This is a genomic window from Priestia endophytica DSM 13796 (assembly GCF_900115845.1).
GTDB lineage: Bacteria > Bacillota > Bacilli > Bacillales > Bacillaceae_H > Bacillus_I > Bacillus_I endophytica.
Window position 1 is genome coordinate 172,189 of the sequence record NZ_FOXX01000004.1, and the last position, 57,671, is coordinate 229,859.

Genomic DNA, 57,671 nt, shown 5'->3' on the forward strand with positions numbered 1-57,671 from the left:
CTGTACAAAATAAGACAATGCCCCGCAATGGCTGCTATTAATAGCTGTTACCATCCCAATTCCATTCGTATTTGCTAATTTAATAGCGTGATTCATTGCTTCTTTAGCAACTACATGTCCCATTCCGTCATCACCATCAAAAACAGAAGCAGATGGCGCTATATCTTTTACAGAAAATTGAGGATTAGGGTTTAGTCCTCCTTCGGTTAAGCGCTTAACATAATGCTCTGTTCTTAGTACACCATGAGAACTAACCCCTCTTAAATCTGCGTGAACCAAAACATCCGCTACTATAATCGCATGATCTTGACAAAGACCAGCCTTTGTTAATTTCTTTACAACAAATTCTTTTAATTGATGATGAGCAACAATTACATCTGTCATTTGGCTAAACTCTCCTCTTAGCGTTTTTATTTTCTATTTTAATTTTCATGGCCTTTTTGAATTCTCCTTCTTAAATTAGCTTTTTCAAAGGAATTGGGGGAATAACTAGCGGTAAACACGCGGAACTTTTCCATTTAGAGAACTAGCTGAACATAGACAAAACACGTCTATATAGGACTATACAAGAAGAAAGTAATGAATGAGCAGATTACCTTATTACTAAATAAAAAAGAACCCATTTTGAAAATATATCATTCAAAATGGATTCCAACGTTTAATTTTATTATCAATCATTCCTACCATCCTCTCTTGAAAACTACCTACTTCTCAGAGAAAGGATAATTATGTTATTCTCTTAGGCAATTCAATTTTTGCTTTGAACAGGATCTTTTATAGATATATTCTATTTATTATTTATCCAGGGAATACTCTACGACAAGCTATATGTGCTGCATGTACTCCTCCTCCTGCATTTATGGCTGCGCCAAGCGGACCACCAACAGAAGCTCCATAAGCAGCCGCTCCTACAGTTACCATAGCCACACATTCATCAAAATCTGCTTCAGGATGGGAGTTTCTAAACATTACTGCTAAACCATCAGCATTTTCACTAATCTTTTCTCGAATATCATCCGTAATTCCGTTTAAAATATTTTCGCTTTCCTCAAAAGTATGACTTAATCCGTTTTCAAAACCATTTACAGCATTATTTACAGCGTCATTTACTGTACGACCTGCACTTCTTAGCTTATCTTCAAATGACATATGGATGCTCCTCCTAAGGATTTGATTTATCAAATTCTTATATATCTTCTTCACTTATAAGAAATTATATTCGATTCTTAACAATGGTTCTTGGCTATCTAAGTATCCTAAAGTAGCTTCGTCATAAGATTTGATTAACTTTATTTTCAAGCCCAAAGGAGATTTTTTGAATTTTTATAATAAAGAAGCTGTATCAAAACCATTAGGTTTGATACAGCTTCTGATCTCATTTTATCATTCCACTCATAAAACGAAGCACCGTCTCATTAAACTTTTCCACTTCATCCATAAACAACGCATGGCTGCTGTTTTCAAAGAAAACGGTCTTGGCATTTGGTATATGCTCCCCAACCCATGCAGGACCTCTCCAATCAAATACGCTATCTTTTTGAGCTACTAATACTAAAGATGGTAGGTTAATGTGAGGTAAAAAGTCTCGCCAATCGTACCGGGTATGATCAGCCATGATAGCAACTCGAGCAAATGTTGGCGTTTTTGCCATTTCAGTCAGCAGCATGTTCCTTTCCTCTTTTGAAAGATCTGTCGAAATAATGGTGTTGATTTGATTTTGATCAAAATGAGCGGTATCTAATTGAACTTGTGCTTTCATGTATTGAAAGGAAGCATCATCATAGCAGCTAGCATGAGCGTACTTCCAATCAAAATTATAATACTGTTTTGGTGTTTGCTGAACAAATATTGCTTGTCTCAGCCGTTCGTTCCCAAATAACTCAAGGTAGCTCCAGATGACTGGACATCCAAGCGACCAGCCTAGTACTGTTACATCCTGAAGATTGAGCTGAACGAAAATATCATATAGGTCCCTCGCCAACCTTGGTACGTGATACCCGTGATCTGGCTTATCTGAATTGCCGTGTCCTCGAAGATCAATTGTGATAACGTGTGCGTGCTCTGCTAAATATTTCATATTTCGTTGGAAAAAGCGCCCTGAAAAGCCCCATCCATGAATCATCACTAAGGGACGCCCTTCTCCGTGCTCCTCATAATATATGTTTGTTCCATCATTTGTTTGAACAGTGGGCATGACTCTTTCCTCTCCTTCTGGAAACTTTTTTTAGATAGTATGGACGCTCATAAAAAGCTGTTCCAAAAGAAGATTTCCCTTGATATATTCTCTTAAACATTAAATAACCGACTAACCTTATTTATTGAATTGAGTTTCACTAGGACGAGAGGTTTCCTTGCTTAATATGCTAAATATATATCCGCCTATTCCTCCTAAAAGGGACGGAATCAACCATCCTAATCCTATATCATACATTGGAAGAAACTCAGTGAAAAGATGATGAATCACTTTGATTTGTACTTTAGCGGCATTTAAGCCGTCAAATAAGCTAACAACAAAGGTAAAAATTAAACTCCCTTGATAGACTTCCCCCCTTCCTTTAAATAAAGGATGAAGAAAAGTTAAAAAGATTAAAGAAATAGCAATTGGATACATTGTCATTAATACGGGCGTTGAGTCTTTAATAAGCTGTGTTAAACCTATATTAGCGACAAGCGTACTAAAGATAGACAATATAACGGCAATTTTTTTATAAGAAGTATTGGGAAACAATTCATGAAAAAAGGAAGCACAGGCGGTAATAAGCCCTACACTTGTCGTTAAGCATGCTACCGTAATCATTAAGCCCAAGAAAAAGGAACCGTAAGACCCAAAATAATACGTTGAAACCTTAGCCAATACCTCAGCTCCATTTTCTGAAAGACCCAGTTTTTCCACACTAGAAGCTCCCATATATGAAAGAGCTGTATAGATAAGCACTAAGAGTGTAGCCCAGTTGCTTGTAATGCTTATGGAAAAACATCCTTAGGGCTCTCAACAACCATCCAATTCATTTCCTCAGCTAAATCTGGAGATAAACTAGTAGCTCGTGCTACAGAAACAAAACGAAATTTCCGTACGGGTTTTTATCGAATTGAAGTTTTGCACGAACAAGACGTAATCGCAACGATGGAAGCGGTATCTTATCGAAAAGATCATTATTTTATTGAACTTACGGAATAAGCAATAGTATTTTGGTTTGATTGTACAATGGAACATATTCCTTCCCTCCTTCTAATTGTTTTAAATAAATAGCAACTACTTGTGCCCAAATTTTTTCTATAATAGTACGATTCCTGAAACTTTTAATCTCGCATCACATAAAAAGACACTCTACAGAGTTGCTCTGTAGAGTGTCTTTTTGAAGGTTCAAGCCTTGTTTTCATTCTATTTTTTCTTAGCCCAGTCTTGAAATGCATCAATCGCCATTGTATATTGTAATACCTTTTTAGAAACCTCAGTTGTAGCCCCTAGGGGATATTTGTCCGGAAGTACGCTTGAATGGGCTTCAGGTTCCCAATAAAATACGCCGGTTCCTTTCCCGTTTGGCACGTTTTTCACAACTTTGATCGTATCATAAATCGTCCAATACGAATCTTTTGTATTTTGTGCGTCTCCTCCAACTTCAACAACCATTACTTCTTTGTTATAGCGAGCAGCGACATCATTTAAATTATAAGCTAAAGATCCTGTTACCTCCCAATATGGTTTTCCTTCCCAATACGGATAAAATGAAGCCCCAATCACATCCGTTTTCCCCCCGTTTTTGAAGAAGTTATCAAACCACCAGCGAAACAAGCCATTGTCTGTGCCATGAGCTAGATGTGTTACCACTTTTGAAGATGGACTTACATCTTTTACAGCGTCATAGCCTTTATTAAGAAATGAAGTTAAAGCACTGAAATCGTTCGTACTGCCATTAGGAAGCATGATTCCTGAGTTAATTTCATTTCCAACTTGAACCCACTCAGGAGTAATACCGTTATTTTTTAATTCTTTCATCACATCGTACGTATGATTATAAACAGCAGTTTGGAGTTGAGTATTTGTGTAATTTGTCCATGCTTTTGGCTTAATCTGATGCCCTGGATCTGCGAAAACATCGCTATAATGGAAATCAACCATAACGTTTATTCCTAAAGATTTAGCTCGTTTTGCTGCAGCAATTACTCCTTTTTTATCGCTGTACCCAAGCATCGTCCATGTTGTATTGTCTTTGAACCAGTAATAATTGCTTGGTGGGTCCACAAAAACTCTCAATCTTACAGAGTTAATTCCGTGATCTTTAAGAATTTTTAACGGATCTTTTTGTTTGCCTTTATCGTCGACCCATTTTACCCCTTCATCTTCTAGTTGTTTCATCCAACCTATATCAGCTCCATAGGCAAATGAATTTGCCGCTTGTGCTTTTTGAGGAGCACTAATCAAGAAAGAACCAGCCAAAGCAAGAGATAAACAAATCCCAATCAACAGACACTTTTTTACATGTTTTTTCAACATAAACATGATCCTCCTAGGATAAATTGTAGTGGTTTAGCCAAAACAAGACTGACTCATAACATGGAACACTGTGTTTACTTTGTTACTTTAAGTGCATACGTTGTTCGTGAAGAAAAGGGAAACACGATCTTCTACGAGCTGTGTTTCCACATTCCAGATTCTTTGGCTAAAATTGAGCTTTCACCATGTTGATGATTCGTTTCATTTTGATCGATACTATACGAGTTGCCGTCAATCTCAAATTAATCATCTACTATTCTTCTTCCGGCTACCCGTCCGACATGAGCGCCAGAATACGGAGAATAGTCTAGATAGTCTGCAAAGGTTCGAAACCCTAAGCTAATATTGTCTATCTTTCCCTCTGAATCTATTATTTCAATAGACGTAACAATTGCTTCATAATGGAGGGCTCGAAGTGTGGGCCTATTATCATTCCAAAGAGCATATTCAATAATTTCCTCTTTGCCCACTCTATCTAAAAAGCGCTTACATTATCTTTTAACAGTGAAATTAAAAGATAAGAATGAAAGTAGATTTCTATTGGTGGTGTTCTAGCACAAAATCAATTGCTTTTTTGGCGTCTCTTGTTAGATTGATATATTCTACCCCCTTTGTTGCGATAAGTTTGACGTTTAAACGATCTGCATCTTCTTTAATATCGTCATAATAAGAACCAACTTGCGGAGCTAGAATAATCATATCGAAATTCTCCATAATGTCGTAATGAGAACCATAAGCACCTGCTGATGCCGTAATTGGCACGTTGTAATCTTCAGCACCTTCCGTTAGTGCATTTGCAAGCATCGCACTCGTTCCGGCACCTGCACATAGTACTAACACTCTTGTTTGTTGCTCAAGCGTTGGTGCTGCTTCACTTATTTGAGTGTTTTCTTGAACATGGGTACCCCCTCCACCAAGTGCTGTTGCACCGACAACAGCAGGCTGTACAAAAGTATATGCTTCTGTCTGTACTTCTGCCTTTTCTTTCGCGAAAAGGACATTATCATAAGCGCGACAGAATGGCAGATAGATGAGAAAATCAACGATGATGAGTAGAGCTACAAGAATGAAAGCCCACAGGCTCATTCCTGTACCGAGCACTAAACCAATTGGTGCTGGCGTTGCCCAAGGCAGAACGTACATAAAACTATTCATGCCAATCACATCGACAAAAAACTTAAACAAGCAAACGTTCACCATGGGTGTTAATAAAAACGGAATAAAGAAATAAGGATTCAAAATAATTGGTGCTGAGAAAAGAAGCGGTTCGTTTACTGCAAATGATACCGGAACGAAAGACGCTTTTCCGACTGCTTTGAGCTGTTTGGATTTCGCCATTAATAGGAAGATAAATGGAACAACAAGCGTTGCGCCCGTTCCTCCCATTGTACCGACAAAGTTTCCAAGTCCAACTGTCAGCACGTTAGAAGTTTGTTCTCCAGCATTGAAAAGCTTTAAGTTCGCTTCAACATTTGCATAGATAATCGCAGCGATTGCAGGTTCCACAATGGAAGGACCGTGTACTCCAACAAACCAAAACAGCGCCATCATTCCCCAAATAATACAAATCCCGAGATAACCATCAGCTGCTGTAAAGAGTGGCGAAAGCAAAGTTGTTAGCGCTTCCGCAAAAGACACGTCAAGCGTATTACGAACAATTAAATCAATGATAACCATTGCTAAAACAGAGAATGCAAACGGAAAGATATCTTTGAACGTTTGAGAAATCGTTCCTGGTACTTCTTTTGGCATTTTAATTGTAATGTTTTTCAATACACAAAATTTATAAACGTTCACTGTAATAAAGGCGGAAACAAAAGCTGCTAAAAGACCTTTTGATCCTAGGTAATCAGTTGAAAAACCCCCATCAATCGGCGTCACGCTTAACAGCAAGAAGCCAACAATCGAAGCAAGCATAACAGAGGTAGAGTTAATCACCTTCCCCTCTGGCATTCTACGATTAACCGATTCGCTTAGACATCTTGCCGTTGTAGCCGATACAATGAGTCCGACAACGCCCATAGAGTAGTTATACACTTTCCACAACCAATTCGATACATGCTCAGGCCAGGCAAAACCAAATACTTCCGGAACAGCAGCAACAAGGATAAAAAGACTCGCAAACAAAATGACAGGCATAGCGCTAAGGAAACCATCCCGAATCGCACCTAAATAAATGTTTCTAGAGATTTTTTCAAAGATGGGTTTCCCTTTTTCAATCTGCTTAATAATCCCGTTCATCCTATTCCCTCCCCTTTAGCGGTCTTTCCGGTAGAGTTCAATAAAATCTTGGATCAGTTCACGAAGAAGCAGTGTAGTCATTAAATGATCCTGTCCATGTATAAAAATAAACCCAACGTCCAAATCCTCTCCTTTAGCTTCTTCTGCTAAAATCTTCGTCTGGGCATTATGCGCAAGTTTTAAATTTTCATCAGCACTCGCAAGTCCTGCTTCGACATTTTCAAAGTTTCCTGCACGCACTTCTCTCAATAAAGTTAACAATGAACTTCTTGCATCTCCTGCATATGCTACAATTTCAAAACCAACCATTTGCAAATCTTCTTTAGTCATCCAAAAAACCCCCTGTATTTATCTTTTATTTATAATCTCCCCATAAAGGCATAGACCCTTATGGGGAAAGGTGAAATCAAATGATTGTTTTCGTTTCACTCACCATCTTGTACCAATAAGCAGACTCTTTTGGATACCTCTTTTGCGTCTCGAAATCAACGTAGAAAAGACCGTAACGTTTGTTGTATCCATTTGTCCAAGAGAATAAATCCATTAAGGACCATAAAAAGTATCCTTTTACATTGACTCCATCTGTAATGGCTTTACTAATGGCTTCTAGATACACTTTTAAGTATTCGATTCGTGGTTTATCCATAATAACGCCATCTTCAAATTCATCTTTGTAGCCCATTCCATTTTCAGTAATGAAAATTTTATTGTAGTGCGGATAATCTTGTTTAATACGCATCAAAATATCGTACATTCCTTCCGGGTAAATCAGCCAATCCCAATCCGTTCTTTTCAGACCTTCTTTGTATATCCGTTCGCCAATTCCCTTTACTTTATAAACAGAGGTACCTTTGTCTCCTGTCCCATTATGATGAATCATCGTTTCTCCATCGTAGGCTTTTACAAAGTGACACTGATAATGATTGATGCCAAGGTAATCGTTTCGTTTTGATGCCTTTTTCATCACTTCAAAATCGTTGTCTAAAAACTCGTACGTTGCTCCATTTTTTTTACAAATTTCATCTATAGCACGCATCGTTTCCTCTGAATAATAACCAAGATAAGTAGCATCAAGGAGAAATCTAACAGATAACGCGTCATCTAGGAAGCAAGCGTGACGATCTTCTTCTGAGTCGCTTGCAGGATATTTCGTTTCCAATGAATGAACAACGCCAATTTCACCAGGATAGTTATTCTCCTTAAATAAGTTAATCGTCATGGCATGGGCCACCATCATATTATGTAGACATTGAATAATACTAGTAAAATCGCTTTTAATAGATGGAGGAAAAACACCAAGTAAATACTGATTTGTGGCAACAGGATAGATTTCATTGAACGTACTCCAGTTTCGTACCTCTGTGAATTCATTGAAACAAAACTCGGCATAGTTTACAAAAGCTTCTAGTGTATCACGATTTAAAAAGTCACCTTTATCAAATAATGCTTTTGGGGTATCAAAATGATGAAGTGTCACAAAAGGAGTAATATTACGTTTTTGGCATTCTGCAAAAATACGATGATAGTAATCTACGCCTTCCTGATTAACCTCCCCTACTCCATCTGGGAAAATTCTCGTCCAAGCAATAGAAAGACGGATGCTGTCTACTCCGAACTTTTCACATAATTTAATATCTTCAGGATATTGATGATAAAAATCACTTGCAGGATCAGGACTAAATCTTCCCTGCTTTTCAAGAAATTCATCCCAAGCAACAGGTCCTTTTCCACCTTCTTTTGTTGCCCCCTCTGCCTGATACGCTGCTGTTGCGCCACCTAAAATAAAATCGTCTGGTAATTTCAGCATAACTAAAAACCTCCTATCACAAATTGTGAAAATAAGTTTGTTAATGTTTATTATTGTCATCTTTTGTTTAATAGTAAGCGTATACAATTTTATTGTCAATAGTTTCATTGATAAATAAATACTTTAAACACAACAAATACATTACTTATCGTTAATAAATAAGTGGTATTGAGTTTTATACATTTTTGTTTGTTAATGTTTGTTTTCATTGACCTTCTTTTACCTATGTGATAAATTATGTTTAAAGTTAAGGGGGTGATGTAAGATGTTAAAAAGAGAGCGGTTACTAAAAATTATTGATATTGTAAACTCCCAAGGATTTATTACGGTTAATAACATCATTGATGAACTAGACGTTTCTGATATGACAGTGAGAAGAGATTTAGATGAACTTGATAAAGCGGGAAAAATTGTGCGCATTCACGGTGGTGCTCAAAGTATTTCTTACTCAATTGATCAAGAATTATCACATAATGAAAAACTTGGTGTCCAAATGCGAGAAAAAAGCAAGATTGCAGAACTAGCCGCTTCATATGTAAACGACGGTGATACCGTTTTTCTCGGACCGGGCACAACAATTGAACTTCTAGCGAAGCATCTATTAAATAAACGCATTCGGATTATTACCAATAACTATCCTGTTTTCGATATTTTAAAGCATTGTGATACAGCAGACATTATCTTGATTGGCGGAGATTTCAGAAAAAACACGGGAGCATTCGTTGGTCCGATTCTGAATGGGAACTTACAGAAGTTTAATTTCACAAAAGCATTTATTAGCGCAAACGGCATCCACAATGATGAAATTTCTACTTATAGTATTGAAGAAGGAGAAGCTCATCAAATTGCGCTGAATAATTCGCGTACTAAATTTTTACTTGTCGATAACCATAAATTCAATCGAGAGGATTTCTACGTTTTCTATAATTTACATGACATGGATTACTTGATTACAGATGATAAAGTGATGAAAGATGTTCAAACTCATTATGAGCAGTATGTAGATGTTAAAATTGCCAAATAAAAATAGAAAAGGTAGGAGACTCTTTATGAAGGGAATCATTTTTGATTTTAATGGCACGATGTTTCAAGATTCGCATTTACATGAAAAAGCATGGTTTTTTATGATTAATAAATATTCGTCAAAATCAATCACAGATGAAGAGATTTTAATGAATATTCACGGAAGAACGAACAATGAAATCCTCACTTACTTTATCTCGGAAAACTTAACAGATCAAGAGATCGGAGAGTTGTCTTTCGAAAAAGAAGCCTATTATAGAGAATTGTGTCTTAAAAACAAAAAAGAATTAAAGCTTACAGAGGGGCTTGTAGAAACCTTAGATCAGCTGAAAGAATTAGGAATGCCTCTTACCATTGCGACTGCTACAGTAAAAGAAAACGTGGAATTTTACTTTGAGGTGTTCCATTTAGCGGATTGGTTCGATTTCAACAATGTCACATTTGATGACGGAAGCTTTCCTGGTAAACCAGAACCAGATATTTTCATTATTGCAGCAAAGAAATTAGGTTTTGAGCCAAGTGAGTGCTTAGTTATTGAGGATGCTGTTTCAGGCCTTACTGCTGCGAAAAAAGCTGGGATAGGGACTATCATTGCAATTGATCCATTCGGAAAAAACCGCTCATTATTCCAAGAAAAACAGTTGGGAAGCGGTGGAATTATAACAGACTTCACGAACTTCTTTGAAGTTGCGGCAAGTTCCTCCATCTGAGAAAAACGGATTGCTCCTGCTCCCTTTTAACGGAGGAAAACTTCAAAATTGTTCAACTCACTTAGTTGCGCATCCCTAATTTTTACTCCTTATTATCAAAGGAAGTTTACATAGCCCTTCCTAATAGCGGATTCATACACTTCCTTTTATTTAGCATAAAGTGTTTTCTTCACTTATATTTATTTAGTCTATCTACAATTCATCATGTACGAAAGAAACCGCTTCACCTATTAAATCAAGCGGTTTCTTTCATTAAACTTTTCTTCTTATAAAGAAGATGAATCTATAAATGTAAACTATTCGAATTTAGCTCTTTTCCTCTTTACTATAAGGTACCTTAAAGAGTAGACTGTGTCTCCTCCCTTTTCAACATCCTCTTTTGTCAACGTTTTGAATTATGTAGTACTCTCTCCAATAACATTTCAATAAATTCTTTCTATTTATGTTTTTTGTGCTGTAAAAAAATCCAAGCAAATTCACCATCAGTTAGCTTCTATCTTCCCCTCTAATATACTCAAACGAGTAAATATGGGTTTTTGTTAAATCGATGACTTCTTTAATGAATTCCTCTTGGGTTTCTTTAAAGTCATTGTGAATCCAATTGTGAAGGAGTCCGTAAAACCCATAAGATGTATAACGTTTGAAATAATCCATATTAACTGGGATATTGTTGATCGTTTCAAAAACAAATTGTTCTTTATAGATTTTTAAGATGGTCTGAGAAAAGCGAGTATGTAACCCTGGTAACGTATCCTCATAGTTAATTAATTCAAAGAAATCTCGGTTTTTATAAATATAAGAAACAATATTAAAAGATGGTTCATTTAGCTTAGTTGTATACACCTTCCGTCCAGGTATATGTGGTCTACCTACTGAAGCTTCCAACCCTTGAAGCATAGAAAGTAGTAAATCTTCAGCTAATTCCAATTTATCTAGGTAATGAATATAAAAGGTACTACGGTTATAAGCGGCATAATCAACAATATTTTTAACAGTAACAGAATGAAATCCCTTCTCTTTTATAAGTTCAATCAAAGCTTGCTTTAAATGTGTCTTTGTCCGATTTTGCCGTTGAGATGTAGCATTTTGTTCATGATTCATGAAAAACCTCCCTTTTAAAAAGTCGTAATAAATCAGGACTTTTCTTTTATGAAGAAATAGGGGTAAACCGTCTGTTTTTACAACAACCTTCTGGTGATATTGAGAGATTTTTGAATGAAGTATGTGTTCCATTACAGACTGAACACGGAGAACACAACGATTTAGAAAAAAACCTCCTTGCTTATATTAAAAATAATAAATCAGCAAGTAACACAGCAAAACAACTCCATATCCATATTAATACTCTTTATCAGCGGTTAAAAAAGATTGAAAAACAATTAAATTTGAGTTTTGATAATCCAGAGGATGCTTTAAAAATCCAGTTAGCTTGTCATCTTAGGGAGACATTTTTTTATTTGCAAATTTAGAGGTGTACTTTCTGTATAACATAAGGAAAAATTAAAATATATTGCTAAATTCAAAGAAACCACCTTACCTAAGGTGGTTTCTTTGAATTTAGCATTCCATCTTAAAACTAAGTTTTGAGATACAGTAAGTCACAGCACCTTCTTACCCTCAATAAATGGCATAATCTTGATGATCAAATACGTAATCCCTCCCTAATCGATTTCAATGTGACTTCATTTGACCATTCTGGACGATCAGGGTAAGCAAATACGGCATTTGTCACAATACCATCAAAATTGATTTCTCTTAATTTTTGATATAAAGCTTCAAAATTGATTTCTCCTTCACCAGGATTTAAGTGCTGATGAATTGTTACGTTGGCATCAGGAGGATTAACGATATAGCGTAATCCGTATGCTGCTTTATGATTCAGTGTATCGGCAATAAGAACATGAGCAAGTAAGTCTCCTGCTTCATCAATATGTTGAGCAACGTCTCCAATACCATCATCATAAAAGAAAGCATGTGGTACGGAATAAACAAGCTTGATCCAGTCTTTATCTAAAGCTCGAATCATACGAATAGCTTCTGTATTTAACTCAATAAAGTCATTTGGATGAGATTGAAGATTTAAGTTAATTCCTTCTCTTTCGAAAATAGGCATAAGTTCTTCCATTGATTTTACAAAAGCACCTTCACTTTCGACGGGACGACTTTTGTCTCCACTAAATTCACTGTTCATTAAATCAACACCTAATTCAGATGTGATTTCGATGCATCTCTTCCAGTTCCAAACTGCCGCTTGGCGCTCTTCCTCATTTGGAGAAGACCATTGTTGAACAGGTAGGACAGATGAAATTTTAACCCCTGCATCACTGCAATAGCGTTTTAAATCTTTGATTAGCTCCTTGTCCACTTTTGGATACTCATAAAACCAAATAAAGTCTTTACGTGGTGATAATTCTACATACTCATATCCTAATCTTGCGACGGTATCAATCGTATCCTTTAAGTTTGTATTATCTCGGTAATGTGATGGATCATAGGCTAAGCGCAATGTTATATTCCCCTTTCTTCAGTAAGTTAAAATCATACCCATTCACATATTTTAGCAATTTTTAATAAAATCGATTTATAAACGATATTGACATGCTTAATATGGATGATAAGATCTTGTTAGCTCACACACTCTTTTGTAAGCCCTTACTATCTTTCTAATTAAAATTATAGTCCTTTCGTTCAAAATAACCTCTAGTATCTTGTTTTCATGAGAAGAAACACACACATTTTCATAGGAAAAGGACATGTTAATGGCTTAGTAACCTTCATTATCTTGTTCTAGAAGTATTGTTCTTTTGTAAAAGAGAAAAAAGAGCGGGAACATACAAAGTTCTCCACTCTTTTTTGTGACTCGTTATATACTTAAACAAACAGTCACTCTCATTTTCACCTAAACGTATCCCTCATTAGCTAGTGCCTCATTCCGCGTGACACATCCAACCTTTCATGATCCCTGTTGAATAAAACTGAGTTACTCCTGTAAACCCAGCTTGCGTTAATAACTCTTGGATTTGATGCTCAGGGATAAAGGAGATTTTCATAATAGTCTTTAACATATCCTCTACTTTAGATGGTTCACGGCCCGCATCTAGCCAAAAACTTTTCTAGATGTTCAATCTATTTTGTAGCTCTTCCCCATCACGCTGTCCGTATGCACTAACAAGAACAAATGGAGCTCCCTGTTTTAAATCATCCTTTATCGCTCGAAGCAGCTTTAGCTTTTCTTGATCATCATGGATGAAGTGAAGAACCAAAATGCAACTTCCTCCAATAAATGTATTTTAACTTTATAGCGATATATTCTATCATCACTCCCAGAGGTTGTGTGCTCAAGGAGCGGAATGACCTAACTTACATAGACTATATTCTCACTCCTATGCTTCTTCTTTTTTCTTCAGGGTACATTGATAAATCTCCATCGCCTCTTCATATGGAATGTGATGTAAGGAAACCTTTACCTTTTCTTTTCCTGAAGCTACAGCCATATTGATGGAGGCCAGATGTTTTCTTTCTTGCATCCATGTTCGGCGTAGCACTATCCATTGAATACGTCCTCGTTTAATAATGGCCGTATTGCGAAAAAAAATCCCGTATTGCAAAGTCAGGAAACGTTCGCTTTGATTCCAACCCGTAGTGCGGTATTCTCTCCACCCTAACCATAAACTTAGGATTGGGATAATGAGAGAAAAATAGTGATATGGCTCTGGTATATACACCCACAATGGAATTAACAGAAGACAACCCATTAGAAAAAGTGGTCCTACGTAAGAAATTCTAGCTTTCTTGGGTGGAGTGTGTAGGCTGTTGCTTTTTTCATATCCAGTAAAAAGCTCAATTAAAGATTTCACTCTTTCCTTTTTAACAAAAGGGATAAAGGAGATTGTTTTTTTCACTTGTTCATCCTGGCTATTCTGAATAACAACAGCTTCGATTGATGCATATCCTAACAGGCGCTGTAATGGTCGTTCGGTGATAAAGATAGCCTGTATGCGGTGTTGTGCAATTGTTCGATGCTTCTTTTCGAATAGTCCTTGTTGAATTTCAATTTCTCCTCGTTCATTTTTATCTAATTTAAAATGATAATCACTAACATAGGTTAGGAACAATGAAAGAGCAAAGGAGAGAAGGATCATAAGAATAACAGTAGTGAGGATCCAGTTAGAACCGAACCAACTAGCTAAGTACGTAAATAAGGTGTCCCTATCCTCTCCTTTTGTTATATCCCAATATTTCAGTAATCCGAGAAATAAAAAGGTAAATACAATGCCAAACTTCGGAGAAAGCAGGCTATGCACCATTAAATCTTTGTTAGATAATTGAAGGCTGGATTCTTCACCATGCTCTCTTAGCTTATCCTTCTTATATTCGTATAAAACCTGGCGAATCCGCTTCTCTTCTTCCTCGGAAATGCAGCTAAGGATGATACTAGATTCCTTTCCACCTGCAAGTTCAATCGTTAAAGTTCGGGTAGAAAATAAATGATCATACACACGTACTGTAGAATCTAACGATTGAATACGGTCAGATGTTACCCATCTTTTTTTCGTTACAACTACACCTGTTTCAATATATATCCCTTTTTCTTGTATTTGATAAGTGAAGGCTCGCCATTTCAACCCCGCTGCAACTAAAAATAAAAGAATAATCAGACTACCTGCGGTTACGTTGATCATCAAAGTAGAAATTTGATCTCCTATTTTTTCATGAACAAATAAAACGATGAGTGGAAAAATCCATATAAAGGATAGAGATTCTTTAATAGCAGCAATTATAAAATAAAGAATGGAAATAGGGTGAAGGCGATGAATGGTTAATTTGTCAGACTTGTTCATCGTCTAACCTCGCATACATTTCAATTTCCCCACGAATCTCATCAGCGGTTTCTTCAGATACCCCAGGAATCTCATGGCTACCTGCTGCTGTGGATAAGACAATAGTATACAGATGATACCTTTTCAAGATAGGACCTTGTTTTGCATCAACATGTTGAACTTTTACCATCGGAATTAATATTTTACGCTTAAATAGGAATCCTTTTATAATTTCAATACTTGTCTCACTTATGCGGTATCTCCATATACGATATTCCCACTTCGGCAGAAAATAAAGATGAAACGGTATAGATAATAGAGATAAGCACACGGTCACACCTATAATCCAATTTGGCCATTCCCATCTCGATGTACAGTAAAACAATATAACAATAATGATTGCATATGCACATAAAGAAAGGATGCCTTCTATTATTTTTGCACGTACACTTTTTTCATTTAATCGTCTAAACCCCGTGTCACTCACTAAATCCTCTCCTATATATAGATTTCGCATTCCATTTGCTTGTACAATTCTTTTTTTATATTAATCCCTCTTCCCTTCCTATTTTAAAATGGTTTTTCCTCTTTCTCTGTTAACTCTACTAGAAAAGGGAATAAGAGAATGAACAGGATAGCAACGGTTGCACTTATATAGCCTAAGCCAATTAAAGGCCTTGTATTTTCAAAGGAGATAAACTGCTTTGTCCTACAAACAGGACATTCTTTTCCTTTTTTCGAAAACCCCAGTTGCCACACTCTTCTTTTTTTCCATTTATGATTACAATTTGTACAATGAGCCATATGTTCACCTTCCTCTTTTCTTATACGTAACCTCATCGTTTTTGTTTCAATATTTCTGCACTTTTTCTACGGATAGCTCCAAGCATAAAAAAGAGCGAGGACTGTTCACAATTCTCTTGTTAGTTAAAGGAAGCCTTTATCTGATCGTTTTGTCTTAACTTTTTTTAGATTAATATGGTACTAAAACATTCTTTACCCCTATAAAATATTGGTTACAACTGTAGTAAGAATTTTTTAAATTCTCCTCTTTCCTTACAGTCACAAGTGAACGAAACGTAATTCTTTTAAATTTTTTATATTACAAACACCTTGTTCTTTCTTCAATAAAAAAACCCTTAGTAAATACTAAGCAGATTATTAAACAAACCCTCGACATTATATTAAAATATAATAACTGAGATAAAAGAAATCCATTTTATTTCCTAACTGCACATAAAAGGTAAATCTACTGTATACATTAAAAATTGTATGAAGAAAGGACACATTCCTATGTCAAATATTAATATCCCTGTTTCGGTTTTAAACTTAGCTCCTATTCGAGAAGGACAAGATGGGAAGGAAGCGATTGACGCTGTTGCCGATCTTGCTCAAGCTACGGAGAAGATGGGTTATAAACGATATTGGATTGCAGAGCATCACAATACACCTACCCTTGTAAGTTCTGCAACTTCTATTTTAATGAAACATACGCTAGAAAACACAAATAGCATCCGCGTTGGTTCTGGAGGAATTATGCTTCCTAACCATGCTCCATTAGTCGTTGCAGAACAATTTGGGACGATGGCAACAATTTATCCTGACCGCGTTGATTTAGGTCTTGGGCGTGCACCTGGCACAGATATGATGACAGCAAGTGCTCTGCGTCGCTCAAAAAGTGATTCTGTTCATACTTTCCCAGAGGACGTAAAAGAATTATTAACGTATTTTGGTTCAGAAGAAACCCAAGGGTATGTAAAAGCCTATCCTGGGGTAGGGACAAATGTGCCCATTTATATTCTAGGCTCTTCCACTGATTCAGCTTATTTAGCTGCGGAACTTGGATTGCCATATGTATTTGCATCTCATTTTGCTCCTGCGCAGATGGAAGAAGCTATTTCTATTTATCGTAGACGTTTTAAACCTTCTCCATATTTAGATAAACCATATATGACGGTAGGGCTAAATGTTATTGGAGCTGAGACTGATGAAGAAGCTGAATTTCTAGCTTCAACAATGCATTTCTTCTTCCTTAATGTTATTCGCGGTACAAAAATGCCGATGAGACCACCTGTAGAAAACATGCAAGCTCATATGAATCCGATGGAAGAAAATATGATTTCATCTATGACAAGCGTAACCTTCAAAGGAAGTAAAGAGACGATTCGTAAACAGCTAACAGATTTCCAAAACAACTATAATGTAGATGAAATTATGGCTGTTTCGTATATTTATGATAGTGAGAAACAAAAGCGGTCATATGAAATCTTAAAGGAAGTAGTAGACGCAAAATAAGGTAGAAAAAACGCAAAAAAAGGGTTCCTAATTAGGAACCCTTTTTTTGCGTTTTTTCTATTGAATCATGACTTCATCATCTTTCTGATCATGAGTTCGTACACGCTTATCTATTCTGAAAGCATAATAACTAATCACAACAACGGCAAGGAAACCAATTCCTACAATAAGGGATATCCTTGTTTCTTCATTAACCCACATCCCAATAAGGACCATTAGTAAGAACGCAATGGTGAGATAGTTTGTGAAAGGAGCAAAAGGCATTTTGAATGGATGGTGATCCATTTTTGCCCTATTTCTCTTCCTGAATTGAATTTGACTAATAAGAATAACAAACCATGGAATCATACCCGGAAGAACGCTTGCACTATATACATGTACAAATAAGTTTTCTGGTGCAATATAACTTAAAACAACGCCAATGGCTAGCCCAATTAAAACACCAAATGTACCAAATAGCGGAACCCCACCATGAGAGACTTTCGCAAAGAATTTAGGGGCTTGTCCATTTATGCCTAACGTATAAAGCATGCGTCCTGCACTATAAATGCCACTATTGCATCCAGACATCGCAGCTGTGATCACAACAAAATTAATAAATCCAGCGGCAGCTGTAATCCCAACTTTTGCGAAAGTGGCTACAAATGGACTCCCAATTGCATTCAGTTGATCCCATGGATAAACAGTGACAATAACAAAAATAGCGCCAATATAAAAGATTAAAATTCGCCAAATTGTACTTTGAATAGCTTTTGTTAATGTTTTTTTCGGATCTTTTGCTTCACCAGCTGTAATTCCAACAAGTTCTACACCTTGATAGGCGGCAACAACGAGGGATAAGGCAAAGAAAAATCCTTTCCATCCGCCTGTAAATAAGCCACCATGCTCCCATAAATTCGATAATCCGATCGCTTCTCCTCCATTTCCAATGCCAAAGAAAATGAGTCCAATTCCTGCCACAATCATTAAGATAATGGTTACAATTTTAATGAGTGCAAACCAAAATTCAATTTCACCAAAAGATTTAACAGAAATTAAGTTGGCCGCTCCGAGAATAATCATGGCGATAAAACCTGGAATCCAAGGAGGAAGATCAGGGAACCAATACTGCATATATGTTCCAACTGCAATGATTTCTGCCATCCCAACAATTACCCACTGAAACCAGTTACTCCACGCTGTCATATACCCTGCTAATGGATGAATATACTTATAGCCAAATGTCGCAAATGAACCTGTACTTGGTTCTACATACAACATTTCTCCCATTGCCCTCATAATGAGGAATATAAAAACACCGGAAATTGCATAAGCTAACATAACAGACGGACCTGTCCATTGAATTGTGCTCGCTGATCCCATAAATAAGCCAACGCCAATTGTGCCGCCTAACGCGATCATCTGAATATGACGACTCTTCAAATCCCTATTCAAATCTTTCTTTGCCATCCTATTTCCTCCTACACCACTCATAGTCAAAGTTTGATGAAACTAATGCTCCTGTTTAAAAGTTTTCTCCACACCGAAAGAAAGCGCTTACTTTTAAACCGTTATTAAGAGTGCATAACGTACTGATCTTTCATTCTTTTTGAATACTACATACAGTACTTCGAATAATAGGCTGATCTAGGCAGTAACTGAAATTGATTTTAGCCTTAGCTTTGATAGTATATCTTTCGTCATTTTTTCTAAATTGTATTCTGGCTTAAATCCCCACTCCTCTTTTGCACAAGTTGAATCTATTCGATTAGGCCAGCTGTCGGCAATAGATTGTCTTACAGGATCAACTTTATACTTTAGGACAAACTCTGGAATATGCTTTTGGATTTCAGCAGCGATTTCCCCTGGCTCAAAGCTCATAGCAGATACATTAAATGAATTTCGGTGTTTTAATTTGGAAGCATCAGCCTCCATTAATGTAATGATAGCCGTTAATGCATCAGGCATGTACATCATATCCATATACGTACCCTCAGCAATGTAAGATGTATATCTTTTATGTTTAATTGCTTCATAGTAGATTTCAACTGCGTAGTCCGTTGTTCCCCCACCAGGAGGTGTCATATACGAAATGAGCCCAGGGAACCGAAGTCCCCTTGTGTCTACTCCAAATTTGTAGTAATAGTAGTCACATAGTAATTCTCCAGACACTTTATTTACCCCATACATTGTGGTTGGTCGTTGAATAATATCTTGCGGAGTCAGATTTTTAGGGGTAGTTGGACCGAAAGCGCCAATAGAACTAGGTGTGAAGAGTTGACAATTTAGTTCTCTTGCTGCTTCCAAAGCATTTACTAATCCACCCATATTTAAATGCCAAGCTAAAAGCGGCTTCTTTTCAGCTGTTGCTGACAGTAAAGCAGCTAAATGAATAATGGTATCAACTTCATATTTTTTAGCGATGTTGAACATTGCTTTTTCTTCTGTCACATCTAAAGTTTCAAATGGACCTGATTGAACAACATCACTTTCCGTTCTTCGAATATCTGTTGCGATGATATTGTCGTATCCGTAAATCTCTCTCATTTTTAGCGTTAACTCTGAACCAATTTGACCTAAAGCACCTGTTACTAAGACCTTTTTCATAAAAAAACCTCCCCTTTTTACTTACTATCCTGCAAGTATTCCCCTTAAATAAGTTCCATCTCTTTTCCTACTTTTTTATAAATAGCTAAGGCATGGTCTAGCATTTCTTTTGTATGCGCAGCCGTTGGCATATTTCTTACTCGCCCTGTGCCTTTTGGAACGGTAGGAAAAACGATAGATTTTGCATACACACCTTCTTCATTCAGTCGCTTACTAAACTGCTGTGTTTTTTCTTCATCTCCGATTACACAAGGGGTGATTGGTGTTTCGCTCGCTCTAATATCAAATCCTAATACTTTCAGCCCTTCTTTCAAATAATCGCTGTTTTCCCATAGCTTATTTTGAAGATCTGAGCTATCCATCAAAATATCAATAGCTTCTATACAAGCGGCAACTGCTCCAGGTGTGACCGCTGTTGAAAATAAAAACGGACGACTTCTTACTTTTAACCAATCTATTAAATCTCTCTTTCCTGCTACATAACCTCCTACTACCCCAATAGCTTTAGATAACGTTCCTATTTGAAAATCTACTCGATCTGATAACCCAAAATGTTTCACTGTTCCTGCGCCATTTCCTAATACACCTGATCCATGTGCATCATCAACATATGTCATTACATCAAACGCTTCGGCAATCTCCACGATCTCTGGAAGCTTGGCAATATCTCCGTCCATTGAGAATACTCCGTCTGTGATAATCATGATTTTGTTGTACATTCCTGACTCTTTTGCTTGGCGTGTTTTCATTCGTAGATCTTCCATATCAGAATGGTTATAGCGAATAATTTTTGCCCTTGATAATCGACATCCATCAATAATGGAAGCATGATTAAGTTCATCTGAAAGAATAGCATCGTGTTTATCCATCACTGCTGAAATGGCTGCCATATTACAATTAAATCCTGATTGATAGGCAATGGCTGCTTCTGTATGTTTAAACTGGGCAAGTCGCTCTTCTAATTTAATGTGAATATCTAGCGTTCCATTAATTGTGCGAACAGCCCCAGCTCCAACGCCATAAGTTTTTGTTGCTTCTAAACAAGCATCAATTAATCGCTGATCTGTTGCTAAACCTAAATAGTTATTAGATGATAAATTAATTAACTCTCTTCCTGCAATTGTAATGATTGGCCCATTTGGCCCTTCTACAGGATCAATCACATTATAGAGGCCTTTGTTTTTTAGCTCATCCAAGTTCTCTTTTAAAAATTCATGCAATGTTTTGCTCGACATTTCATATACCCCCTTATTGTTTGGAGAAATAAACGTGGAATTTTTAATGATTTATTCCTATCTTTAACGCGGATTTTTATAAACGATACGCTTATTTCTCTTTTTAAAAATACATGTGTCCTCCCCATAAAAACACAAAGAACTACTAGAAAGCTTTAATGATAGCGTTTACAAAACTTATAGTAATAGAAAAAATCCATTTTGTCCACCTTTCGCGGACAAAAAATCAGAATTTTTTTATAACCAATTCTTTAGCCCTTAAGGAGCCCCATTTCATAAACATGCTCAAATTAAATTTAATTTTTTTGGTTAGTCTGTTGTAACGATAACAAAATACTAACCAAGCATAGTACGATCGATATTCTATAACTACGGAGATAAAGAAGGAATCTTCCAACACCTATTGAAGTAATGTAGCCATGGAATAATTTTAAAAGAAAGGAATATGGGATGAAAAAGAATCTGGACAAATTATAACCCTCTTCTGTTTTGTTGCTTTTACAATACCAACAACCTCCTCCATGGCTAAGTTGAAACAAGATAAATATTCTTAAAGGAGGGATATGTAATGAGAACTGAACAAGAAATGTTGAATACAATTATAAACATTGCTAAAAATGATGAGCGGATTCGAGCAGTTTATATGAATGGCTCACGAATAAATCCTCGTGTTCCGAAAGATATTTTCCAAGATTACGATATTGTTTATGTTGTAACAGAAACTTCATCCTTCATAAAGGATAAAATATGGTTAAACCTGTTTGGCGACGTGCTTATCATGCAGGAACCAGATAAAAATGAACAATCTCAAGGTAGTGTTATAAATTTCCCTTGTTCGTATGGGTATCTTATGCTTTTTACAGACGGTAATCGAATAGATCTTCATGTTGAAACGAGGGAATATATGCAGGAGAGTTATGGTCATGAAAAATTAACTCTTCCACTACTTGATAAAGATCATATTTTATCGTCCATCCCTTCTCCTACAGATACGGATTATCATGTAGAAAAACCGACAGAATTTATGTTCACCGGATGCTGTAACGATTTTTGGTGGAACCTTCAAAACGTAGCAAAAGGCATTTGGCGTGATGAACTTCCATATGCTAAAGGAATGTTTGAATGTGTGGTTAGATCAAGGCTAGATGAGATGGTATCATGGTGGATTGGAAGTCAGCACAACTTCGAAATTTCAGTAGGTAAAATGGGGAAATACTTCAAAAAACACCTTCCTAAAGAGTACTGGGAAATATACAAAAAATCGTATGAGGACGATAACTATGATAACTTTTGGAATTCAATATTTGTTACATGTGAATTGTTTAGATATTTAGGAAAAGATGTGGCTAGAAAATTATTGTTCACTTATCATATTGCCGAAGATAGAAACATGATGAGCTACCTTACACATGTGAGACATTTACCTTTTGATGCCAAGAATATTTATTAGGGAAAGAAAGATCTTTAGCTCCTATAAGAAAGAGCACGTTTTAACGAAAATAAAACGTGCTCTTTCTTCTTTAAATAGGCAGAAGATACACCATATAGGGAAATTTCAAGTTTTGTTCGACTCTTTTGAAGACAATTTCTTGTTACATGGAAAACATATCAACTGACCGTTTCCGCTAATAATTCCATCCAAAAATCCATCTAGACAATAAATTTCTTTCTTACATTCGATGCATCCTCCAATGAGCTCTTTCACTCTTCTCCCTCCCTCTATCTTTTCTCTGAATAAATAAAAAGTAGATTTTTTGTATATTCCTATACTCTCACGCAACATATGATAAAAGTCCCTTATAACAAAATGAACTGTTTTGATAAACCTAATAATTTGAAAGAAAGAAACAATCAAAACCTTGATAAAAGTTGGCCAATGCTTTAGTCTTTTCATCAGGGAGTGAATACTATGAGGGAAAATATTTCTGATATTGACTATCAACAAGTAATGGAATATGCATTAGATCCACTTATCATCCATTCGAATCATAAAATTATATATGTGAATCACGCAGCTGAAGAGTTTTTTAGAGGTACAAAAGAAGATATTATTGGCGCAAGTCCGTTAGATATATTTCAAGAAACTTCTAAAGAAGCTATAAGAAAAAGAATTCAATCTGCTTATGAGCGTCCAGCAGAGCTCATTGAGGAAACGATATACAGAATGGATGGGACAACAGTTAACGTTGAATTGTACTGCCATCCTGTATTAATGGGAAATACAAAGGTAATCCAAACTTATGTCAGAGATATAACAACAAGAAGAGAACATGAGCAAAAACAAAAAGAAATCGTAAAGCAAATAAACGAACTGTCTGCAACCCTTGTTCCTCTTTTAGATGGAATTGCAATCCTCCCATTAGTAGGCTCCATAGATGAGGAAAGAGCACACCAACTCTTAACAGATGTACCCACAAAGGTACAGACTCAAAAAGTAAATTGTTTAATTATCGACTTTTCAGGTATTTATAAATTAGATTCAATTGTAACAGAACACCTTTTTAAAATTAATCATGTAATGTCATTACTTGGCGTTCACTGTATTTTAACGGGATTAAGACCAGAGCTAGCTTTATCTGCTGTACAACTAGGAATTAATCTTGAGGGGACTTTAAAAATGGCTACTGTAAAAGACGCCCTGAACTCTTTAGGTATAATCTTCACTAATGATTCCACAAAATAAATGATTTGAAATTAAACATACGTATTTTATGAGCATTTTATTCATATTATGTAATTTAAAGGAAATAAAAGGCTTGAGTCTATTTCAACTCAAGCCTTTTTACTTGTTACGTAAAACTACATTTGTTTTTACAAACTTTTTAAACAATACCAATCCAAATTTTAAGAGCAGTAGCTAAAATGAATAGAGCTAATAGCCATTGCAAAAACTTTGCATTCACCTTTTGTCCTAAATGGGCTCCTAGTGGAGATGCTAGTAGACTAGCAATAATCAGAACGGAAGCAGGTACAAAGAGAACTTGACCTGTGCCAACTTTGCCAATGACTGTTCCAATAGAAGAAATAAAAGTAATAGCAAGAGAAGAAGCAATCGCTGTTCTTGTTGGAATTTTTAATATACTAAGCATAATAGGAACCAATATGAAGGCTCCTCCTGCTCCTAAAATCCCCGATACTCCTCCAATGACAAAAGCTAACGAGGAAGCTAACCATTTATTAAAGGTCATTTCTCCATTTGCCATGTCTTCTTGCTTTTTCTTGGAAGTAAACATAAAAATAACAGCTATAAGAGCTAAGACTCCATATATATAATTCATTCCTTTTTCAGATATCAAATAAGAAAAATAACTCCCTGTTATGCTGCTTATGAAAATGCTGCTTCCCATATATATAATTAAGTTTTTGTGTAAAAATCCGCTTTTTCGATAGGCCCAAACCCCACTTATTGTAGCAAAAAACACTTGGATAGCTCCGATGCCTGCAACTTCATGTGCTGTTAATGACATTACCCCTACTAACGGAGGAAGATACAATAACATAGGATAGTTGATAACAGACCCTCCAATGCCTATCATCCCGGATATAAAAGAACCTATAACCCCAAGGATGAAAAGAGTTATAACAAATGCAATATCCATTAGGGTTTCCTCCCTTTCAAGATGAAGGGGTATCCTTTCATTCGATCTCCTTCCATCTTGATTGTTCCTTATCCTTTTTTAATCCAAAACGTTAACACATTGTCCTCTTCCACTTGTTTTAAAAGTTCATGGCCACTTGAATTAGTCCAAGCAGTAAAGTCATTTTTAGCTCCTTTGTCTGTTACATGGACTTCTAAAACCTCACCTGGTTGTAGCTCATTTATTGCTTTCTTTGATTTAATAATTGGCATAGGACATGCTAATTTTTTCGCATCTACTACTTTATCTGATTTCATATTTACAGCTCCTCTGTTATTTTCTGATCAAACTTTTCATATTTTCTATTTATCGAATAGCACAGCGATTTGGTCCAATTTCCATTTCACGTTGCTTTTCTTCATCAGGATTTCTTTTTCCCATATTTGTTTCACGAATTTCTTGATACGCATGCGGTTGAGGCGGCAGATAATCTGTCACTAAGTGTTTAAATTCTCTCTCATCCTCAATGTTTAAACCATGATTTTCAGCAAACAACGTACTTAGTAGTTTGGCTACACTTCCATCTTCATTTAATTCGTCAATCCTCATAAAATGCGCTGGTAGTACAATTAATTCATCCCATAACTCGTTATATCGCTTGTAGAGCGTTTCTCTTAAATCGCTTATCCAATCTTCCGCCATACCGGCTAGATCTGGCCTCCCAATAGAATCCATGAACAGAATATCGCCTGAAAGAAGATACTGTTTATCGATTATAAAAGAAGTCGAACCAATAGTATGACCTGGAGAGTAAAGAGCTTGAATAGAAACGTCTGTATTTCCAATCGTAATAACCGTTTCTTCTTCTAATGGTTTATAATCAAATACGACTTCTTTAGCATCTTTTCGTGATAACCAGTAAGTTGCTTTTGTTTCTTCTGCAAGTGCTCTTCCACCTGAAATATGGTCTGCATGAAGATGTGTATCAAATACATGGGCAATGGTGGCTCCGATTTCATTCGAAAAATTCACATAAATATCTGTCATACGTGTAGCATCTATAACAACTGCTTCTCTATTTGCTACAACCATGTATGAGAGACACCCTTTACCGATTCGAACAAATTGATATATCTCTCCACCCCCTTTTAGATCTCCTATTTTTACAGGCTCCACATGTTCACTCCATGCTCTCATCCCCCCTTTCAGATACGCCACAGTACGACCAGCTTCTGAAAGCATATCAGCTACCATAATTGAAGAACCTTCTTTAGCACAAACAACTAAAACTTCTTTATCAGAAGGAATTCCTTCCACAATTTCTTCTACCCCATTTAAAAGATCAAAGTAAGGTACATTGAGATATTCAAAATAATGGCCTTCAATCTTCCAATCCTTAAAATCATTTTCATTACGAACATCTAAAATAAATAATGGTTCTTTGTTGAATATTTTTTGCGTGAGTTCTTTCGCAGTAAGCATATATACAGCCATTTAAATACCCCTTATAGTATATTTTGTAGTAAAAAAATTTCACAAAGATTAGAATATAAATCATGCTTTTTTTCTCTCTAAATAGTTCAAAGTTTCTCTGACTTTATTTGTATAACAGCTGGTCTTGTTTAATATATAACACCAAATTTTATTGCTCTATTTCACCTCTCCAATCACGCATCCCTGGCACAACATTAATTAACTTTTTAAAACCTTGTTTTTTCATAGTTTGAGCTGCCGTTTCACTTCTTTTTCCAGAATGACAAATAACATAGATTTCTTCATCTTTGTTTAACTCATTTGAACGTTTTTCAACCTCACTCAGAGGGATATGAATCACTCCTGGAATATGGGCTTGTTCATATTCCTCTGTCTCACGAACATCTAAAATACAAGGCTGTTCCCTACTTTCAACTTTCTTTCTGAATGCTTCTAGTGAAATATTAGGAATAGCAGATATCTCCTCTAAGAGATGATCGCCATCTTTACGAAGAAAATGATGAAGTATATTTCCTTCTATTTTAGTTTCTAAATATTTGTGACCTGTATTTTTTGCCCAAGCTTGTAAATCTGCTGTTGAGCCTTTGTCTGTTGCTTGCACTTCTAATACTTGTCCAGCCTTTAACTCATCCATTTTCTTTTTTGTTCTTACAATAGGTATTGGACATGCTAATCCTTTTGCATCTAACATAAAATCTGCTTTTATCATTCTTATTCCTCCTTATTCTATATACAGGGCGGGGTATAGTAGAGCTTAAAAAAATTTTTTCTTACGCTCAATACCTGTAACATTTTCTAGGATTATTTTTGTTTCTATATGAAATCTCTATATCCAAGTATTCATCCCACCTTTTACATTTGTTACTTTTTTAAACCCAAGATTTCTTAACAATCGACTTGCTTTAGCGCTTCTCATTCCGCTTTGACAAATCACGAAAACTTCTCTCTCTTTTAAAAGATGATGGGACTGTTGATGAAGCTCTGCAAGAGGCATATTCTGAAATCCTTCAATATGTTTTGTGCGAAACTCGGAAGGTGTACGAACATCTATAAACTGTTTCTTTTTGTCTTCCAACTCCCTTTTTAACTCTGTTGTTGTAATTTGTTTTATTCCTTTCCTAGTAATAAACCGTTGAAATACAAACAATAGAATGAACCCAAAGATAAGTATGTTAATGAAAACACTCTCGCTCATCGTCTTTATTACCTTCCTTTTGCTCTGTTATGTTCTTTAACTTATTAGATGAATAAATTCACATTTCCCTCTTCTGCATCTGCTAAGTAAGCTGCTACACCTGCATATTGGATATCATTCAACAATTCTTCTTTCTGTAATCCAAGAAGATCCATCGTCATTGTGCAAGCTACTAAGTTCACCTCTTGGTCCTGTGCCATTTCAACTAGCTGTGGTAATGTTAAAGCATTATGTTTCTTCATGACATGCTTAATCATTTTAGGCCCTATCCCACCGAAATGCATTTTTGACAATCCCATTTTGTTTGCACCACGAGGCATCATTTTAGCAAACATCTTTTCTAGAATCCCTTTATTAACAGGAGCTGATGTTTCCTGACGCAAAGCATTTAATCCCCAAAATGTATGAAAAATAGTTACTTCATGGTCATAAGCTGCTGCTCCATTGGCAATAATATAAGCTGCCATTGCTTTATCGTAATCCCCACTAAATAATACAATTGTTGTTCGTTTCTTTTGTTCAGTCATAATGATTCCCCTTCTCCTCACTTTAATACCCATAGGGGTATAATTGTAAGAAAAAAATATTGGTGTATCTATTTTTTAAATAAGCTAAAATAATAAATTTCAATTTTAGCGCATTACTTGCTTTAACTAATTGCATATACCCGAGCAGGTATATAAAAATGTATAATAAAGTACGTCAACCTTTAGTCAATAAGGTTGATGAACTTTATTATCTGCTTTTGACTAATAATTCGACAGCTTCTCTTACTAGATCTTCTGTACTTTCCCCTTTTTCAATGCTTTCGCGGACACACTGCTCTAGATTTTCACTTACAATAACACCCATAGTTCGATCTATGGCACTTCTGGCAGCTGATAATTGAGTTACGATATCTCTACAATCTTTATTTTGTTCCATCATGCTTAGCACACCTTTAATCTGTCCTTCAATTCGGCGTAAACGATTTTTCACTTTTTGATCATATTCCAAAATTCAACGCTCCTTTCTCTTCTATTTAGGATAAGTGCTTCTAAAAAACAATATTCCTAGCTTTTCAACCTAAAAGTATCTCTTCATTTATAAGAAGAACAATGAAGATTACAGCACTAATATTATACCCCGTGAGGTATAAAGTCAAGTTTGAAAATTATCTTTATGTATTAAACGGTTCAGCTCAGCATGGGAGATAAGCAATCTCAAAATTTCCTTTATTAACAAAAAACGCTCTTTTTCTGTGATAAGAATAATAATCAAATTCTATAATTTAACACACTTTACACCGGAATAATGTTACAATTTATTATTATAAATTCCTTTTATGTAAATTTTTATAATATATAATTTTTCGAGGTGAATGCATGAATAATCAAGTGATATAAGATATTAAAAATTTATCTAAAGTGTATATGGGAGAAAGATATAAGGTTGAAGCATTAAAAGATATCTCCTTTCAATTAAAATATGGTGAAATGGTAGCCATTATGGGGACAAGTGGTTCAGGAAAAAGTACATTGCTAAATATTCTAGGAGCCCTTGATGACCCAACGACGGGTACGATTGAATTGAATGGCAACTATTCTAAGGATATGTTTGAAGAACCTCAAGCTTCGTTATATAGACGAGAAAACATTGGATTTATCTTTCAATCTTTTCATCTATTAAAAGACTTATCAGTAGAAGAAAACATTGCGCTTCCGCTTATCTTAAAAGAAATCGATAAAAAGCTAATTCCGAAAAAGGTCGATGACGTGATTGAATTAATGGGTCTAACCGAGTGGAAAAAGCATCGCCCAATCCAGCTCTCAGGGGGACAACAACAGCGTGTAGCGATTGGCAGAGCCATTATTACTGATCCCCCCATTATATTAGCAGATGAACCAACAGGAAATTTAGATTTTAATACGTCGAGGGATATCTTACATGCACTCGTAGAGACGAAAAAGAAATTTAATCAAAGTATTCTATTAGTAACGCATGATGCCCATGTTGCTACATATGCTGATCGCATTCTTTTCTTTCATGACGGACGAATTGTAGATGAATACTATTGCGGGGCACATGATGATCTAGATAATATCCTAACTAGATTTAAAGTTATTACGGAGAAACAAACAGTATGAAAACAGTCCAAGGATTAGCTCTTCGCCTTTTTCGTGCTAATAGATTTATTATTTCTTCGTCTATTTTCAGTATCGCTTTAGCTGTGATGCTCATTTTAAGCATGATTTTATTTTCTTTTAATGCGCAAGATTCATTAAAAGAAGAATTACGGAAAACTTACGGCGATATGGATTTATCGGTCGGATTCAATATCGATCAAGATAAAGAGATCTCAAACCCTCTCATCAATCAAATCATCAACAATCGGGATGTAGAAGAGCTCTCAAAAGTGTCGATTACTCACGTAAATGTTGACCAAATAAACGAACCTATTTATACCGTGGGGATTGAGAATGATCACCTACCGAAGAGCCGCTATCATTTTAAAAAATCGCTAGACGATCATTCACTTATTATGAATAAAGGTCTAGCAACAGCCCTACATGTTCAAGTCGGAGACAAAGTTCACCTGCAAGGTCGCTCGTTTACGCTTGTGGAAACGATTCACGATGTGTCCGCTGCGGGCGTTGCTCCAGATATGTTAATTATGAATCAACGCGTTGCAAAGGGCTATGTGAAAGAGAATGATGGGAGCAATGCTGAAGCCACATATATGTTAATTTCAGCAAAACAAGACGCAAATTTACTTTCCCTCTCCTCTCAAATTAAAGGATATGATAAAGATTTGCGCATTGATATAGCGGAACAAGATCCAACAGTGCAGCGGAATTTACAGTCTCTCCACACATTCGTCATTATCTTATCCTTATTAGTGTTAATCATCACAGCCTTGCTGATTATTTCTAATTTTGAGCTACTTCTGTATAAAATGAAACATCAATTTGCGATTATGCGGTCTCTTGGAGCGACAACGAAACAGACGAGAAAAGTGGTATTTATTCAAAGTACCATTATTAATGGTTTAGGCGTCTGTCTTGGGTTTTCCCTCACATTTCTGAGCCAAACGTTCATTTATCGTTGGATGGAGAAACTTTTTCATTTTTCTTCCTCTTCGATGTATTTTAACCCTACTATCGCGATTATCGTGAGCATTTGCAGTTTTATTATTATTCAGCTCTTTTTGCTCATCCCGGCATATCGAAGCACTAAAATCCTTCCGCTTAAGACTATGGAGGAGAATGAAAAATTAGAGTTTGGTCATAAAAAAGGACGAGTAGTTCTCTTTAAACTACTTATAGGGATTTCTGCCTTTTTAATCATTGCGAGTCAAGATTTGCCGACTAGAGGTCAATATGGACCAGGCCTGCTTTTAGGTGCAGCCATTTCGATTCTTCTTTCCTTCTTTTTAATTTTGCCGGTATGGTTACCAAGGTGGCTAACATGGCTCTTACCATATGGCCAAAAGATAGTTGGACAAGAATATTATGTTGCCATTAAAAACCTCATTCCGCAGGTAAGGAAAAATTCGCTTATTATTTCAACCATTAGTGCATTGATGATAATTGCAGTATTTGGTTCTTCGTTACTAAAGTCGGTTGAAGACAATGAGCAAACTTATTTAAAAAATGAATTTCCAACTCCAATTGTTGTGGATACACGCCTGAATGGTAATACAAAATTAGATTCACAAGAACTAATGGAAGCCGCAGAGCAACTGCCAAGTGTACAGCATGCAAGTAGTATTAGTACACTTGGCATCGTAGAGATACCAATCAAAGATGGTTGGGCAAGTTTTGATTATGCATTAGTTGATTTTAAACGATTACATGATCAGAAACTTATGCCACATGTAAAAGGAACTAATTTAGACACAACTATTGTTATATCTAAAGATTTCGAGAAAAAGAATCACCTTAAAGCCGGCCAAACTATTCAGTTAGGATTGTATTCTAATGAAAAGCAAGAGGTTGAACCGAAAGGAATGTACAAAGTTGGAGCCATCTCAGATTATATGCTTGAAACAGCGGATGTCTACTTTGATTTAAGCAATAAAGATTTTACAGATGTGCAATTTTACCGTCTTTTCGTCAGTGCCGATCAGGTCGATCATGCTGTAAAAGAGTTGGAAGGTCTAAAAAATCAGTTTCCAGAATTAAAGATTAGTAGCTACGACCAATCAGTCAAAGAATCAAGTGAAATGATTTACCAGCGCTACGGCATTTTTATTGCCGTTATAGCCATTCTCGTTCTGTCTACGATAATTGGCGTATTTAATTCATTAGCAAATAATATTTATTCGAAACGAAAAGAGTATGCTATATTGCGGACAATGGGTGTTAAACCGAAAGGCATTCGAAAAATTGTTCTTACTCAAGTAACCACGTATATGATAATTGGTTTATGTATGGGGATCATCATGGGAATTACACTAACGTATATTTTAGCGCTTGTTGATTTAAAAGGCGTAACTGCTATTGATTACGATTTGATTCTCTCTATTATAGGAATAATGCTCCTATTTAGTACCCTTTTATTCTCCTACATTGGAAACAAGATGGCATCAAAATCGATTTCATTAGAGATTATGAATGATAATAAATAAGAAAAAGAGGATCTACTACGATAGATCCTCTTTTTGTATTATTTTATTTTTCTTACTCTTTTTATCATCCTAAGCATTATAAAAAGAAGAAAGTTTCTAACATAAAAGCCCAGAAATTCTGTCGTTTTAAAACTCTTTACGGCTATAAATTACTCTACAAACAAAGTATGAAACTGTAAAGCATAGCACCGAGACTATAAGGTGTATAATCGCAAAGATTTCATCGCTATTTTGTCCATTTAAAGAAAACAAACCGCCTAATAAAAACCACAGTCCAAATGAAAAACCTATACTGCTTCCCATTACTATCTCTGATTTTTTGGTTCCTAAAATATATGTTAAAGGATATGCTAAAGCCCCTATACATAATGCTATTGATACACCTTTGGCTATAGGTGTGAAAGAAGAAGTAGTAAACTGAAACCAATCTAAGAAACTAGCAATTAGCATACCTAAAGATGTAACTATACTCCCAATGATAACGAGAAGTAAAAACGTAAAGTATTTACTTCTAATAATATGAGCTCTTTTGACAGGAAGGGTAATTTCGTATTTGTTCCATCCTGATTCATTATCATGTTTTAACGTTTCCAAAGAAGTTATTGCTAATAGAAAAAAAGGAGCCAAGAATGCAATTCTCAAGACTGGACCTTGATCGGTAGCCATTAACATAAATGGAATTGCTATAATGGCGAAAAGCATACATACTTTAATACTTTTTTCAATTGAATATAAGTTACTTAATAAGAGTCCCTTCACGTTTCACGTCTCCTTTCATTAATAGCAATGTAATATCATCGATTGTAAAGTCTTTTTTTCGATATTGTAGAGGAAGTTCTTTGTTGTAAGGTAAGAGAACATCAACCATATGATTGTCACGCTTACGTACGCTAATGCTCTTCTCTACAATTGCCTCTACGTCATGAGCTTCACATTGAACAATAGTATAGTTGTTTAATAATTCCTCTGTGCTAACTCTTAACACAATCTCTCCTTTTTTGATAAACACGAGTTGATCTGCTATTTTTTCAATATCACTCGTAATGTGAGAAGATAGCAAAATTGACCGCTTTTGGTCTTTTACAAATTCTGAAAACATGTCCAATATGTCCTCTCGTGCGACAGGATCAAGCCCTGCTGTCGCCTCGTCTAATATTAAAATCTTCGCATCGTGAGAAAGAGCCACCGCAAGCGAGACTTTCATTGACATGCCTTTCGAAAAACTCTTTATTGCCTGTTTTTTAGGAAGAGAAAACACATCAATATAATGTGAATATGTTTCACTGTTCCAGTTTTTGTATACATGTTTCATTACTTTTCCTAGCTTTGTCATATCCAAATTACCAGGAAAATTCATGCTGTCATACACAACACCGATATGTTCTTTTAACTCATGTTTTTCATCACTCATCTCTTCGCCGATTGCTCTTATGTAACCGCTATCCTTTCTTAATGTTCCAAGAATGGTACCCATTGTGCTTGTTTTCCCTGCTCCATTTTCTCCTATAAATCCAACAATAGAGCCATAAGGTACGGCAAAAGATATGTCTTTTAGAGAGAAACTCGAATTTGAAAATGACTTTTGTAGATTTTCTACTTCTAATGCATGTTCCACTATTAATCCTCCTCGTTAAAAAGAAAAAAGTGTTATAAAAATCATTCTTTTCTGAATTTATTGTGTTTAATGATAGAGTAGTTCATTGTATAATATGTTTATTTTGTTATAAAAAAGGATTATATTAACTCTTTTTAGCTAACGAATAGAAATATGCAAAACCAGTTTGGGTAAGGTTGCTTAGCTGTCTGATAGAAAATTTTCACTTAATTGTTTTTGTACAAATTTATTTATATGCTGCAAAGCCTGATTAGCTAACAATTTATTATAATGACTTGAGGATGGATTCATAAACCCATGAGATCCGTCAAATCTTTTTATCTCTAAAAACGAATATCTTTTTTCCTCTAACATGTCTACTAGTTTAGGGACATCACATGATTTTTCTTCATTTGCAAATATAAGTAATGTAGGACAAGCAGGCTTAACCTCTATATAATTGCGGATGCGCGATCCGTAACAACCTATTATAAAATCACATATGTTATTTCTCCCACATAACCATGATATTGTTGCTCCAACACTAAACCCTATAACTCCAACCTTCCTATACTGTTGCTTCAGTTTAAGGATGACTTGATTAATTTGGAGCACTCCGTTTTCAAACCCAATGTTTTGTAAAAAATTTTTATAAGCATGTTCTTCTTCCGCATATGAATAAGAAATTTCATTATGTAATAAATTAGGGCACATTACATCTATCCCTAACTTTGATAACCTCTCCTTCATAGATTGCATATGTTCATTAACTCCATATATTTCATGCACTAGTATAATTGCCATATCATACTTCTCCACTACACCCCTCCTATCTGTTTGTTCACTTTTTATTTCTGGTTCGCATGACATTGCTTCTTAATACTATAAAGAGGGCTTAAAAAATGAAGAAGCCTTTTTAATCACATTGATTATTATATCTAATTTGGAAATTAGTTACAATAAAAATATTAGGATAACAGACTATTAGTCTGTTATCCTCTTTTCTATAAAGTACATGACAAAGGATAGGCAATACTAAGACCAAATTGCTTCTGCAAAAGGATAAGAATCTTAATTTATTAGTTTTTTTATTTTATGGGAACACAAATTTCACAATAATCCTGATCAACCAGTTCACCGCTGTATCTTTCAAAAATAGGCTTATCATCAATTTGATAACCGTTGTTTAGCAATTCAATGAAAATTTTATCCCATGCTTGTTGAATGTCTTCTTCTGTATGTTTCACTTTATAGATCGCATATTTTCCACCGGATAGTTCACTTTCACTCACATTCTCATCAACCTCATAATCATTTGAAATAACAAGACATGCATCATAGCGGCACTCCTCAGGAGGAGTTTTATCAGGATGATCCTGCGCAATCCCAAGTATTATTGCCTTCTCATCAAGTAGGTTATTGACTTTAGCCCAATTTTTTAATTTCTCCATTGTTTGAGCGTTATGAGGGCCATATGGACCAACTTGTCTTACGTATGCCATGCGATAGTTTGGTAAATTTTCAATCTTAATCTTCATAGATCATTTCTCCTTTTCATTGATATTTCCTACATTGTCAAAATTATCATGTTATAAAAGAATAAACACTTAAATTTTTAAAATTTTCATTGTGCGGAGTATCTTAATGAAAGGCTTATCTTATCTGCTATCTCTGTTAAATGGAAAAGTGGGGAACTTCATTCATATAAAAAAGCTATCCACATTTATGGATAGCTTTTTTATATTTTTTTAGCCCTTCTGAAGTTGTTGATCTTTTTGCTTTAGCGTCAGCGCCAATACGAAAGCAAGAGCTGCAAAACCTAAAGCCGTATAATATACAGTATGCACGCCTTCTGTCATCCCTTGTACTTCAAGAAGAGATTGGTTCCCTCCCTCTGCACCTTCTATAAATCGTTGTGACGTCATTATCATAATGCTTGTATAAAGAGCTGGCCCAATCGCACCTGAAACTTGGTTAATCGTATTTGAAATCGCTGAACCATGCGCATGCAGTTCTTTTGGAACTTGATTGAGAGCGAGCGTCATTGCAGGCCCTACGCTTAGACCTACACCAATCGTAAAGAAAGCATATAAAATAGTTGCTTCAGTTGTTGTTGTATCACTCGAAATTCTCGTAAATAAGCTTAGCATGATGATAAGAAGAATAAGACCTACAACAAGAAGAGGCTTGAATCCAATTTTATCGAATAATCTCCCTCCAATCATTGCTGTAAGGGCAAGGGTAATTCCACCTGGTAGCATAAGAAAGCCTGTTTGGAGTGGAGACAATGATGCTGCTGTTTGGAAGTACAGAGGTAAAATAAGCATCATAGAAAACTGAATCATCATAACGAGAAACATTAAAAGAATGCCTCGTGAAAAAATAGACGATGTAAAAGGTGTCATACTAATCATTGGTGACGTCATTTTTGTTTGTTTTCTCACAAAGATAGCAAGAGCAATAATACCAATTGCAAGTGTAATCCATACGAATGGATTCCCCCACCCAGAACCTTCACCAGCTACGCTAAAGCCATAAACGACTCCACCAAAACCTAGCGTTGAAAGCACAACAGATGGAATATGAATCTTTGGTCTTGAGGTTTCTAACACGTTTTTTAATTTAAAAACGGCAAACAATAAAATAAGGACCGCTGCAATTAGAAGACCTAGAAAGATAATTCGCCACGAATAATATTGAATGGCGATCCCTGAAAGGACAGGTCCAATAGCAGGAGCAAATAAGATAGCAACTTGGAAAACACCCATTACTGTTCCCCGTTTATGTACAGGTACAAGCGTTAACATCGTACTCATCACTAAGGGTAAAACAAGGCCTGTGCCTAAGGCTTGAATCATTCTTCCCATTAATAATATGGAAAAAAGCGGTGTCATAAAGGCCATCACTGATCCTACTACATATAAACTCATCGCTGTTATAAATAACTGTCTAAGTGTAAATCGTTGAATTAAAAAGGCAGATACAGGGACAGATACGCCAATAATGAGCATATATCCGGTTGTTAGCCACTGAGCAGAACTTGTAGGAACATGAAATTCTGAAATAATCTTTGGTAAGGCTACATTCATGACTGTTTCGCTAATTAAACATAAAAAGTTTCCTAGAATTAAGATGAAGAGAATAAGTTTACTTTGTCCGCTCATCTTTTCGTTGTTTGTCATTTCATTCTTCCTCCTTTAGTATTTTATTTGCTAGTTGTAAGGATATCATAATAAAATATGTATCTCTAGACATACAAATATTGAAAGAATTAGATTTTTTCACAATTTACGAACGGAAATCTGATCTTCCTCTTCCCTTTTTCTTAATTGTAAAAAGCACGGAAATCAAGAGGACGCCACCATTGTAAGGGGCAGAGAGATTATGATGAAATATGTATTTCTAGGAATATCAAAAACGGATGGTAATTACTTTAGGAGAAATAAGTATACAACCAAAGTGGTGATTTTTAATAAGGTTTTCACTCTTATCCCCCTTTACATACGCTCTTCGTTCAGGAGAGGAATCTGTTCAGCATCACATCTTAATCTATAAAACTCCCTAATCAAAGGATGAATGTTAGAAGTCAATCTCATCCCCTTCAATTACCCTCTTATCTAGTAACGCAAAAGCTTGAATAATCATCTCTTCAGATTGCAGAGCTTTGTCAATTGATAGCTGAAGAGATTGTATAAGAGCATTATAAACACACTCAACTTTAAAAATGCCTTGATGTTCTAATACAACTGTAGAATAATCTAAATCACTTGCTCTTCCAACAAACTCCAGAAAACATTCATACAAGCAATATGGAAAAGGCTTATCTGTTTTATTTCTCAATCTTTTTCGTTCATCTCATTCTACTATCTTTCCTTCCGCTAATAATCTCAAACTAAAACTCTTGACCTGGAGTGCACTCTAGGTTATATATTGTTCTCATAATATAGAAATCTCGATAAGAGGAGAGAAAATATGTCTAAAAATTATACAATGAAAGAACTTGTTGAACAATATAATGTAAGTGAGGATACTCTTCGTTATTATGAAAAATTGAACTTTTACCTCCTGTTGATCGAAAAGAAAACGGACATCGAGTATACAAAGAAGTTCATAAAGAAATTCTTAAAATGATTAAATGTCTTAAGAAAACTGGTATGTCACTTCAGCAATTAAAACCCATTCTTCTCCTTCAACAAGAGTAAAATGGGAAAATACCATACGATTGGTATAAAATGTTGGTTGATTATCAGCAAAAAATAAAACCACAGAAGGAAGAGCTACAAGAGGCATGGGAAATGATTGAGGAGTAACGGCTAAAAGGAGAGAAGTTTGGACACTATCCTTCATTGTACCTCTAATCAAAAAAATCCTTCGAATAATTAATTCTTACTTGACCTTGTGTAAACACCAGGTTGTATGGTAGGAACTAAAGTTTCCCTATATAAAAGGGTGCTTTATTAATTCGAAGAGGAGAAAAAAGGTAAAGAATGTAGAAAATAAAGTTCGTATTGGTAAAACAGGATTGCAAAGTTCTAAAATGGGATTTGATGCAGGCGTTGTTGGCAATGCCATGATGTATCCAAAAATGGATGATCGTAAAAGTGAAGAATTGATGTATTCTGCTCTAAGTCACAACATCGAGATGATTGATACAGCATATCTTTATGGGATGGGACGATCTGAAGAGTTAATTGGGGAAGTCATTCATAAACAAGGAGTACGCGATCATTTAATTCTTTCTACAAAAGCTTCTCCAAATCCGCAGTTTGGAGAAGCTGGGTTAGAGATAGACAATAGTCCTTCAGCATTACGTGAGGCCGTTGATGACAGTTTAAAAAGACTGAAGACAGATTATATTGATATTTTCTATCTTCATTTCCCAAACAGCTCTACTCCTTTACTTGAAGCAGCTTTTACACTTGCATAGCTGAAAAAAGAAGGTAAAATCAGGGCTGTTGGTGCTTCTAATCTCAATTTCCAGCAGCTTCAAGAGTTTAATAAAGAAGGCTATTTAGATGTTCTTCAAGCAGAATATTCTCTGTTAGTTCGAACAGTAGAAAAAGAGATTATTCCTTATTGTTTTAAAAATGATATATCTCTTATTCCTTTCTTTCCGTTAGCCTCAGGTTTACTTGCTGGCTCCTATAAGGAAGACGATGTGTTTACGGATACATCTCGCTTAAATAACCCTTTATTTCGAAAAGATGCTTTCCTTGCGAATTTGAAACGAGTAGATCAATTAAAAGAATTTGCAAAAAGAAAAGAAGTACAGCCTGCTCAAATCGCCCTTGCTTGGCTATTAACATTAACGGAGAACGAACTTCATGAGCTTGATCATATCTTTGACCAAAACAATGGATAAGGACCAAACTTTCTTTTTCCTTAGAAAATTGAAGAGCATAAACGTATAGGCCATCATGATTTACTATACGGAGAAATCGTTATAAAATAATGCAAAAAAGCCCTTGTTAACAAGGGCTTTTTTGCATTCAAACATCTCTCGAAATTCAATACTCTCTCTACAATAAGCTATATTAAACACTCCATATTTCCCACACTTTCTTCTTCTCTTTTCATATATTAATTATTATGATATATAGGGAGGATCCTTATGAGCGAATTTGAACAGTTTCAATTGTTTCTCAATCAAACTAGGAAGCGATATAAATACTGTCTAAGACGCTTTGGTTATTCTTCTCCTATTACTGCAAAAGCGGCTCAGCGGTTCGTTATCCTCCTAAGAGTTGAAGAGGAGTATCTTAACAGATAAGGACTTTTTAATTAAAATGTACCGCATCTGTTTTTCACTCTTATTAGTTGGACAACCTTTATTCCTCTACTCCCTCTATGGTAGCTTAACTTTAAATTTATAAAGCTTCACCAGAACTAGGGAAACGAATTGTGCAGGAAATAAATCAGCAAACAAAATAAAGATCCTGAAATAGATGAACAAGAAAACCACCTTTTGAGGGTAATCTCTCAAAAGGTGGTTTTTATTATCCTTACTTTACTATATTTAATACTGTTTCTTTAAAACTTTCATAAACATACGACCATAAAACTGACTCGTTCATATAGCGTGTTTGTAAAGATTTTATCACTTCTTTTTGCTTTTCTGGGAAAGAAGGATCTTCTTTTGGTGGAAGAACTGAGCGCACTTCATTGACGATTTCTTGCACTTTTGGCGCGCGCGGTCCCCATTTTCCAATTAGCTCTCCTTCGTTGTTAAGAATGAGCACCATTGGAATGGCACGTCCTCCATTTGTGAGATGGCGGTCAATTAAATCCGTATCTTGATCACGTAAAGCAACGCGAACTTCTACATCCGCTGCTTCGGCTATCTTTCGCATCACGGGATTAATCATCATTGCGTCTCCACACCAATCTTCTGTAATAATCAAGAAATGAAGATTTTGTATTTTTAACTGCTCTGCAAATCCATCTTGGGGAAGCTGAAACGCGTTATACACAGAAAAGCTTTCTTCTTTTAATGTACTCATGTCGTCCATATATGTTTGAAGTGTTTTTCCTTCTTCAAAATACTGTTGTTCTGTTTTCATCCTACTACCTCTTTTACTTTAATATTGATAACTATACCATACTAAATTTTCAACTTTTTCTCGACTATTATGCCCTATTCACCTAATTTCACAGACATAAACTTCCTCTAGATTACTTTGTTCTTATAAACTGTTGCCTTAAAGTTCACTTTAAGGCCTATAATGAAAAAGAATAAAAGAAATCATGGAGGATACAATGGGACTTTATATAAAAGAAGCATCCGAAAAATTCGGATTACCAACACATACACTACGCTATTACGAACAAGAAGGACTTCTTCCTTTTCTAAAACGAGATGAAAATGGAAATCGGGTTTTTGAAGAAAGTGACTTATCTTGGTTAGAACTAATTATTTGTTTGCGAAAAACGGATATTGCTCTTTCTAAGCTGCGTGAGATCGTAGAGCTAACAACAGAAGGTGATTGGACGATTCCACAACGAAAGAGAATTCTCGAAGAGCACAAAGAGAAAATGTTTGAAAAACAAAGACAGTTAGATCGAGCTTTTGCTAAAATTGACCATAAACTCCACTACTATGATGAGTTAGAAGAGCATGCTAAAAATAAATCATAAAAAACGCCGTAGACATCTAGTCTACAGCGTTTTTTATGCCTATATTTTTAAAATTATAATGTTGCCACATCAATAACAAAGCGATAACGAACATCACTTTTCAAAACGCGCTCATATGCTTCGTCCACTTGACTTGCATTGATGACTTCAATTTGAGGAGCAATCTTATGCTCTGCTGCAAAATCAAGCATCTCTTGCGTTTCTTTAATACCACCAACAAGAGAACCTGCAATACTACGACGTCCCATAATTAAAGAAAACACGCTATATTGATCTGGCTCAGCTGGAGCACCTACGTTTACAAGCGTACCATCAATGCGAAGAAGAGATAAATAAGCATCAACGTCAAGGTTAGCTGATACAGTATTCAAAATCACATCAAAGCGTCCCGCTAATTCTTTAAACGTCTCTTCATTGCTTGTTGCGAAGTAGTGGTCTGCTCCAAAGCTTAACGCTTCACTTTCTTTGTTCGTAGAGCGGCTTAATACTGTTACTTCTGCTCCCATTGCGTGAGCAAATTGAATGGCTACGTGACCAAGGCCCCCCATACCAACGATCGCTACTTTTTTACCTGGCCCTACATTCCAATGCTTTAGAGGAGAGTATGTTGTAATACCTGCACATAGTAGCGGGCTTGCCACGTCCATTTCTAAAGCGTCTGGAATACGAACAACGAATCCTTCTTTTACAACGATTTTTTGGCTGTAACCGCCGTATGTTTGTTCACCATCATAGTCTAGTGAATTGTACGTCTGCACAACGCCTTTTGTACAATATTGCTCATCCCCAGCTAAGCAGTATTCACACTCTCCACATGAGTCTACAAAACACCCCACCCCAACGTGGTCTCCTACTGCATATTTTGTTACGTTTGAGCCGACAGCTTCGACAACTCCCGCAATTTCATGACCAGGAACCATCGGGAACATGCCTCCTCCCCATTCATCAAAAGCACTATGAATATCAGAGTGACAAATCCCACTGAACTTAATATCAATTAACACATCGTCTGGACGTAATGCTCTTCTTTCTATTGTTGTTGTTTCAAATGGTGCTTTCGCCTTTGTAACACTTAATACACGTGTTGGCGTTGTGTTTGTATGTTGATTACACATAAGGAATAACACAATCCTTTCTCAATAATTTGTTATGCTGTAAAGCTACAAAACTAGCATAATCCTTAAAGTACACTTTAAGGCAAGAGATTTTCCTTAAATATTTTAAAACGATGAAAAAGAACCCTCTTTTCCTCTGGTTTTTTTGCAGAAAGTTATTAAAGAGAAAATCTAATAAAGTTTCTTTTAAAGTAAGGTGCTAATTTTATAGATAGATTATTTTTTCTCTACTATATTTTCTTTTCTAGGCATGAAAATAGTATAAATCGTAACTATTTAGAGGAGCCGTTTTTAACTTTGAATAAAAAGACAAATAAATATCATCAAAATCTTGTTGATGAACCGGGATATGTTAATCATATGCCTGCTTCTCATTCTCCTATCTATCCGATTGCAGGAGTTCCGCAACCTAACCAATATGTAACAGGATTAGATCCTGTATTTGTGCAGCATCTAAGTAGACATCAAGGTCAGAAAATTGCGGTGATGACAACAGGAGGTAGAATTGAAGGGATAAATGCTGGCGTTGCTATAGATCATATCCAAATTAATGTGGAAGATCGTTCTACCCATATACGAATCTCACAAATCATTTATTTCGAAGGTCCTTTGGCTTCTTACAGAAAATGAATACCTAGTGATCAAGTTTAATCTACCTTCTACAAAATCATCTTGGTATGAATTTGTATAGGATAATTTAAATTGAATATATCCATTGATAATAACATCTTGAATTCATTCCATAAAAAAACAACCACCCGTTCCCATTTCGAGGAAAGGTAGTTGTCTTTTTTTCATTCTATTAAAAAATGAAAAGTAGATAGTTGGTATGGTTTTTTAAAATATTCTTTCTTCATATTACTTAACCGCATGTTCTTTATGTAGAGAAAGGTAATCGTTCAAATACAGTATAGTTCTCCTACTACTAATCAATAATCGTTAGCTTTTCTACAATATCTTCACGCGGCTGAGCCTCTGGAACGTTATCAAATTTACCAACCATTAATATACCGACAATCTTTTCGTTTTCTTCTATTCCTACGGATTGTTGGAAAGATGAACTGTGAATTAATTTTCCAGTTTTCCATAGAACACCGATCTGGTTTTCCCAAGCTAACAGAAGGAAATTTTGAATTAAAGCAGATACAGCGCTAAGGTCTTCTTCTTGTTTTAAAGGGTCTGTATTTTCAGGCATGATTACTACAATATTAGCTTGAGCTTGAGTGAATTTTTCTATTTTTTTAGAAGGGATATTATCGGATGATTTAAGTAAAATATCCCTAAGTTTTTCTTTGCCATCTCCATGAAACAATACAAAACGCCAAGGTTCACGTAACTTATGATTTGGAGCCCATGTTGCGTCTCTTAGTATGTCAACTATGGTATCTAAAGAGATAACCTCATTGTTAAAATTTCTAATTGTTCGTCTCTGTTTAATAACTTCCCTTATTGATGTGGACATATTGTTCTCTCCTCATATTATGTAATAACCATTTCTCTGTAACATTTTTTAAAGCTAAAATGGATAATTGAGATTGAAACTCAAGAGGTTTTATCAGTGTTATTCTTTATAAAAAAGCGAATGGCTTGCGATATATCCATCTTATGTTTTGAACAAAAGTTTAGTAAAACTTCATACGTATTTTCATCTAATCTCACATGAATAGAGTGGTTAAGGTTTCCCTTCGCCTCTTTTAGAAAATGTTTCCCTCCTCCATGTTTATGTTTCCCTCTTTTTCGGTGAAAAGAGATAGTAACAAAACCTTGTTCCTCAATAGCCTTATCGCCTTCATTTTCTATCCAAACCTCTTGTATATGGTGTTCGTAGTTTTTAAGGTGTTTGTTTAGCTCCTCTCCTTCTATCCCTTTTCTATTCGCTTTATGAACAAATTTTCGTTTCATAAATTCTTCATACTGGGTATAACTCTTAAATGTTATGGTTCTCATTTCACTTCACCATTTCTATTCTTTGTATACGTAGGTTCCTCTAATTGATAATATTTTTTGTGTAACGATAATTGTTATCAATTGTGTTGAATAAATCATAAGTTAGATTTTATTACTTGTCAATGCAGTATAGAAAAAACTACTGATTATCAGTAGTTTTTTCTATTTTCATTCTTTCTTTTTAATCCACAAAATCATTTACTTTGTATTTGCTCTATATGCTTCTTCATAAATTTTCTCAATTTCTTTAACCGTTAACCATCTTGGATTATTGTTGAGCAAACGATCAATTTTACTTGCTTCTTCTGCGAGGTTTGGAATATCTTCTGCTGTAACCCCTACATCTTTTAAACTAGAAGGAATTCCTATATCTTGAGCTAATTGAGTTAATACATAGACCGTACAATTGGCTGCTTCCCTCAACGAAAGGCCTTCTATATTTTCCCCTAATGCTTTAGCAACTTCTGCAAATTTTTCTAAATCTGCCACCACATTATACTTCATTACAAAAGGAAGAAGAAGAGAATTTGCGACTCCATGAGGAACTTTAAATTTTCCGCCAAGCGGATAAGCAAGCGCATGAACTGCACCAACGCCCGCATTACCTAATGAAATCCCTGCAAGTAAACTGCCCATTGCCATATCTTCACGCGCCTTTACGTCTTTTCCATTGTACACAGCTTTACGTAAAGAACGAGAAATTAGTTTAATGGCTTGTAAAGCAATTCCATCCGTTAGTTCTCCAGCGCGGATAGCTGTATAAGATTCAACAGCATGAACAAGAGCATCCATTCCTGTTGCTGCAGTTACTGATGGAGGAACCGTTAACGTTAATGCTGGATCTACAATTGCTACTTTAGGAAGAAGGTAAGGACTCACAATTCCTTTCTTCACCTTATCTCGAACATCTGTGAAAATAGCGTTATATGTAACTTCAGAGCCTGTTCCAGAAGTAGTAGGGACTAAGATTGTAGAAATTCCTGCATTTTGGACCTTTTCAATTCCTACCAAGTCTCGTACATTCTCTTGATTAGTTAACATAATAGAAAGTACCTTAGTAGCGTCAAGCACGCTCCCTCCTCCTACACCAATAAGAAGGTCATACTCTTTTCCTTCAAGTTGTATCATCATTTGTTCTAAGTTCTCAAATGGAGGCTCAGGCATTACTTCATCCATAATGTCTACTGCTAAATTAATCTCTTCTAAAGAAAAAATAACTTTAGATAGTAGACCTGTCTGACGAATAACCTTATCTGTTATAATTATGGCTTTTTTTGATCCTAATTTTTTAGCTTCTTCCCCTATTTTAGAGATAGAGTTCCTTCCTGTAATCAAGGTTTGAGCTGTCCGAAAATAAGAAATGGTCATAATCCTTCCTCCCCATAGTGACTTGTACTCTTGAATTTAAGCTCAGTTGTACTTTGTTTCTTAACTTAACGCTGAATTTTTAAAAAGCTTACTACTAAAAGAGATTCTCGTTTTCTCTTTGAAGACCTTTAAAATTGGCGTGATTGTCGAAAAAAGTCTTTATAAATCACTTGAAACAAAACAATACACTTAAAAAGAAATGCTTCTCCTTCACTAACTGTGAAGGGGAAGCATTTCTTTTTATCTAACTAGAATTCACGAACAAATACAGCAATACCAAATACACCTAATCTTTCATTTGTTACCTGTTCAAATCCATTGTTAAGCAAACAATTTGCTGCCTTTCTATAACGTTTTCCTGTTTGCAAAAAACGTTGACATGGTTCAGCATTTCCAATAATAGTGGCTTCTACGATTGTACGTGGAGCTCTTCTATCTAATGGGTTTCTTTGCCAAAGAATTGTTACAACATCAGGAGGTCGTGGAATAGATACATTACTAGTAGAGTTACCTATTTTAATCACCTCTTTTCTTTGATTCTTTATATTAAATGAAAATCAAAGAGTGATTGCTTGTACAAGTGTTTATTTTTTAAAAAAATTTCCTTATGTCTTTCCTATAAACTTCATTATGGTATACAGTCTGAAAATCAGAAAAAACTACGTCCAATTAATTTCGGCGTAGTTTTCATGTGAAAATCCAAAGTAATATAGGCAGCTGTACTTTTATAGTATGTACTTTGATTCATACTTTTAAGTTTCATTTCTAAATGTCTACAATGGTTGCTTCAGATATTCTGTTTCATTCCCCATAGAATTCTTGTATCAATTATATGTCCTCTCAATTAAAAAATCCTTTTCATAACAACCTCCTGTAGAAGTAAGAAAACACTCCATCCTCCAATACCTAACACTACCGATACTATTAAAGGGAAAGAAGATTTGAGTGAGATAGCTACGATGATGAGAAGAACGGCTGTTGCTGGAAAACCCCAAATGACCCCTAAAGCGAATTTACTGAGTTCTGTTGTAGTTTCTCCTTGAATAGAAAGCCAAAATAAGCTTAATAAACTTACTAATGGCAAAGCCGCTATGATTCCGCCATACTTAGGCGAAATTTGAGCAATTCCTGAGATAATTCCAATAATGAGTGCTGAGACTAATACTTTAAGGATTAAAAACATTTTTTAGCTTCCTCACTAAGAAGAGAAAAGGCTTTTTCAATTGCTTTAACTTCAGTCGCTTCCATACTTTCTAATAGTTTCTTCAATTTCTCCGTATCTAATCGAGTATGTCTATATAGAATATTGGTTCCTTTCTCTGTTAACACGACAAGCACTTTTCTTTCATCTTTTGGGCTTCTTTGTTTAGAAACAAGTTCTTTTGCAATAAGTCTTTTAATATGTTCAGAAGCGGTATTGTGAGAAACCTGCAAGTATGCGGCTAAATCTCCTATCGTTGTTTCAGATTTCTTTTCGATGCGTTGGAGAACACGTATTGCTTGATGAGAGATATTCTCGTGATGAACATAGTGTAAATGATGATAAATATCTGTCCAATTCTCATTTATATGAGTGATAGATTTTTCAATAGTCATAAGTTCAGTTTTTCTCCTTTTTTATTTATATCTTAACATACGATATAATCGTCCCTGAAGATGTTTTTTAAAATATTACTAAGAACATAAAATAAAGTTCCTGTACATTAAAAACGTTCCCTTCTGGGTTGGAGAGAATCTAGGAGAACTCCTTAATTATAGAAAAAACAGCCTCTTTGAAGAAAAGGCTGTTTTTTCTATAGCAATATATAAGTAAAGTTTTATCTCTCTTTTAATTGCTGATATGAGGTAAATAAGCTTGGATAAATAAGAAAACTAAGCATAACGCATGTCAACGTGGCAGAAGCCATCATCGTAAATACAATTAACAACTGAAAACGTACAGCTTGGACAGGATCAGCTCCAGCGAGAATTTGTCCTGTCATCATGCCTGGTAGTTGAACAAGGCCAATGGTTTTTTGGCTTTCTAAAGTTGGAATCATACTTGCTTTCATACTTGCTTTTAAAATATGAGAAATGGCTTGTCTTGTTGATCCGCCAAGCGATAAAATAAGCAAAACTTCCTCTTTCCGAATTTCTACTTCTGAAGCTAGACGGTTTAGAAATAAGCTAGCGAGAACCATAGAGTTTCCGATAATCATTCCACTAATCGGAATCATGTACTTTGGTGTGGGAGGAATAATGCCTAACAAAAGAAGCAAACCTTGTGTTAGGCCTTCTACAACAATAAGTGTAAGCAGAACTTTCCAAAACACGCCTTGCTTCTTCTCCTTTTTTTTCACTACATTTTGAGCCGCTACTAATATCATGCACAAAATCATAATAATCGTAAAAAAAGGATTATTTAGATTAAAAATGAATGTTAGGAGATACCCAATGAAAAGAAGCTGAATGCTTGCTCGAATTGTCGCAATAATAATGTCTTTTTCAATGCCAATTTTAAATGATTTTGATAGAAATAAAGCAATAAATACAAAAATAACCGTAAATAAAAGTACTATAAAGTCCATTCTTCTTCTCCCATTAAAAATTGCTTTGTTCGTTCATGTGTAGGAGAGGTGAAAAAGTCTTGAACAGAAGCTCTTTCAACTAAACGTCCATCTTCAATTAACCAAACTAAATCTCCTACTCTTTTTGCTTGCTCAAGGTCATGAGTAACCCATACAATCGTTTTGTTCTCTTCTTTATTCAGGCGCAACACAAGGTCCTCCACTTCATGTGTTGAAAGAGGATCAAGAGCAGCTGTGATTTCATCTAAAAGAAGGATTGAACTATTATTAGCAAGCGTTCGTGCTAACGATAGTTTTTGCTTTTGCCCTCCTGATAGACTTCTAGCATCTTGTTGTAAAAGGGTTTTAGGAAGACCTGTAAAAGCTATCAACTGTTCAATGCTGTACGTCTGTTTTTTATGAAGTTTATATGTAAGCAAAAGATTATCCTCGACAGTGCCGCCCAAAACAGGCGCATTTTGAAATGCAATGCCCACATGCTGTCGCAACTTACTTATGTTCCACTCCCGCACCTCCTTCCCTTCTACGACAACTTCTCCTTCATTAGGAGAAATGAGAAGATTACAAAGAGAAAGAAGCGTACTTTTTCCTGATCCAGATGGACCAACAAAAACGACAATGGAATTTCGCTGAATCGTACCAGAAATGCCTTGAAGCACAGGCTTCATTTCTCCATTTTGGATAAAATGTTTACTAACAGATTTAAACTCAATAATAGGTGACTGAATCATAGGTTTTACACCTTTCTTCTCTTTTTATATGTACGGTTTTCACACTTTACTTTTCGTATGAATCCTAGTAAATTTTATCATTTATTGAACCTTATAGATAAGCCAAAATATAAAAAAGTTCATTAAAAAAAGATGCTAGTACAATTTTCCCGTCACTAAGTGTTAACTAAATGTAAAAGAGGCCTTTATCATTAAGGCCTCTTTTGCATGTTTTCTTTCTACTCTTTTCTTAATCATTCTCTATTCTTTTACAAGTAGCTTCTGTTTTTATTACATATTTATTTTGATAAACATCATATGTCTAACGATTATTTCTTGCGTACAAAAGAGGCAATACTAGGGTAAATCTTCAACTACACGCCCATCTTTATAAATATGATACCATCCAATTGTACCTGTACCACCTTCATCTATCCAGTCCTTATTAGCTGCTTTGAATCTGTAATAAGACTGCTTTTTAGAGTCTTTTAGTAGTCTACCATCGCCACCGAATACAATATTGGTCCCTAACTTCTTCTGCCCTAATGCGATGGCATCATCGACGGTAAACTGCTGTCTTTCCACCTTATTCTGATCTAAAGCAGCCCATGTTGCAGGTCCCACAATTCCATCTGAAGATAGATTATGATCCGCTTGAAACTGTTTTACTATACTTTGAGTTTTCGGGCCAAAAATCCCATCAATCCCTGTATTATACTTCACATCTGTAAGACTTTGTTGCAGGATTCGTACATAACTAGAGTGAGAACCAAGACGCAAAGTCGGTCGTGTTTCAGCTTTTGTTGCAATTTTTTGAGAATCAGCTTTAACTACTGCATGATTAGGCAATACTCCCATTGTTAAAGGTGTTGTGACAAGCATGAAAGTTGGAATAACAGCTAGCAATTTCTTTTTCATAATAACTAACCTCCATGTCTAATAATATGGTTCATTCCTTTTTCTGGTGTTCTAAATAAATCAACTTGATTAGTTACTTAGAACGCGATAAAAAACAGCTAAACAAACTACCCTTCCCCTGCCAGTAGTGAATCATTCGTCAATTAACTTACCTATATATAAATCTAACTATAAATTTCCTTCATTTAAAAGCCATTAAAGGAAATTTGTATAATAATTACACCGTTTATACTACAACTATTACATAAATAAAACAACGGATTTTTGAAAAATTAAAATTTTACATTTTTTAAAAATTATCCTCCAATATATTCTCTCTATCCTATATGAGTTATTTCCCATAAGAGTGCTCTTTCCTGACGTTGTTTAAATAACTTCTTTGTGACTTCGATCTTCCTCATTGATTTAAAATTTATCTTTTTTAGGAAAAGTTACGCAATGCATACACCTAATCAAAAGGAGAACAATAAGCTAGAGGTTAACTTTATGACGGAAGATTTTATCCCAGAACCTACTAAATGCTGATCCTGCTAATCACTGTTGGTTACGTTGATTAGTATGTTGCTGCGTTGAATGCCTAATCTACGCTCTAAACAATTCTTTAAAGCAGTGTCCAAGTGTCATTGTTTTTGGTCTTAAAGAACTTCCTTTATTACTTTAAATCCATAAGAAAATCTGCATTTATTTAACTTGAAAATGACAAGTATTGTTAGGTGTGAAACAGATGTATAAAAAATTATTAGGGTTCTTCGGATTGATGTTATCTATTACAGCAGTGTTTTTAGAAAAGGATACTTTGTTAGACGTAATAAAAGAAGGCACAATGATGTCTATAATCCTCAGTATTTTATTTATAGCTATTGTTTCTCACTTTCCCATTATTCCTTTCTTTTTAGCTGTTGGTATAATGGGTGCTATCTTTGGCCTTCTAAAAGGAACTTTAATTTCGTTAATAGGCGTTATGATAGGTGCCTTGGCTGTTTTCTTTCTTACAAGATACAGCTTTCGAGATTTGATAAGCAAAAAAGTAAAGAATTCTCCTACAACAAGCAAATATGATGCCTATTTTGCTAACAATGCTTTTACATCCATCCTATTTTTCGGAGGACTACTCCCTCTTCTTCCTTCATTACTCACAAGTAGTTTATGTGGTTTGAGTAGCGTACGATGGACTGTTTTTTTTCTTGCCTCACTAGTAGGTCAAATTCCAAGAGTTTTCGTTATGACAACAGCAGGGGCTTATTTTCCTACTAATAAGCTAATGTCATTAAGTATATATGTAGCCTATATTACCGTTACTTTATTGATGAGCTATCAAAAGTTTCCAAATTTATTTAGAGTAACAAAGGGAACAGACAGAGGAATAATGAAGATGATAAATAAACTTATTAAATAAACCAAGGATGTATATGAACTCATCCTTGGTTTATTTTTATCCTCTAGCACTATATATTAAAATAGCTCCTTAGCCATATTTAAACCCGCTGTCTTAACTTCAATATAAATCTCGTGAACCAATAAGCGAGAAATGCGATAATTAGATCTATGACATAAAAGTGAAAAGATGTAATTCCTTTTTTTAATTCAATTATGTTAAGTGCTCCTTCAATAGGAGCAAGAATAAACGCAAATACAGCGCTTAAAACTAGTGTATAGAGCATAAAGCTTTTTTTGTGATTCGTACAATACTGATAGAGAAGTAAAAATCCTATAGGGAGAACAGACGCCGTAATATTTATAGAGCGAGGTAATAAAGGAGTTAAATAATAACCTCTAATAACATAACCGCTATTTGTTAATGCAAGCTCTGTGTATGTCCACATTATATGTACTGTATAACCGAAGAAAAATACTTCAAAAATTCGTTTTCGATCAACCGTAAAATACAATAGGACAAGAGGAATAATTAAAGAAGCAAGAACTAACCAAAAATGCCAGTTTCCAAAATCTGAATACTTTTCCCAATAAGAAGAGAATAAAGAAGACGTCTCTTGCCCTTTACTATAGATTTTCTCTAAGTGCTGCTCACGATCCATAAAAGAACCTCCTAGTGAAACGTTCTTTTTAGTCTTGTTACAACACTTCTTTTTTATACACAGTTCATCTTCTACTCCTTATGTAATAAACCCATGAAGCAAAATAAATTTGTTCATTCGTATCTTATAACTTCTGTAAAAAACGAATAAACTTTTTCACACTTTGAGATCTTTGCTTTCCTTTCTTCACCCCAAATTGAATTTGAACACCTTCTGAAAGCTCCTCAAACTGTACAATCTTCCTACTCAGACGAGAATGTGCTATATCTGCTGGAATAACACTCATTCCGAGTCCATTAGAAATCCCTTGCAAGATCGATTCTAATGAGTCAAATTCCATTAAAACTGGTTTATCGAAATTATGGTTTTGAGAGAACTCTAACATTTTCTTTCTATATATACAATTTGGGTCACTATTTACGAGTAATGTTGGAGATGATTCCCTCTTATCATTACCTTTACAAGATAGAAGAACAACTTTCTCATGATCACAATAAACTTCTTCAAATCGATCTTCATCGTTATCTCCACTGAAAAAAAGTCCATCAATTTCTCCATATAAAAGTTGCTCTTGTAGTATTTGTTTTGTATCTGTTTTGATTTTTACTTTTATATTCTTATTTTGTTTTAAGAAACCGGAGAGAAAATGAGGGATTTTAAAGGCAGAAATGGTTTGAGAAGCTCCAATTGTTAAAGAACCCTCCCCTTTCTCCTCATTCAATTTTGTTTTTACTTCATCCATTAAAAAGAGAATTTTTTCAGTATACTCTAATAAGAGAACTCCTTCATCCGTTAATGTAACTCCTCGATTTGTTCGATTTAATAATTTAGTATCTAGTTCTTCTTCTAAATGTTTTATTCTCCCACTAACATTTGATTGAACGTACCCTAACATTGCTGCAGCTTTTGATATTGATTTCTGCTCTGCTACGTATTTAAAGATTCTTAAATCTTGGCTTTCCAAAGGTAAACTCACTCCTTTGATATCATTTAAAATGATACTGGTCTTATTATTAACTATTATATCTTCTTTACATAATAAAGTTATAATAAATTACGATAAAGAGAAAGGGAGGATAAGAACATGAGCGATTTTGAAAACAAAGCATATATTATCACTGGCGGGGGTACTGGTGTTGGAAGAGCAATTTCATTAAAATTAGCAGAAAGAGGCGCAAAAGTTATTATCAATTATCGTAAATCAGAAAAAGAAGCAAGGGAAGTAACTGAGAAAATTACAGAGTGCGGAGGTATCGCTCTCCCCTTTAGAGCAGACGTTGCGATAGAAAAGGAAGTTCGTGAAATGGTGTCACAAACTATAAAGGAGTTTGGGCAAATAGATGGATTAGTGAATAATGCTAGTATTACTGCTCAAATTGCTATGAATGATTTAGAATCTGCCACAGATGAAATATGGGATTCCTTGTACGATGTAAATGTAAAAGGCATGTTTCATTGTATAAAAGCTGTTGTGCCCTTTATGAAGAAACAAGGTTCAGGCGCTATAGTGAATTTAGGAAGCGTAGCTGGAACAACCGGAATTGGCTCTTCTATCCCCTATGCAGCAACAAAGGCAGCTATTCATAACATGACAAGATCTCTAGCAATTGCTCTTTCCCCTCATATTCGAGTAAACTGCATATCTCCAGGTGCTATAGAAACAAGATGGTGGTCTGGTCATAAAGATAAGATGTATGAGCTTGCTGGGAACCTACCGCTTCAACGTATTTCATCACCAAACGATATTGCAGATGCTGTCCTTTTTCAACTTACGCAGGCGTCTGTTACAGGCCAAGTATTTACTATTGATAATGGTCAAACTCTTTAGTTCTAAATAGGTGTTATTTCTATATTTTTTATTTTGTATTTCTTTTAGAACAACATTTATTTAGATAACTTTTCTATTTTATAACCTATTTCTCCATATAAAAACAAGGAGGGATTTTAATAAACCTCTTTGTTTTTATATCAGTTTGTTATAAATTCATTTCCTCTTATTCATAGCTGCGTGATTTTTTATCATCTATCCTAATATTTCCCCTTATACCAGAACCCTTCTTCCCTCGTCCCCACCACATTGCTAAAACGAAGATAGACCAAAAAGAAAGGACAATGCTAATGCCTATAATGCCTGTCCAATAGATCTCTATTCCCTTTTTGCTAATTTTGCTCTTTCTCGTAAATATGTAGAGACAGATTCCCGTAACGATATATAAAAGAACAGTAACGATGGTTGTAAAAGTAAGACAATACAGTGCATTTATCCCTATAACCCCTTCAAGAAAATAAGCCATATCTTGACCAAAGATGCCTAATGCGGTAGCCACAGTGAGTAAGATACAGATACAAATGTTAGCTTTCATTATAAAACTCCTTACGTAATTAAGTTCCTACGTCCACAATCACTAAAACGAAAACAGATAGAACTCTTCTCATAATAAAAAGATCAATCATCCTTCAGTTTGAATTCTTGTATCATATTTTCCGCGACCTTTTTTAAACTTCCATAGAAAACAATAAGTAAAGCTCCTATGATATTTGAAATACTAGAAAGTATTAATAAATTAAAGAAAACTCCAAGAAACATGCCGATAATTATAATAGTAAACCCAAGATATAAACCCGTACTTAGAAAGTCCTCTTTTTCCTCAGATGTAAATCTGTCTTTTCTCATCAAGTCATAGAGCGGAATTTGATAATACTTACTTATCTTCATTAGTTGGTTTGCATTTGGCTCACTTCTGTTGTTTTCCCAGTCATCAATGGTTTCTTTTGATACTTCAATGTGATGAGCAAATTCTTCTTTAGAAATGCCTTTCATTTCCCTCAACTTACTCAGTCGAGCGCCTATACTCACTCAAATAACCTCCTGCGTTCCCTCTTTATTAACAAATCCGTTTTTTACTTAACTCTCTTTTCATTTACGGCTATCAATCAACTAGGTTTCTCTTTTCTCAAAATTTATTTACGACCGCAGTTATAAAATTTTCAGTTTCTTCTTATCTGTACTGAATCTATTATCCGTTGAAACAAACGTCATACTTTGTTCTTTAACGCCATTTAAGAGAGAATCTCCTTTCCCTCTATCAAAGTAAAAGTTATATTCTTTCTACGTACAGGAGGAGATTAGAAGGAATAATAAGAATTAATTTGGTAATAACAAAAAAAGGAATCTGAACTCCACTACATATGAAAAAGAAAGGATGTTGTATATGACCAAAGGTTTGAATATTCCCCAACCTAAAACATTTGGCCCACTCGGTAACTTACCTTTAATTAATAGAGACAAGCCGACTTTATCTCTTTGCGAACTTGCAGAAGAACATGGTCCAATCTTTCGCTTTAAGACGCCTGGTGCTGAGAGTGTTGTTGTTTCTGGACACAAATTAGTAAAAGAAGTTTGTGATGAATCACGATTTGATAAAAGTATTAAGGGACCTTTAGAAAATGTTCGGGCTTTTTCTGGTGACGGGCTTTTTACGAGTTGGACACATGAACCAAATTGGAAAAAAGCTCATCATATTCTTCTTCCGACCTTCAGTCAGCGAGCAATGAAGGGTTATCATTCAATGATGGTGGATATTGCAACACAACTTATTCAGAAATGGGCACGTCTTAATCCAAAAGAAAGCATCAACGTCCCAGAAGATATGACACGCCTAACGCTAGATACCATTGGGTTATGTGGGTTTAACTATCGTTTTAACAGTTATTATCGAGAAACGCCTCACCCTTTTATTAATAGTATGGTTCGTGCTCTTGATGAAGCAATGCATCAAGGACAGCGCCTTGGCATTCAGGATAAACTAATGGTAAGAACAAGACGTCAGTTTCAGCACGATATTCAAGCTATGTTTTCGTTAGTAGACAGCATTATTGCAGAGCGGAAAAGAACTAAAACAGAAGATGAAGGAGATTTACTATCTTTAATGCTTCATGCAAAAGATCCTGAAACAGGTGAGACATTAGATGATGAAAATATCCGCTATCAAATTATTACATTCTTAATTGCTGGTCATGAAACAACGAGTGGTTTACTATCTTTTGCATTATACTTTTTATTAAAAAATCCTGACAAAATGAAAAAAGCGTATGAGGAAGTTGATGCCGTTTTAACAGATTCGTCTCCTTCTTATAAACAGATTTTAGAACTAAAATATGTTCGGATGATCTTAAATGAAGCTCTCCGATTATGGCCAACAGCGCCAGGATTTAGATTGTATGCAAAAGAAGATACATGGTTAGAGGAAAAATACTTCATAAAAAAAGATGAAGCTATCTCTGTTCTGATTCCTCAATTACATCGTGATAAAGAAGCATGGGGAGATGATGTTGAAGCATTCCGTCCTGAACGATTTAAAGATCAGAGCAAAGTACCCCACCATGCTTACAAACCGTTTGGAAATGGGCAGCGAGCATGTATTGGCATGCAGTTTGCTCTTCATGAAGCAACCCTTGTGTTAGGAATGATTCTTCAACACTTTAATCTTATTGATTACAAAAATTATGAATTAGATATAAAACAAACGCTAACCTTAAAACCGGATGATTTCAAAGTTCGCGTTGAGTTGCGCCATAAGGACTCCATTATTTCTCCTACTATTTCAACACAAAAAAAAGAAGCAGATGATGAAAAGAAAAAAACACTTCAGCCATCTTCTATTATCGGACTAGACAATAGGCCCCTCCTTGTTCTTTATGGTTCTGATACAGGGACAGCCGAAGGAATTGCACGAGAACTTGCGGATACCGCTAGTTTACATGGAGTTAGAAGTAAAGTTGCTCCCCTTAATGATTATATAGGCCAACTTCCAAAAGAAGGAGCGCTTATCATTGTGACCTCTTCCTATAATGGAAAACCACCAAGCAATGCAAGTCAGTTTGTTCAATGGTTAGAAGAAGTTGAACCTGGCGAACTCCATGATGTTCACTATGCTGTATTAGGCTGTGGAGACCATAACTGGGCTAGTACGTATCAGTATGTTCCAAGATTTATTGATGAACAGCTTGCGCTCAAAGGTGCTATAAGATTCTCAACTCGTGGAGAAACGGATGCAAGTGGAGATTTTGATACCCAGTTCGAACAATGGAAAAACACGATGTGGAAAGACGCAATGAACACTTTTGGATTAAAGTTAAATGAAAACGTAGAAAAAGAGCGAAGCACACTTAACATACAATTTGTGAGCGGTCTTGGAGAGTCCCCTCTTGCTCAATCATACGAGGCAGCTTATGCCTCTATTAGCAAAAACATTGAGCTCCAGCTACCTGGAAGTGAACGAAGTACAAGACATATTGAAATTACGTTACCAGAAGAAGTGACTTATCAAGAAGGAGATCATCTTGGAGTTTTACCAAGTAACAGTAAAGAAAATGTAGAACGAATTCTAAAACGATTTTCATTGAATGGTAATAACCAAGTGAAGCTAACAGCAAGTGGAAGCAGTGCAGCTCACCTTCCTTTGAATCGTCCGATTAGCCTTCATAATCTTTTAAGCTATAGCGTGGAAATTCAGGAACCTGCCACTCGAGCCCAAATACGTGAACTGTCCGCTTACACAGTTTGTCCGCCTCACAAGCGTGAATTGGAAGAGTTATTAGAGGAAGACAATTACAAAGTTCAAATCATCAATAAAAGAATTTCTATGCTTGATTTAATGGAAAAATACGAAGCTTGTGAAATGCCCTTTGAACGCTTTTTAGAGCTTTTACGCCCGCTTAAACCAAGATTTTATTCTATTTCAAGCTCTCCCCGAGTGAACGCACAATGTGCAAGTATTACCGTTGCGGTCGTTCGTGCCCCTGCGTGGAGTGGTCATGGTGAATATCGAGGAGTTGCGTCAAACTATTTAGCAGCTCAAGAAGAAGGAAATGATATTTTAATGTTTGTGCGTACTCCACAATCTCATTTCCAACTGCCTAAAAACACTGAAACACCCATTATTATGGTAGGTCCAGGTACAGGAATAGCGCCGTTCCGAGGATTTCTCCAGGCACGTGAAACATTGAAAAAAGACGGCAAAACACTTGGTAAAGCATATCTCTACTTTGGATGTAGAAATGAAAATGATTTTATTTATAAAGAAGAACTTGAGAAATACGAGAGAGATGGAATTGTTGAGATTCACACAGCCTTCTCTCGGATACAGAACACGTCTAAAACATATGTACAACACTTGATTGCTAAAAACGCA

General features: G+C 35.5%; 59 protein-coding genes and 4 pseudogenes (2 of these 63 only partly in view). 17 read left to right on the forward strand and 46 right to left on the reverse strand.

Annotated features, from left to right (window positions below):
- From allD to BM012_RS09840, 4 genes and pseudogenes are all read right to left on the reverse strand, one after another.
- Nucleotides 1-384, reverse strand: the 5' portion of a protein-coding gene (allD, locus tag BM012_RS09825) for an ureidoglycolate dehydrogenase (protein WP_061804276.1). 630 nt of this gene lie to the left of the window's left edge; only the first 384 of its 1,014 coding nucleotides appear in the window; it begins with the start codon at nucleotides 382-384; its stop codon lies off the left edge, out of view.
- Nucleotides 385-798: 414 nt separating this feature from the next.
- A complete protein-coding gene (locus tag BM012_RS09830; protein WP_061804275.1) occupies nucleotides 799-1,149 on the reverse strand; it encodes a hypothetical protein in 351 nt (116 codons plus the stop codon).
- A gap of 226 nt (nucleotides 1,150-1,375) precedes the next feature.
- On the reverse strand, nucleotides 1,376-2,194 hold the full coding sequence (locus tag BM012_RS09835; RefSeq protein WP_061804274.1) for an alpha/beta fold hydrolase: 819 nt from the start codon (nucleotides 2,192-2,194) through the stop codon (nucleotides 1,376-1,378).
- Nucleotides 2,195-2,311: 117 nt separating this feature from the next.
- Nucleotides 2,312-2,947: pseudogene (locus tag BM012_RS09840) on the reverse strand (branched-chain amino acid transport system II carrier protein); the annotation flags it as partial.
- A 33-nt stretch (nucleotides 2,948-2,980) separates the two neighbouring features.
- On the opposite strand from BM012_RS09840, the pseudogene BM012_RS09845 reads away from it, so the two are divergent.
- A pseudogene (locus BM012_RS09845) lies at nucleotides 2,981-3,178 on the forward strand (PaaI family thioesterase); the annotation flags it as partial.
- 204 nt (nucleotides 3,179-3,382) lie between these two features.
- Here the strand turns inward: BM012_RS09845 and BM012_RS09850 are convergent.
- The 4 genes from BM012_RS09850 to lacG all read right to left on the reverse strand — a co-directional run bounded on the left by BM012_RS09850 (nucleotide 3,383) and on the right by lacG (nucleotide 8,543).
- Entirely contained in the window at nucleotides 3,383-4,495 is a 1,113-nt protein-coding gene (locus tag BM012_RS09850) for a glycoside hydrolase family 53 protein (RefSeq protein WP_061804273.1), read from the reverse strand.
- Between the two features lie 537 nt (nucleotides 4,496-5,032).
- Nucleotides 5,033-6,736 (reverse strand): PTS lactose transporter subunit IIBC, encoded by a 1,704-nt coding sequence (locus tag BM012_RS09855; protein WP_061804272.1) that lies wholly within the window; start codon nucleotides 6,734-6,736, stop codon nucleotides 5,033-5,035.
- A gap of 15 nt (nucleotides 6,737-6,751) precedes the next feature.
- A complete protein-coding gene (locus tag BM012_RS09860; RefSeq protein ID WP_061804271.1) occupies nucleotides 6,752-7,066 on the reverse strand; it encodes a PTS sugar transporter subunit IIA in 315 nt (104 codons plus the stop codon).
- Nucleotides 7,067-7,142: 76 nt separating this feature from the next.
- Nucleotides 7,143-8,543, reverse strand: coding sequence for a 6-phospho-beta-galactosidase (lacG, locus tag BM012_RS09865; protein ID WP_061804270.1), 1,401 nt, complete (start codon nucleotides 8,541-8,543; stop codon nucleotides 7,143-7,145).
- Between the two features lie 265 nt (nucleotides 8,544-8,808).
- Here lacG and BM012_RS09870 point away from each other — a divergent pair, with 265 nt between their 5' ends.
- Together BM012_RS09870 and BM012_RS09875 are read left to right on the forward strand one after the other, a co-directional pair.
- Entirely contained in the window at nucleotides 8,809-9,567 is a 759-nt protein-coding gene (locus tag BM012_RS09870) for a DeoR/GlpR family DNA-binding transcription regulator (protein WP_061804269.1), read from the forward strand.
- A gap of 25 nt (nucleotides 9,568-9,592) precedes the next feature.
- A complete protein-coding gene (locus BM012_RS09875; RefSeq protein WP_061804268.1) occupies nucleotides 9,593-10,276 on the forward strand; it encodes an HAD family hydrolase in 684 nt (227 codons plus the stop codon).
- 486 nt (nucleotides 10,277-10,762) lie between these two features.
- Here the strand turns inward: BM012_RS09875 and BM012_RS09880 are convergent, their stop codons facing one another.
- Entirely contained in the window at nucleotides 10,763-11,377 is a 615-nt protein-coding gene (locus tag BM012_RS09880; RefSeq protein WP_061804267.1) for a TetR/AcrR family transcriptional regulator, read from the reverse strand.
- Nucleotides 11,378-11,487: 110 nt separating this feature from the next.
- Here BM012_RS09880 and BM012_RS09885 point away from each other — a divergent pair, with 110 nt between their 5' ends.
- Complete coding sequence (locus tag BM012_RS09885) at nucleotides 11,488-11,745, forward strand: PucR family transcriptional regulator (RefSeq protein ID WP_061804266.1); 258 nt, start codon at nucleotides 11,488-11,490, stop codon at nucleotides 11,743-11,745.
- Nucleotides 11,746-11,918: 173 nt separating this feature from the next.
- Here BM012_RS09885 and BM012_RS09890 read toward each other — a convergent pair whose 3' ends face one another.
- The 5 genes from BM012_RS09890 to BM012_RS09905 all read right to left on the reverse strand — a co-directional run bounded on the left by BM012_RS09890 (nucleotide 11,919) and on the right by BM012_RS09905 (nucleotide 15,900).
- The gene (locus BM012_RS09890) at nucleotides 11,919-12,782 is read right to left on the reverse strand and encodes a sugar phosphate isomerase/epimerase family protein (protein WP_061804265.1); all 864 of its coding nucleotides are present in this window, start codon (nucleotides 12,780-12,782) and stop codon (nucleotides 11,919-11,921) included.
- 607 nt (nucleotides 12,783-13,389) lie between these two features.
- Nucleotides 13,390-13,539, reverse strand: a complete 150-nt coding sequence (locus tag BM012_RS26375; RefSeq protein WP_161939303.1) for a hypothetical protein — start codon at nucleotides 13,537-13,539, stop codon at nucleotides 13,390-13,392.
- A gap of 120 nt (nucleotides 13,540-13,659) precedes the next feature.
- Nucleotides 13,660-15,117 (reverse strand): PH domain-containing protein, encoded by a 1,458-nt coding sequence (locus tag BM012_RS09895; protein WP_061804264.1) that lies wholly within the window; start codon nucleotides 15,115-15,117, stop codon nucleotides 13,660-13,662.
- On the reverse strand, nucleotides 15,104-15,583 hold the full coding sequence (locus BM012_RS09900) for a PH domain-containing protein (RefSeq protein ID WP_082802567.1): 480 nt from the start codon (nucleotides 15,581-15,583) through the stop codon (nucleotides 15,104-15,106). The genes BM012_RS09895 and BM012_RS09900 overlap by 14 nt, the downstream gene beginning before the upstream one ends.
- Nucleotides 15,584-15,666: 83 nt before the next feature.
- Nucleotides 15,667-15,900, reverse strand: coding sequence for a hypothetical protein (locus BM012_RS09905; protein ID WP_061804262.1), 234 nt, complete (start codon nucleotides 15,898-15,900; stop codon nucleotides 15,667-15,669).
- Between the two features lie 489 nt (nucleotides 15,901-16,389).
- On the opposite strand from BM012_RS09905, the gene BM012_RS09910 reads away from it, so the two are divergent.
- Nucleotides 16,390-17,391 (forward strand): LLM class flavin-dependent oxidoreductase, encoded by a 1,002-nt coding sequence (locus tag BM012_RS09910; protein ID WP_061804261.1) that lies wholly within the window; start codon nucleotides 16,390-16,392, stop codon nucleotides 17,389-17,391.
- 57 nt (nucleotides 17,392-17,448) lie between these two features.
- Here BM012_RS09910 and BM012_RS09915 read toward each other — a convergent pair whose 3' ends face one another.
- The 3 genes from BM012_RS09915 to BM012_RS09925 all read right to left on the reverse strand — a co-directional run bounded on the left by BM012_RS09915 (nucleotide 17,449) and on the right by BM012_RS09925 (nucleotide 21,212).
- Entirely contained in the window at nucleotides 17,449-18,840 is a 1,392-nt protein-coding gene (locus BM012_RS09915) for an amino acid permease (protein WP_061804260.1), read from the reverse strand.
- Nucleotides 18,841-19,017: 177 nt separating this feature from the next.
- Nucleotides 19,018-19,977: an L-threonine 3-dehydrogenase gene (locus BM012_RS09920; protein WP_061804259.1), complete on the reverse strand. Its 960-nt coding sequence runs from the start codon at nucleotides 19,975-19,977 to the stop codon at nucleotides 19,018-19,020.
- Between the two features lie 44 nt (nucleotides 19,978-20,021).
- Nucleotides 20,022-21,212, reverse strand: coding sequence for a glycine C-acetyltransferase (locus BM012_RS09925; RefSeq protein WP_061804258.1), 1,191 nt, complete (start codon nucleotides 21,210-21,212; stop codon nucleotides 20,022-20,024).
- 568 nt (nucleotides 21,213-21,780) lie between these two features.
- On the opposite strand from BM012_RS09925, the gene BM012_RS09930 reads away from it, so the two are divergent.
- Both BM012_RS09930 and BM012_RS09940 read left to right on the forward strand, forming a co-directional pair.
- Nucleotides 21,781-22,662 (forward strand): aminoglycoside 6-adenylyltransferase, encoded by an 882-nt coding sequence (locus BM012_RS09930; protein ID WP_061804257.1) that lies wholly within the window; start codon nucleotides 21,781-21,783, stop codon nucleotides 22,660-22,662.
- Between the two features lie 459 nt (nucleotides 22,663-23,121).
- On the forward strand, nucleotides 23,122-23,895 hold the full coding sequence (locus tag BM012_RS09940; protein WP_061804256.1) for a PAS domain S-box protein: 774 nt from the start codon (nucleotides 23,122-23,124) through the stop codon (nucleotides 23,893-23,895).
- 139 nt (nucleotides 23,896-24,034) lie between these two features.
- Here BM012_RS09940 and BM012_RS09945 read toward each other — a convergent pair whose 3' ends face one another.
- The 7 genes from BM012_RS09945 to BM012_RS09975 all read right to left on the reverse strand — a co-directional run bounded on the left by BM012_RS09945 (nucleotide 24,035) and on the right by BM012_RS09975 (nucleotide 28,475).
- Nucleotides 24,035-24,811 (reverse strand): sulfite exporter TauE/SafE family protein, encoded by a 777-nt coding sequence (locus BM012_RS09945; RefSeq protein WP_061804255.1) that lies wholly within the window; start codon nucleotides 24,809-24,811, stop codon nucleotides 24,035-24,037.
- A 68-nt stretch (nucleotides 24,812-24,879) separates the two neighbouring features.
- The gene (locus tag BM012_RS09950; RefSeq protein WP_061804254.1) at nucleotides 24,880-25,107 is read right to left on the reverse strand and encodes a sulfurtransferase TusA family protein; all 228 of its coding nucleotides are present in this window, start codon (nucleotides 25,105-25,107) and stop codon (nucleotides 24,880-24,882) included.
- A gap of 49 nt (nucleotides 25,108-25,156) precedes the next feature.
- Complete coding sequence (locus BM012_RS09955) at nucleotides 25,157-26,284, reverse strand: MBL fold metallo-hydrolase (protein ID WP_061804253.1); 1,128 nt, start codon at nucleotides 26,282-26,284, stop codon at nucleotides 25,157-25,159.
- A gap of 148 nt (nucleotides 26,285-26,432) precedes the next feature.
- Nucleotides 26,433-26,993, reverse strand: coding sequence for a sulfurtransferase TusA family protein (locus BM012_RS09960; RefSeq protein ID WP_061804252.1), 561 nt, complete (start codon nucleotides 26,991-26,993; stop codon nucleotides 26,433-26,435).
- A 117-nt stretch (nucleotides 26,994-27,110) separates the two neighbouring features.
- A complete protein-coding gene (locus BM012_RS09965) occupies nucleotides 27,111-27,479 on the reverse strand; it encodes a rhodanese-like domain-containing protein (RefSeq protein WP_061804251.1) in 369 nt (122 codons plus the stop codon).
- Between the two features lie 44 nt (nucleotides 27,480-27,523).
- Complete coding sequence (locus BM012_RS09970; protein ID WP_061804250.1) at nucleotides 27,524-28,006, reverse strand: DsrE/DsrF/DrsH-like family protein; 483 nt, start codon at nucleotides 28,004-28,006, stop codon at nucleotides 27,524-27,526.
- Nucleotides 28,007-28,214: 208 nt separating this feature from the next.
- Nucleotides 28,215-28,475: a metal-sensitive transcriptional regulator gene (locus BM012_RS09975; RefSeq protein WP_019394202.1), complete on the reverse strand. Its 261-nt coding sequence runs from the start codon at nucleotides 28,473-28,475 to the stop codon at nucleotides 28,215-28,217.
- 416 nt (nucleotides 28,476-28,891) lie between these two features.
- On the opposite strand from BM012_RS09975, the gene BM012_RS09980 reads away from it, so the two are divergent.
- Nucleotides 28,892-29,605 (forward strand): ABC transporter ATP-binding protein, encoded by a 714-nt coding sequence (locus BM012_RS09980; RefSeq protein ID WP_061804249.1) that lies wholly within the window; start codon nucleotides 28,892-28,894, stop codon nucleotides 29,603-29,605.
- Nucleotides 29,602-32,088 carry an FtsX-like permease family protein gene (locus BM012_RS09985; protein WP_061804248.1) on the forward strand — a complete coding sequence of 829 codons (2,487 nt, stop codon included), beginning with the start codon at nucleotides 29,602-29,604 and terminating at the stop codon, nucleotides 32,086-32,088. Before BM012_RS09980 ends, BM012_RS09985 begins: the two co-directional genes overlap by 4 nt.
- Before the next feature lie 126 nt (nucleotides 32,089-32,214).
- Here the strand turns inward: BM012_RS09985 and BM012_RS09990 are convergent, their stop codons facing one another.
- The 6 genes from BM012_RS09990 to BM012_RS10015 form a co-directional block, all read right to left on the reverse strand.
- On the reverse strand, nucleotides 32,215-32,847 hold the full coding sequence (locus BM012_RS09990) for an ABC-2 transporter permease (protein ID WP_061804247.1): 633 nt from the start codon (nucleotides 32,845-32,847) through the stop codon (nucleotides 32,215-32,217).
- Nucleotides 32,825-33,703, reverse strand: a complete 879-nt coding sequence (locus BM012_RS09995) for an ABC transporter ATP-binding protein (protein ID WP_061804246.1) — start codon at nucleotides 33,701-33,703, stop codon at nucleotides 32,825-32,827. The genes BM012_RS09990 and BM012_RS09995 overlap by 23 nt, the downstream gene beginning before the upstream one ends.
- Before the next feature lie 180 nt (nucleotides 33,704-33,883).
- A complete protein-coding gene (locus tag BM012_RS10000; RefSeq protein WP_061804245.1) occupies nucleotides 33,884-34,501 on the reverse strand; it encodes a dienelactone hydrolase family protein in 618 nt (205 codons plus the stop codon).
- A 269-nt stretch (nucleotides 34,502-34,770) separates the two neighbouring features.
- Nucleotides 34,771-35,220 (reverse strand): AraC family transcriptional regulator, encoded by a 450-nt coding sequence (locus BM012_RS10005; protein ID WP_061804244.1) that lies wholly within the window; start codon nucleotides 35,218-35,220, stop codon nucleotides 34,771-34,773.
- Nucleotides 35,221-35,430: 210 nt separating this feature from the next.
- Nucleotides 35,431-36,864, reverse strand: a complete 1,434-nt coding sequence (locus BM012_RS10010) for a DHA2 family efflux MFS transporter permease subunit (protein WP_061804243.1) — start codon at nucleotides 36,862-36,864, stop codon at nucleotides 35,431-35,433.
- A 397-nt stretch (nucleotides 36,865-37,261) separates the two neighbouring features.
- Nucleotides 37,262-37,522 carry a hypothetical protein gene (locus BM012_RS10015; protein WP_061804242.1) on the reverse strand — a complete coding sequence of 87 codons (261 nt, stop codon included), beginning with the start codon at nucleotides 37,520-37,522 and terminating at the stop codon, nucleotides 37,262-37,264.
- A gap of 150 nt (nucleotides 37,523-37,672) precedes the next feature.
- On the opposite strand from BM012_RS10015, the pseudogene BM012_RS26070 reads away from it, so the two are divergent.
- Nucleotides 37,673-37,884, forward strand: a pseudogene (locus tag BM012_RS26070) (MerR family transcriptional regulator).
- Here the strand turns inward: BM012_RS26070 and BM012_RS26380 are convergent.
- Nucleotides 37,823-38,044: a hypothetical protein gene (locus BM012_RS26380; RefSeq protein WP_153018484.1), complete on the reverse strand. Its 222-nt coding sequence runs from the start codon at nucleotides 38,042-38,044 to the stop codon at nucleotides 37,823-37,825. The pseudogene BM012_RS26070 and the gene BM012_RS26380 sit on opposite strands and share 62 nt — an antisense overlap.
- A 223-nt stretch (nucleotides 38,045-38,267) precedes the next feature.
- On the opposite strand from BM012_RS26380, the pseudogene BM012_RS26790 reads away from it, so the two are divergent.
- Together BM012_RS26790 and BM012_RS26385 are read left to right on the forward strand one after the other, a co-directional pair.
- A pseudogene (locus BM012_RS26790) lies at nucleotides 38,268-39,044 on the forward strand (aldo/keto reductase).
- Between the two features lie 249 nt (nucleotides 39,045-39,293).
- Entirely contained in the window at nucleotides 39,294-39,452 is a 159-nt protein-coding gene (locus BM012_RS26385; RefSeq protein WP_161939302.1) for a hypothetical protein, read from the forward strand.
- A gap of 232 nt (nucleotides 39,453-39,684) precedes the next feature.
- Here the strand turns inward: BM012_RS26385 and BM012_RS10035 are convergent, their stop codons facing one another.
- The gene (locus BM012_RS10035; RefSeq protein WP_061804238.1) at nucleotides 39,685-40,242 is read right to left on the reverse strand and encodes a thioredoxin family protein; all 558 of its coding nucleotides are present in this window, start codon (nucleotides 40,240-40,242) and stop codon (nucleotides 39,685-39,687) included.
- A gap of 196 nt (nucleotides 40,243-40,438) precedes the next feature.
- Here BM012_RS10035 and BM012_RS10040 point away from each other — a divergent pair, with 196 nt between their 5' ends.
- The gene (locus BM012_RS10040) at nucleotides 40,439-40,816 is read left to right on the forward strand and encodes a MerR family transcriptional regulator (RefSeq protein ID WP_061804237.1); all 378 of its coding nucleotides are present in this window, start codon (nucleotides 40,439-40,441) and stop codon (nucleotides 40,814-40,816) included.
- A gap of 53 nt (nucleotides 40,817-40,869) precedes the next feature.
- Here the strand turns inward: BM012_RS10040 and BM012_RS10045 are convergent, their stop codons facing one another.
- On the reverse strand, nucleotides 40,870-41,931 hold the full coding sequence (locus BM012_RS10045; protein WP_061804236.1) for an NAD(P)-dependent alcohol dehydrogenase: 1,062 nt from the start codon (nucleotides 41,929-41,931) through the stop codon (nucleotides 40,870-40,872).
- A gap of 297 nt (nucleotides 41,932-42,228) precedes the next feature.
- Between BM012_RS10045 and BM012_RS10050 the strand changes: the two genes are divergently transcribed.
- Nucleotides 42,229-42,561, forward strand: a complete 333-nt coding sequence (locus BM012_RS10050; protein ID WP_061804235.1) for a DUF2642 domain-containing protein — start codon at nucleotides 42,229-42,231, stop codon at nucleotides 42,559-42,561.
- A 295-nt stretch (nucleotides 42,562-42,856) separates the two neighbouring features.
- Here BM012_RS10050 and BM012_RS10055 read toward each other — a convergent pair whose 3' ends face one another.
- The 9 genes from BM012_RS10055 to BM012_RS10095 all read right to left on the reverse strand — a co-directional run bounded on the left by BM012_RS10055 (nucleotide 42,857) and on the right by BM012_RS10095 (nucleotide 49,441).
- Nucleotides 42,857-43,393: a nitroreductase family protein gene (locus tag BM012_RS10055; RefSeq protein WP_061804234.1), complete on the reverse strand. Its 537-nt coding sequence runs from the start codon at nucleotides 43,391-43,393 to the stop codon at nucleotides 42,857-42,859.
- Between the two features lie 80 nt (nucleotides 43,394-43,473).
- A complete protein-coding gene (locus BM012_RS10060; protein ID WP_061804233.1) occupies nucleotides 43,474-43,878 on the reverse strand; it encodes a hypothetical protein in 405 nt (134 codons plus the stop codon).
- Nucleotides 43,879-44,076: 198 nt separating this feature from the next.
- On the reverse strand, nucleotides 44,077-45,246 hold the full coding sequence (locus BM012_RS10065) for an iron-containing alcohol dehydrogenase (protein WP_061804232.1): 1,170 nt from the start codon (nucleotides 45,244-45,246) through the stop codon (nucleotides 44,077-44,079).
- Between the two features lie 248 nt (nucleotides 45,247-45,494).
- Nucleotides 45,495-45,770 (reverse strand): hypothetical protein, encoded by a 276-nt coding sequence (locus BM012_RS10070; RefSeq protein WP_225985211.1) that lies wholly within the window; start codon nucleotides 45,768-45,770, stop codon nucleotides 45,495-45,497.
- A gap of 320 nt (nucleotides 45,771-46,090) precedes the next feature.
- Nucleotides 46,091-46,429: a DUF3147 family protein gene (locus BM012_RS10075; RefSeq protein ID WP_061804231.1), complete on the reverse strand. Its 339-nt coding sequence runs from the start codon at nucleotides 46,427-46,429 to the stop codon at nucleotides 46,091-46,093.
- On the reverse strand, nucleotides 46,420-46,842 hold the full coding sequence (locus BM012_RS10080; RefSeq protein WP_061804230.1) for a MarR family winged helix-turn-helix transcriptional regulator: 423 nt from the start codon (nucleotides 46,840-46,842) through the stop codon (nucleotides 46,420-46,422). The genes BM012_RS10075 and BM012_RS10080 overlap by 10 nt, the downstream gene beginning before the upstream one ends.
- Before the next feature lie 221 nt (nucleotides 46,843-47,063).
- Nucleotides 47,064-47,813 (reverse strand): ABC transporter permease, encoded by a 750-nt coding sequence (locus BM012_RS10085; RefSeq protein WP_061804229.1) that lies wholly within the window; start codon nucleotides 47,811-47,813, stop codon nucleotides 47,064-47,066.
- Nucleotides 47,801-48,544 carry an ABC transporter ATP-binding protein gene (locus tag BM012_RS10090; protein WP_061804228.1) on the reverse strand — a complete coding sequence of 248 codons (744 nt, stop codon included), beginning with the start codon at nucleotides 48,542-48,544 and terminating at the stop codon, nucleotides 47,801-47,803. The genes BM012_RS10085 and BM012_RS10090 overlap by 13 nt, the downstream gene beginning before the upstream one ends.
- 336 nt (nucleotides 48,545-48,880) lie before the next feature.
- Nucleotides 48,881-49,441 (reverse strand): peptidoglycan-binding domain-containing protein, encoded by a 561-nt coding sequence (locus BM012_RS10095; RefSeq protein WP_185183569.1) that lies wholly within the window; start codon nucleotides 49,439-49,441, stop codon nucleotides 48,881-48,883.
- A gap of 724 nt (nucleotides 49,442-50,165) precedes the next feature.
- Here BM012_RS10095 and BM012_RS10100 point away from each other — a divergent pair.
- Nucleotides 50,166-50,837, forward strand: coding sequence for a TVP38/TMEM64 family protein (locus BM012_RS10100; RefSeq protein WP_061804226.1), 672 nt, complete (start codon nucleotides 50,166-50,168; stop codon nucleotides 50,835-50,837).
- A 79-nt stretch (nucleotides 50,838-50,916) separates the two neighbouring features.
- Here BM012_RS10100 and BM012_RS10105 read toward each other — a convergent pair whose 3' ends face one another.
- The gene (locus tag BM012_RS10105; RefSeq protein ID WP_061804225.1) at nucleotides 50,917-51,477 is read right to left on the reverse strand and encodes a hypothetical protein; all 561 of its coding nucleotides are present in this window, start codon (nucleotides 51,475-51,477) and stop codon (nucleotides 50,917-50,919) included.
- Nucleotides 51,478-51,601: 124 nt separating this feature from the next.
- Nucleotides 51,602-52,441, reverse strand: coding sequence for a LysR family transcriptional regulator (locus tag BM012_RS10110; RefSeq protein ID WP_061804224.1), 840 nt, complete (start codon nucleotides 52,439-52,441; stop codon nucleotides 51,602-51,604).
- Nucleotides 52,442-52,561: 120 nt separating this feature from the next.
- Here BM012_RS10110 and BM012_RS10115 point away from each other — a divergent pair, with 120 nt between their 5' ends.
- Nucleotides 52,562-53,305 carry an SDR family NAD(P)-dependent oxidoreductase gene (locus tag BM012_RS10115; RefSeq protein WP_061804223.1) on the forward strand — a complete coding sequence of 248 codons (744 nt, stop codon included), beginning with the start codon at nucleotides 52,562-52,564 and terminating at the stop codon, nucleotides 53,303-53,305.
- A 166-nt stretch (nucleotides 53,306-53,471) separates the two neighbouring features.
- On the opposite strand, the gene BM012_RS10120 is transcribed toward BM012_RS10115, so the two are convergent.
- Complete coding sequence (locus BM012_RS10120) at nucleotides 53,472-53,840, reverse strand: hypothetical protein (protein WP_061804222.1); 369 nt, start codon at nucleotides 53,838-53,840, stop codon at nucleotides 53,472-53,474.
- A gap of 83 nt (nucleotides 53,841-53,923) precedes the next feature.
- The gene (locus BM012_RS10125) at nucleotides 53,924-54,334 is read right to left on the reverse strand and encodes a helix-turn-helix domain-containing protein (RefSeq protein ID WP_061804221.1); all 411 of its coding nucleotides are present in this window, start codon (nucleotides 54,332-54,334) and stop codon (nucleotides 53,924-53,926) included.
- Nucleotides 54,335-54,689: 355 nt separating this feature from the next.
- Between BM012_RS10125 and BM012_RS10130 the strand changes: the two genes are divergently transcribed.
- Nucleotides 54,690-57,671: the 5' portion of a bifunctional cytochrome P450/NADPH--P450 reductase gene (locus tag BM012_RS10130; RefSeq protein ID WP_061804220.1), read on the forward strand. The gene runs 201 nt beyond the window's last position; the window shows 2,982 of its 3,183 coding nt (coding positions 1-2,982); it begins with the start codon at nucleotides 54,690-54,692; its stop codon lies off the right edge, out of view.

Excerpts from the sequence above, each read along its gene's own strand:
- BM012_RS10005 (WP_061804244.1), bottom strand. The coding sequence starts at position 35,220 with ATGAAGATTAAGATTGAAAATTTACCAAACTATCGCATGGCATACGTA.
- BM012_RS10075 (WP_061804231.1), bottom strand. The coding sequence starts at position 46,429 with ATGTTTTTAATCCTTAAAGTATTAGTCTCAGCACTCATTATTGGAATT.
- BM012_RS09860 (WP_061804271.1), bottom strand. The coding sequence starts at position 7,066 with ATGACTAAAGAAGATTTGCAAATGGTTGGTTTTGAAATTGTAGCATAT.
- BM012_RS09960 (WP_061804252.1), bottom strand. The coding sequence starts at position 26,993 with ATGATAAAAGCAGATTTTATGTTAGATGCAAAAGGATTAGCATGTCCA.
- BM012_RS10055 (WP_061804234.1), bottom strand. The coding sequence starts at position 43,393 with ATGTCCACATCAATAAGGGAAGTTATTAAACAGAGACGAACAATTAGA.
- BM012_RS09875 (WP_061804268.1), top strand. The coding sequence starts at position 9,593 with ATGAAGGGAATCATTTTTGATTTTAATGGCACGATGTTTCAAGATTCG.
- BM012_RS10080 (WP_061804230.1), bottom strand. The coding sequence starts at position 46,842 with ATGACTATTGAAAAATCTATCACTCATATAAATGAGAATTGGACAGAT.
- BM012_RS26385 (WP_161939302.1), top strand. The coding sequence starts at position 39,294 with ATGAGCGAATTTGAACAGTTTCAATTGTTTCTCAATCAAACTAGGAAG.
- BM012_RS10085 (WP_061804229.1), bottom strand. The coding sequence starts at position 47,813 with ATGGACTTTATAGTACTTTTATTTACGGTTATTTTTGTATTTATTGCT.
- BM012_RS09920 (WP_061804259.1), bottom strand. The coding sequence starts at position 19,977 with ATGAAAAAGGTCTTAGTAACAGGTGCTTTAGGTCAAATTGGTTCAGAG.
- BM012_RS10105 (WP_061804225.1), bottom strand. The coding sequence starts at position 51,477 with ATGGATCGTGAGCAGCACTTAGAGAAAATCTATAGTAAAGGGCAAGAG.
- BM012_RS10065 (WP_061804232.1), bottom strand. The coding sequence starts at position 45,246 with ATGACCATTTCTTATTTTCGGACAGCTCAAACCTTGATTACAGGAAGG.
- BM012_RS09850 (WP_061804273.1), bottom strand. The coding sequence starts at position 4,495 with ATGTTGAAAAAACATGTAAAAAAGTGTCTGTTGATTGGGATTTGTTTA.
- BM012_RS09970 (WP_061804250.1), bottom strand. The coding sequence starts at position 28,006 with ATGACTGAACAAAAGAAACGAACAACAATTGTATTATTTAGTGGGGAT.
- BM012_RS09955 (WP_061804253.1), bottom strand. The coding sequence starts at position 26,284 with ATGGCTGTATATATGCTTACTGCGAAAGAACTCACGCAAAAAATATTC.
- BM012_RS10010 (WP_061804243.1), bottom strand. The coding sequence starts at position 36,864 with ATGACAAACAACGAAAAGATGAGCGGACAAAGTAAACTTATTCTCTTC.
- BM012_RS09980 (WP_061804249.1), top strand. The coding sequence starts at position 28,892 with ATGGGAGAAAGATATAAGGTTGAAGCATTAAAAGATATCTCCTTTCAA.
- BM012_RS09880 (WP_061804267.1), bottom strand. The coding sequence starts at position 11,377 with ATGAATCATGAACAAAATGCTACATCTCAACGGCAAAATCGGACAAAG.
- BM012_RS09945 (WP_061804255.1), bottom strand. The coding sequence starts at position 24,811 with ATGGATATTGCATTTGTTATAACTCTTTTCATCCTTGGGGTTATAGGT.
- BM012_RS09855 (WP_061804272.1), bottom strand. The coding sequence starts at position 6,736 with ATGAACGGGATTATTAAGCAGATTGAAAAAGGGAAACCCATCTTTGAA.
- BM012_RS10090 (WP_061804228.1), bottom strand. The coding sequence starts at position 48,544 with ATGATTCAGTCACCTATTATTGAGTTTAAATCTGTTAGTAAACATTTT.
- BM012_RS09910 (WP_061804261.1), top strand. The coding sequence starts at position 16,390 with ATGTCAAATATTAATATCCCTGTTTCGGTTTTAAACTTAGCTCCTATT.
- BM012_RS10095 (WP_185183569.1), bottom strand. The coding sequence starts at position 49,441 with ATGAAAAAGAAATTGCTAGCTGTTATTCCAACTTTCATGCTTGTCACA.
- BM012_RS09870 (WP_061804269.1), top strand. The coding sequence starts at position 8,809 with ATGTTAAAAAGAGAGCGGTTACTAAAAATTATTGATATTGTAAACTCC.
- lacG (WP_061804270.1), bottom strand. The coding sequence starts at position 8,543 with ATGCTGAAATTACCAGACGATTTTATTTTAGGTGGCGCAACAGCAGCG.
- BM012_RS10060 (WP_061804233.1), bottom strand. The coding sequence starts at position 43,878 with ATGAGAACCATAACATTTAAGAGTTATACCCAGTATGAAGAATTTATG.
- BM012_RS09950 (WP_061804254.1), bottom strand. The coding sequence starts at position 25,107 with ATGAAATCAGATAAAGTAGTAGATGCGAAAAAATTAGCATGTCCTATG.
- BM012_RS09895 (WP_061804264.1), bottom strand. The coding sequence starts at position 15,117 with ATGAACAAGTCTGACAAATTAACCATTCATCGCCTTCACCCTATTTCC.
- BM012_RS10040 (WP_061804237.1), top strand. The coding sequence starts at position 40,439 with ATGGGACTTTATATAAAAGAAGCATCCGAAAAATTCGGATTACCAACA.
- BM012_RS10115 (WP_061804223.1), top strand. The coding sequence starts at position 52,562 with ATGAGCGATTTTGAAAACAAAGCATATATTATCACTGGCGGGGGTACT.
- BM012_RS10100 (WP_061804226.1), top strand. The coding sequence starts at position 50,166 with ATGTATAAAAAATTATTAGGGTTCTTCGGATTGATGTTATCTATTACA.
- BM012_RS10035 (WP_061804238.1), bottom strand. The coding sequence starts at position 40,242 with ATGAAAACAGAACAACAGTATTTTGAAGAAGGAAAAACACTTCAAACA.
- BM012_RS09985 (WP_061804248.1), top strand. The coding sequence starts at position 29,602 with ATGAAAACAGTCCAAGGATTAGCTCTTCGCCTTTTTCGTGCTAATAGA.
- BM012_RS09830 (WP_061804275.1), bottom strand. The coding sequence starts at position 1,149 with ATGTCATTTGAAGATAAGCTAAGAAGTGCAGGTCGTACAGTAAATGAC.
- BM012_RS10120 (WP_061804222.1), bottom strand. The coding sequence starts at position 53,840 with ATGAAAGCTAACATTTGTATCTGTATCTTACTCACTGTGGCTACCGCA.
- BM012_RS09925 (WP_061804258.1), bottom strand. The coding sequence starts at position 21,212 with ATGTCGAGCAAAACATTGCATGAATTTTTAAAAGAGAACTTGGATGAG.
- BM012_RS09905 (WP_061804262.1), bottom strand. The coding sequence starts at position 15,900 with ATGGCTCATTGTACAAATTGTAATCATAAATGGAAAAAAAGAAGAGTG.
- BM012_RS10045 (WP_061804236.1), bottom strand. The coding sequence starts at position 41,931 with ATGTGTAATCAACATACAAACACAACGCCAACACGTGTATTAAGTGTT.
- BM012_RS09965 (WP_061804251.1), bottom strand. The coding sequence starts at position 27,479 with ATGAGCGAGAGTGTTTTCATTAACATACTTATCTTTGGGTTCATTCTA.
- BM012_RS09930 (WP_061804257.1), top strand. The coding sequence starts at position 21,781 with ATGAGAACTGAACAAGAAATGTTGAATACAATTATAAACATTGCTAAA.
- BM012_RS09940 (WP_061804256.1), top strand. The coding sequence starts at position 23,122 with ATGAGGGAAAATATTTCTGATATTGACTATCAACAAGTAATGGAATAT.
- BM012_RS09915 (WP_061804260.1), bottom strand. The coding sequence starts at position 18,840 with ATGGCAAAGAAAGATTTGAATAGGGATTTGAAGAGTCGTCATATTCAG.
- BM012_RS09835 (WP_061804274.1), bottom strand. The coding sequence starts at position 2,194 with ATGCCCACTGTTCAAACAAATGATGGAACAAACATATATTATGAGGAG.